This is a genomic window from Coprococcus sp. AF19-8AC, from assembly GCF_003603115.1.
GTDB lineage: Bacteria > Bacillota > Clostridia > Lachnospirales > Lachnospiraceae > Coprococcus > Coprococcus aceti.
In genome coordinates, this window is the sequence record NZ_QTMI01000005.1 from 108,149 (window position 1) to 165,819 (window position 57,671).

The window sequence follows — 57,671 nt, forward strand, 5'->3', positions numbered from 1 at the left end:
GGACATCATACTGGCGGACGAGCCTACAGGAAACCTTGATCCTAAGAACTCACTGGATATCATGAACCTCCTTGAGGATATTAACAAGAGAGGAACCACAGTTGTTGTGGTAACCCACAACAAGGATATCGTCAATGAGATGAAGAAGAGAGTTATCACCCTGAAGAAGGGCGTTATAATCAGTGATGAGAAGGAAGGAGGCTACATAGATGAAGATTAGTACATTTTTCTATGTCCTCAGACAGGGCTTTGCGAATATAAGAAGAAACATACTGTTCTCACTTGCATCACTGGGAACCATCATATCATGTCTGTTCCTTTTCGGAATCATATATGCGGTGGTTGTAAACTTCCAGTCAGGTATGCAGGAGCTTGAGAAGACAGTCACCATATCTGTATTCTTCGACGAGGATGCGTCCGATGAGACCATACAGCTCATAGGTGAACAGATAAGAACGGTCGATTATGTTGAGACGATGGATTTCATCTCAGCCGATGAGGCATGGGACAAGTTTGCAGATCAGAACTACGATGATCCACAGGTTGCAAAGAATGCATTTGGCGGAGATAACCCGTTAAAGAATGCTGCGTCATATGAGATCACGCTCAAGGATGTATCAAGACAGCCGGAGTTCGTGGCATTTGCCCAGGGCCTTTCAGGAGTCAGAAAGGTAAAGAGTTCTGACGTGACTGCGGACAGCATCACGACACTGTCATCCCTTGTGGGATATGCATCCATAGGAATAGTTGTGATACTGATGCTGGTATCTATATTCCTTATAAGTAACACGATCACCATAGGTATCACAGTGCGAAAGGAAGAGATAGGGATCATGAAGCTGATCGGTGCGACAAATGTATTTGTAAGAGCACCGTTCATCATAGAGGGTGTGATCATAGGCGCGGTCGGTTCGGCTATACCCCTGGTCCTTCTGTACTACATGTACGATAAGATACTGACATACGTTGCCGGAAGGTTCAAGGTTGTCACAACGCTGTTCGCATTTGTGAGCCAGCAGGATCTGTTCAGGACTATGGTACCGGTCGGACTTGTGCTCGGTATCGGTGTTGGTCTGGTAGGAAGTATTCTTACCACAAGAAAGCACTTGAGAGTGTAGTGTTAAATGCGGTCAGAGCAATGCACAAAAAATTCACAAATTGTTATTACTTTTTTAGGGACAATATGTGTTATAATGCTGATAAGTAGGGCAAAAAGATAATAACATTATGAAATGCGTTTAGGAGGCATGAATGATGAGAATAGATTTATACAAGATAAAGAAGAAAGGTATGCAGGTGGCAGTGGTTACTACCGGAGCACTGCTCATGTCGTTTACATCCATATTTGCGGCTCCTGTGTTCAGCGTGCATGCTGAGGAGACCAAGGAGGAGGTTGAGCAGCAGAAGGAAGAGGCTCAGCAGGCTCAGGAAGAGGCGAATGCAAACGCAGAGAAGTATCAGAAGAAGGTAGACAAGCTTACAGCGGCTGTAAATGAGCTCGATAAGCAGGCCACAGATATAAGCACACAGATCGTGGAGAAGAAGCAGGAGGCTGAGGATCTTCAGAATGAGATAGATGAGACTCAGACAAAGCTTGCAGAGGCTCAGGTCAGTGAGGATAATCAGTATGAGGCGATGAAGAAGAGGATACAGTACCTCTACGAGGAGGGCGATGTTGCTTACATAGATGCACTTATGTCATCGGCTTCATTTGAGGATAGTCTTAACAAGTCTGAGTATGTTGATCAGCTCAGCACATATGACCAGAAGCAGCTCAACAAGCTGGTAAAGACTAAGAATGACATAGCAGAGTATCAGCAGACACTCAAGGATGATCTGGCGGATGTAGAGAAGGTAAAGGCAGACCTGGAGACCAAGCAGGCAGACCTCGACGATGTTATAAGCCAGAAGAATGCGGAGATCAACAAGTACAGTGATGATGTTGAGATGCAGAAAGCTCTTGCGGCTGAATACGCAAAGCAGGAGTCAGAGCTGGATGACAAGTTGGCAGAGCTTGCGCGTCAGGAACAGCAGAGACTTGAGGAGGAGCGTAAGCAGAGAGAAGCAGAACAACAGCAGCAGGATAACAACGGTGGAAGCGATAACTCAGGCAGTGACAGCGACAACAGTGGAAGTAACAATGGCGGTTCAACAACCGGTTCAGGTCGGTTCATATGGCCTGTATCAGGACCTATCACAGACTACTTCGGACCTAGAGAGTCACCGACAGCAGGAGCAAGCTCCAATCATATGGGTATAGATATAGGATGTTCATACGGAGTGCCTATCGCAGCGGCTGATTCAGGTGTTGTAACGGTAGCCGAGTGGGGCGAGAGTGGTGGTAACTACGTTATGATAGATCACGGTAATGGATTTGTGACGATGTACCTTCACAACTCATCACTTGCAGTAAGCGTTGGCGATGTGGTTTCACAGGGACAGACCATTGCGTACGCAGGTTCAACAGGATATTCAACAGGAACACATTGCCACTTCTCAGTATTCCTGAATGGCTCATATGTCAACCCACTTGATTATCTGTAAGATGAGGCTGAGACATGGCACAGGGATATGTGTCATATCATAAGATATTAATATGATCATATATAGAACAGAGAAAAAATGCGTGATTCATGAAATATGGATCACGCATTTTTTATGTTAATAGGGGCGTGGATATGGGCGAAGTACCATATGTTGTGGTGGTGAGAAAATATGTCGAAAACAATAGTTTTTTTAAGAAAAAATAGGATTAGTGTCGGTTGACATAAGTGGTAAAAGTATTTATACTCACACTGGACTGAGTATTTATTTAAGGAGTATATTATGGTTTTTTCGAGCATGGAGTTCTTATTTAGATTCCTGCCTTTATTTTTGCTTATCTATTTTGTGACAAAGCCGAAGTACAGGAATGTTGTACTGCTTTTAGGCAGCCTTGTGTTCTACGCGTATGGCGAACCCATATACGTGTTCTTGATGATGTTTTCTATTATATTTAACTATTCGGTGGCAAGACGAATCAAGCGTTTTTATGATATAGAAGTATATTCGGAGATCGACTGTTCATTTGAGAGAAACTGCTGGCTGGCGGTGGCTATGGTGTTTGATTTTGGAATGTTGTTCATATTCAAATATATCAACTTTTTTATAGAGATAATAAACACTGCAGCGGGAACAAAGATATTTGATAGCGTGGCGATCACACTGCCGCTTGGAATAAGCTTCTATACGTTCCAGATAACATCGTATATATTTGACGTGTACAGGCTCAAGTATCAGGCGGACAAGAGTATAATCAAGTTCGGAACATATGTGAGCATGTTCCCTCAGCTCATAGCCGGCCCTATAGTCAACTACGATGAGGTGAAGCCTGAGCTGGATCACAGAGAGGTCAAGGCGGACGATATAGAGCGCGGTGCGACACTGTTCGTATTGGGACTTGCGTACAAGGTGCTTCTGGCAAATAAGATAGCCAGTCTGTGGAACGATGTGCAGACGGTTGGCCCTTATGGAATAAACACTGTGACCGCATGGCTTGGTTCATGGGGATATTCATTCCAGCTCCTGTTTGATTTCATGGGTTATTCCGTGATGGCAATAGGAATTGGCCTTATACTTGGCTTCAGGATACCGGAGAACTTTGTCGATCCTTATATGGCACATTCCCTCACAGATTTCTGGAGACGCTGGCATGTTACACTCGGACGCTGGTTCAGGGAGTATGTGTACATACCGATGGGCGGCAACCGAAAGGGAAAGCTCAGAATGATACTTGCCATGTTCACTGTGTGGATGTTTACCGGATTGTGGCATGGTGCGGACTGGAATTTCCTGATATGGGGCTTGTTCCTGTTCGTGTTCCTTCTCATGGAGAAGCTGTTCCTTGGCAAGGTATTTGACAAGGTGAAGGTTCTTGGCCATGTGTACATGTTCTTCCTGATACCGATATCATGGACAATATTTAACATATCTGATCTGAAGCTTCTGGGACTGTACCTGAAGAGAATGTTTGGCATGAACATAGAGGGATCAGTCACCACACATGCCATGGACAAGCTGATCATGCTGGGACACACATACTGGTGGCTGCTGCTGATCTGCGTGATCTTCTGTACACCGTGGCCTAGAAAGCTCATAGAGAAATTCTACAAGAACTGGGTATGCAAGCTTATAATGCTCACACTGTTCTGGTTCTGTGTATATCAGATAGCAAAGGGTGGCTCCAATCCATTCCTTTATTTTAGATTTTAGGAGGTGGGCAGATGAAGAAATTATGGCAAATGATAAAAGGCTGTCCACTGTTCTCGATACTCATAATATCCGGCGTGATAGTTACCGCAAGCGGTTATGTGGGAGCTGCGCTTGGCGTGTACAAGTGGGATGTCAGCTTTCATCATCCTATGGCCCAGACTGTGCTGCTTGATGAGAGGGTGGCAACCGGAACTGACGCAACAAGCACGGATGCTCCGGGAAAGAGCGAGCTGACGTCGGAGTCCACGGGCAGTGAGGCTGCAGAGAAGCAGACAACGGAGGTGAAATCCACGGAGAAGCAGACTTCTGAGAATGCATCCACGGAGAAGACAACAGAGAAATCTACAGAGAAAGCGACCACCGAAAAGGCAACTACGGAAAAAGCAACCATAGATACAGGCGGTTCGGCTGCTCCGGTGACAAGACAGACTCAATACAAGAAGGTTAAGAAGAGAAAGGCAAGAAATAGCTGCTACAGAGATCTCACACAGATCGCTCTTGAGACCCAGTACCCATATATAAAGGTTGACAAGTCTTATTTTGACGATGCTCTGTTCATAGGTGATTCCAGAGTGGAAGGACTGGCGTTGTATTCCGGACTGGACAATGCAGAATTCGCATATATGGAGGGCCTTACTTCATTTGGACTGATGGGGGAGAAGATAGCCGCAAATGGAACCAAGACACTCACGGAATTGCTGCAAAGCAAACAATTCAGGAAGATATACATCATGCTTGGTATAAATGAGGCTGGATATGATACGGAGACATACGCATCCACATATATCGATGCAGTGGCCCAGATACAGGCGCTTCAGCCGGACGCAGTGATCTTTATGATGGGCTGCATGCATGTATCCAGCGACTATTCGGCAAGCCACGATATTGTGAACAATGACAATATCGATGACAAGAATGGTGCCATAGCTGCATATGCTGATGGAATAAAGCTTTTCTATCTGGATATGAATACGGTTGTGGACGATGGCAAGGGTGGTCTTGTAAAGGACTATACCTGGGATGACATACATTTGCAGGCGCAGTATTACAGTCTGTGGGAGCAGTATCTGTATGAGCATGGGCTCAAGGATGATGCTTTCAAATAGATAAAGTGCTGCGGGACCTGGCGGCATTTTATCATTATCGGGAGTTGATCAAATGGCAAAAAGACTGGTAATAAAAGATAAATACAAGGGAATCCTGTTCATAACCATGGCAGGGTTCTTTTTCTCACTGATGACATTCTTCGTGAGACTGTCGGGGGATCTTCCGACCATGCAGAAGGCATTTTTCAGAAATGCGGTGGCCGCTGTTGTGGCCATTGCCATGCTCATGAGGACTGAGGAGAAATTCAAGATAAAGAAGAGCAGCTGGCCGGGAATCGCGGCGAGAAGCATATGTGGAACGACGGGGCTTATCTGCAATTTTTATGCAATCGACAAGCTCAACATAGCGGATGCAAATATCCTCAACAAGCTGTCTCCGTTTTTTGCGATCATAGCATCGTACTTTGTGCTCAAGGAGAAGGCAAATAAGATAGAGTGGGCATCCGTGGCATTGGCATTTACAGGTGCTTTGTTCGTTGTGAAGCCTTCGTTTCATATGGATTTTCTGTATGCCATGGTTGGTGTGGCGGGCGGCCTTGGAGCAGGAATCGCCTACACTTACGTGAGAAAGCTCGGCAAACAGGGGGAGCGCGGACCGGTCATAGTCATGTGTTTCTCTGTATTCTCATGTCTGGTGACGCTTCCATTTATCATATTGGACCACGCACCTATGACATGGCAGCAGATTGTGTGCCTGCTCTGTGCCGGACTTGCGGCGGCTGGTGGACAGTTCAGTATAACCGCAGCATACCAGAAGGCTCCGGCCAGGGAGATATCGGTATTTGACTACAGTCAGGTCATATTTGCGGCTATACTGGGATTTGTATTCCTGGATCAGATCCCTGACATGTTGAGCATTATAGGATATGTGATCATCATTGGAAGTGCAGTTTTCAAATGGTGGTACACCATGAGACAGGACCGCACTTAGCATGATCGGCAGGGCTGAGAGTGGCAGTGCCTTGTACAAATACTTGTAGAATAATTGATATATACAAAAAGACGGATGTCAGAAATGGAAAATGGGTAAAAATTTCATTGTCTGATATCCGTCTTTTTTATAAAAGTTATAAAGGAAGGTTTTAGGTGTTGTGACCGGACTTGTGAGGTATCCGGCCTCCCATCTATATAAATTGGATTGTTGTTAGTTTGAGTGACGGCAGATACGCTGGTGCTGCCTGGGCATGTCGCACATCTGCTGTCCTCATCAATCTGTATATATAATAAGATGGTACTGTGTACATTCTGTGTATCGGATGTTAAAGAAATATGTTCATAAAAGAAATAATATATAAAGCGTAAATAAATGTTCTATAAATGGTAAAGCTTCTGAATATAGTGAGTATAAGGTTGTGGGTATAGTTGCTGACATGTTAAAATGAAACACACATATGATCATAATTGGTGGATATATCAGATGACAATATTGGATAGAGCAGCTTTATTATGGAATAGTAAGGGGGATTAATATATGGATAAAGAAAAGGTTATACAGGAGCTTCAGGAGAGAACAGAGGAGATAAAGGAAAAGGCCGGGGAGCTTCATAAGGCGATAGAGGAGACTATATCGCAGAAGAAGCAGATGCATTACACGGAACTGGGCGGACAGGACGGGCAGCCGGATGTGCCGGTTAAGGAAGGATACGGTCTGGTGCTCGGTGGCGGTGGTGGCCGTGGCTCCTATGAGATCGGAGTGTGGAAGGCTCTTGAGGAGTACAGAGATGTGATCGATATAAAGGCGGTATCAGGAAGCTCGGTAGGCGCACTGAATGCGGCATTGTACGCTTGCGGCGATCTGGATAAGGCTACACAGATGTGGTACGACATAACTAACGACAGGATACTGTCTAACAAGGATATAGACGAGGACAACAGGAACAAATGGTTTGAGTCCATCAAGGAGAAGCTCACGACCATAGACAATCCAGTCATACAGAGTGCAATAGAGTGCATAGGACTGGATGCTGTGGCAAAAGGCATGAGGATAAAGGATGGCTTCTTCTCCAGAGAAGGACTTATGGACATACTGGAGAATTCACCAGTACTTGATGGTGTGTCGAACAGTGACATGAGCTGTTATGCTACATGTCTCAATGTGGAGGGCAAGCCTACTCCTGAGAGATTCCAGCTGTCAGGCATGGAACCAGAGGAGATAGAACGTATACTTCTTGCTTCTTCAGCCATACCGGTCATATTCCCTATGGAGACGATAGACAAGACAAAGTATTATGATGGAGGCTTCTTCCTTGGGGGAGATAATGTGCCAATACAGCCTCTCTATGATGAGGGCTACAGAAAATTTGTCGTGGTGCATCTCGATGAGAGGAAGACCGACAGATACGATGATGCAGAGATGATACATATATATCCGTCCATTCCTCTTGGTGGTGCCATAGATGGCATGCTTGACTTTTCGCCTGAAGGTGTTGAGAAGAGGATAACACAGGGATATGACGATGCAAAGGCAGTGCTTGTTGAGAAGTTTGGCCCAAGACTGTTCTTCACCCGCCATGGGCAGACCGTGTGGAATGTGGAAAACAAGATATGTGGAGCCACGGATATTGAACTCACAGAGCTTGGACATCAGCAGGCGGAGCAGCTTGGTGAGATGATAAAGAATGGAGATTATCACATAGATGAGATCCTGTATTCGCCTCTGGTCAGGGCTTCGGAGACGGCAAGACATATATCCGAGATAACAGGAATTCCTATGAGAGCCGAGGAGAGACTCCGTGAGCAGTGCTTTGGCAAATACGAGGGAACAGCCAGAAACGGCGCTATATTCGCCAAGGCGAAGACGCATTTTTTGGATCACTATGAGGGCGGAGAGACCATGGTTCATCTGTGTCAGAGGGTGTACAATCTGTTAGATGAGCTTAAGGCTGAGTCGGAAGATTCCGGGAAGACATATCTTCTGGTTGCCCACAATGGAATATCAAGAATAGTACAGTCGTATTTCAATGATATGACAAATGAGGAATTCGCAGCATTTGGCATAAAGAACTGTGAGATAAGAGAATATAGATTCTGATCGCCACATGTGTGGAATCAGATGTAAAAAAGAGAAAACAGCAGGCAGATCAATATGATGTGAATGTGGTTTTCTCTTTTTTTCTGGGATATCCCTGAATGCTCCTGTAAATGTGTATAAAAGAATAATTGATATTATTTATCACTAATATAGTTGACACAGAGCCTACATATGTGCTAATAAATATATGAACATATAATCATGTGTTTAAATATTGGCGTACGGCATGAGAGCTATGCGATGTGTTTATGGAGAATATAAAATGTGGAAAAGGAGAGAATCATGGGAGACAACAGTTTTTTAAAGATCAGTGGGATAAAGAAAAGCTTCGGTTCAGGGGAGAACCGAACTGAGGTACTTAGAGGAATTGATTTTGAGGTCGCAAAGGGCGAGTTCTGTGTGCTGCTTGGCCCATCGGGGTCTGGCAAGTCAACTCTGCTCAATATCATAGGTGGGATCGACAGCCCGGATTCCGGTTATATCTCCATAGATGGAGAGAAGACAGGGGATATGGATGAGAAGACACTGACCAGATACAGAAGAAAGCATCTCGGTTATGTATTCCAGATGTATAATCTCATACCTAATCTCAATGTAAAGGAGAATGTGGAGGTTGGAGCATACCTTAGCGATAACCCTCTTGATGTGGATGATCTGTTAAAGACTCTGGGGCTTTATGAGCACAGACATAAGCTCCCAAATCAGCTGTCGGGTGGACAGCAGCAGAGGACCTCAATTGGAAGGGCAATCGTGAAGAATCCTGATATACTTCTCTGTGATGAGCCGACAGGTGCCCTTGACTACAACACTTCCAAGGAGATACTTAAGCTCATAGAGGATGTGAACCAGAAGTATGGCAACACAATAATCATGGTCACCCACAATGATGCCATCAAGAATATGGCGGACCGGACTGTGAAGCTCAGGGACGGCATGATAAGACGCAACATTGTAAATGAGAACAAGATATCCGCTGTAGAGCTTGACTGGTAATTGGGCAGACAGGGTAGACGTTCAATAGGAAAGGGGATCTGTTATGAGAAATCCATTGTGGAGAAGAATTCCAAAGGAACTGAAGGGAGAGCTTGGAAAATATATGGTCATATTCCTGTTCATGGTCATAACGACGGGAATGGTGTCGGGCTTCATGGTTGCAGGTGAGAGCATGAAGAAAACCTACGACAATACATTTGACAAATACAACGTGGAGGATGGACATTTTGATCTGTCGGATGAGGCGTCTGACAATATGAAGGACAATATAGAGGATGAGGGCGTGAAGCTCTATGATATGTCGTATTATGAACTGCCTATGAGTAAGATCGGATCAGACTCTGATGGCAATAGTGGTAATGTGGAAGGCAATGCAGAGACAAAAGATGATACGGTGAATTTTGTAAATGATGCTGCAGATGATGGGGGAAGGACACTGAGGATATTCGCACCAAGACACGATGTAAATAAAATGTGCCTGATGGATGGTGAATTTCCTGTAGGAACTGATGAGATCGCCATTGACAGAATGTATGCGGTGAACAACGATATAGAGATCGGTGATGATATAAAAGCGGGTGACAAGGTATACAGCGTGTGCGGATTTGTGGCACTCTCCGACTACAGTACCATGTTCCAGAACAACAATGACACCATGTTTGATGCCACGATATTCGGAATTGCGGTTGTGTCAAATGAGGAATTTGATGATCTCCCGGAGAAAAATAAGACCTGGTCGTATTCATGGATGTACGATGATGGAATGCCGGATGAGGAGAACGATGAGAAAAAGCTGGCGGATGACCTTCTTGAGACTGTGTATACACAGGCGGTCATGAACGGCATTATGGTGGAGAACTACATTCCAAGGTATCAGAACCAGGCGATCAACTTTGCAGGGGATGATATTGGCAGTGATACAAATATGATGAAATGGTTTGAATACATCGTCATAGTTATACTTGCATTTATATTTGCGGTAACCATCAGCAACACTCTGACAAAGGAAGCGTCGGTTATTGGAACATTGAGGGCTTCAGGATATACGAAGGGCGAGCTGCTTATTCACTACATATCACTTCCTGTCATAGTTACATTTATGGCATCAGTGGTGGGAAACGTGCTGGGCTATTCGGTGTTTAAGGATATGGGTGCGCAGCTTTACTATGGAAGCTATTCCCTCACTAAGTATGTGACGTATTGGAATGCCGATGCATTTGTGCTTACCACAGTCATACCTCTTATAATCATGATCGTTGTGAACCTGTTAGTGGTAAATAGCAAATTGAAGCTCTCACCACTGAGGTTCCTGAGGCATGATCTCAGCAGATCAAAGAGAAAGAAGGCGGTGAAGCTGCCTCACTGGAAGTTCATGACAAGGTTCAAGACCCGTGTCATACTTCAGAACATTCCAGGATATGTGGTCATGCTTCTTGGAATTTACTTCGCACAGGTTCTTCTGATGTTCGGACTTATGTTGAATCCTATGCTGAAGCACTATCAGAATGACATATTGGATAATATGGTAGCTGACCACCAGTATGTTCTGGATTCACAGGTGGAGACGGCAAATAATAATGCGGAAACCTACTGTATGAAGACGCTAAGGACGACCGGAGATATAGATGATGAGATCATGGTGTATGGAATACACTCGGACAGTAAATATTTCCCGGTTAAGCTGGACGACGGAGATGTGCTGGTATCTGACAGCTACGCAGACAAATATGAGATAGTTGATGGCGACAAACTTGAGCTCAAGGAGAGCTATACTGATGACACATATGATCTCAAGGTGACGGGGTCTGTGGTGTATCCGGCAGCCCTTGCGGTGTTCGTGACAGAGGGTGATTTCAGAGAAATATTTGACAAGGACGAGGATTACTTCACCGGCTATTTCTCGAATGACAAGCTGACCGATATAGAGGATCATGTAGTGTCAGAGATCACAAAGGATGACATGATAAAGGTGTCCAGACAGCTCACCAAGTCCATGGGAGGTATGTTCTACATAGTGGTTGTATTTTCACTTGTTATGTTCATGCTTCTCGTATATCTGCTCACAAAACTAATAGTGGAGAAGAACACGGTGTCCATATCCATGGTTAAGATACTGGGATATGACACAAAGGAGATCAGTAAGCTGTATCTGTCATCCACAACTGTCATGGTTGCGGTGGTGACGCTGCTCGATATACTGCTCAGTTACCTGTCGATCAAGGTGATATACAGGGCAATGCTGATAGATATGCTAAGCGGATGGATGCCGATATACATGGCGCCATGGATATTCCCACTCATGTTCGTGCTCAGCTTTACCTGCTATCTGGTGATCTCACTGTTGCAGATGAAGAGGATAAAGAAGATTCCTATGGACGAGGCGCTCAAGAATGTGGAGTGATGTGTCAAGCTGTGTTCAGGTATTATATTGAAAAAAAGAGAAAATTTTGTGCTGTAAATCCCCCGAATCCCTGAAAAGGATACATGGATTAGAAGTCGTGTATCTTTTCAGTGGGAATCTGGGAGTTTGAGCACAAAATTTTCTTTTTTTGCTATTTTGTGGGAAATGTTCCCAAAGCTGTCAGGTTGTCGACCCGGACAGGCTCATGCCAGCTAGATGGTTCCTGTGACAGTCACGGTTGCCGTTCCCGGAGTTGTGGTGATGACTCCCGTGGCTGTATTCTGTGTGAATGTTGCCGCTGGAACAGTGATCTGTCCGGCAACTGTTGCGAACTCGCCTGTTGCTTCATTGTAGGTGTAGTTGTCCGGTGCTGTCCATGCCTTTCCATTGTAGGTCACAGTGATTCCGTTGAGAATCGGATTGAAGGTATCTGTGATGATGACGTTGTCACCTGCGGATGCTTCGGTGTTGCCGTAGTTCTCTATAAGGAAGGTGTAAGTGATCTGACCATTCTCTGCAACTATGCTAGGACTCACAGACTTTGTGATGGCGAGATCGGGAGCTGCAACAGGGGAAACCGACTCAGTTGCAGTGACTGCGTTGGTAAGTCCTGCGCCGGTTACTGTAACAGTGTTGGTCACGGAATCCTCATTGCCTCTAGGTGTAAATTCATTTGTTGTTGTCTCATATATAATAGTAGCATTTCCGCCCGCTGGAACGGAGATTCCAGTGAGTGTCAGCGGAGCTGCAGCACCGACAGCCGGAGCGGCTACCAGAGTTCCATTGGTGTAGTATCTGATGGAATCCGGAATATATGTGAGAGGATATACTGTTGTATTTCCCACTGCATATGCTCCCAGATTATCTGTGAGAGACAGACCTGTGAGTGTGGTAGTTCCGGAATTGATGAGACTTATCACATACGTGATCTTATCCGGTGTTCGGTAGGTGTCCACCACAGCCGTCTTGGAGACTGTGAGGACTTCAATGATTTCTCCAGTTATGATATTGGAATTGGTGGATCCTCCGTTGTAGGACAGAGTTGCCTGATTAGTGAATGTTGCCATTACTTTACCTCCGTATTGTGTTGTCAGAGGTTTATATACCTCTGATATAAAATATGTGCTGTGGAGGCTTTGGGTTACAGATATTACTCACCATCTGCGGCACATTTATGTTATACTAAAAGATAACTATGTGGTTTAAAGAGCTGTTTTTATATACAGGAGGAATATAGGTGAGAAGGAAAAGGTGGTCGTACCTGATTGCCTGTGTGGTGCTGGCAGGTGGGCTGGCAGCGCCTGGCACATATACCAAGGTGTACGCGCAGGATTATGAAAATGTAGAATACGTAACCAGTGTGTCAGAGCTTAGAGATTCCATGGACGAAGCTGATGTGGTAAACTCTGCCGATGTGATGGATAGAGGAGCGGATGTCGACGCAGCGGCAATGTACAGCTGTGAGTCAGCCGACATATACAGTCTTCGCAGGATCATATTGTATACAGATGAAGTGCCGGAGACCTATGGCGCGACAACAGTCATCTGTTATGACAAATACGATTACTATGTGCTTGGCTACGATACCGAGGAAGCGACGAAACAGGCATACGAAAAGCTTCAGGAAGAGTACGAGCCTGACAAATGTATGCTTGATCAGGTCATATATTCAGAAGATGTGCTGGCGGATTCGGATTTGGATTCAAATTCGTATGCTGCACAGCGTAACGTTGATGCCATGCTTGCCGCATCGGAGACATATAAGGCTGTAAGCTGGGGCACAAGGTACATGGGAATGGACAGGCTGAAGGCAGAGGTGTCGGAGTACAAGCTGGATGCTAAGGTAAATGTGGCGGTCATAGATACCGGAGTTAATTCCTCGGATACTCTGTTTGAAGGCAGGATAAATGAGGAAGGAAGTATGAACTGCTGCGAGGGCGAAGACCAGAGCGACTACGGAGACAACATGGGACATGGAAGTCATGTGGCGGGTATAATAGCGGATGCGACACCGGACAATGTCCAGCTCACGATCATCAAATGTTTCACAAGCCAGGGAGCAACCACAGTGTCAACGGTACAGCAGGGAATCATGGCTGCGCTTGACAGCGGTGCGGACGTGATCAATATGAGCTTCTGCTTCTATGGTAAAAATGCAAATGACACCACCAGGGCAATGCTTGACGAGCTTCTGAAGAGTGCCAGGGAAAACAATGTGATCATGTGTGTTGCTGCGGGCAATACGAATAGTGCTGTGAACAACTGGGAGATCAGCGACGTGGAAGGTGTGTCATATCCTGCGGACAGCAGTGATGTGATAACAGTGTCGGCACTTATGCAGAAGGCTGGAACGGAGGAGACAGCAGACAGGATCGCTGCAGATACGGTGGAGTTTGACGATGCATATTCCTACTATGGTGATGCAGTGGATTTCTCTGCTCCAGGAACTTATATAACATCGGCGTGGAAGACCGGAACGAATCACGGACATGTCAGTACAGGAACATCCATGGCGGCTCCGCATATATCAGCGGCGGCGGCCTACGTGAAGCTGGCGGAGCCAGAGCTTGACAGTGACCAGTTGAAGAATAGACTTATCTCATATTCCGTGGATCTGGGAACAGCGGGAAAGGATAAATACTACGGTTACGGTTGTCCATACATGGCGGATTATTTTGCTAATACATTTGGCGGAAAACATCCGGAGACAAAGGTCGGAACCTGTGCGGTGGAAAGTCTTGGAAATGCGAAGGATGGACTGAGACTGTCGTGGACTTCGGCGGATAATGCAAGTGGGTATAAGATATACAGGAAAACTGCGACAAGCGCATACAAATGTATAGCTGAGATAAAAGGTTCAGGAGTCAGAACATACACTGACAAGACTGCGGCGGCTGGAATCAGATACAGATATGCGGTGAGGGGCGTGAACGGCACGGCCGAGGGACAGCCGGCGGCTACAAAGGCACTGGTCAGACTTACCCAGCCGAAGTACAACGTGAAGAATGCATATTCCGGCGTGAAGGTATCCTGGAACAAAGTGAAGGGCGCAAGTGGATACAAAATATACCGCAAGGCACCGGGGCAGAACGGATGGAAGCAGTACAAGGTGCTGTCAGCGGGAACGCTCACATTTGTCGATAAAAATGTGTCAGATTACAGGAACTACACATACACTGTAAAGGCGTTCAGGAGTACTGTGGCGAGCTCATATGATATGGCTGGTGTCAGATTGTACAGGATGCCGGGATGCAAGGCGAAAACGGTCAGATCAAATTCCAGAAAGACGGTGGATGTAACATGGAACAAGGTCAGGTATGTCAGCGGATATCAGATCCAGTACAGTACATCGTCGAAATTTGACAGATATAAGGTGGCAACGATAAATAAGTCCACAAAGCTCAGGCGCAGGATAAGCTCCCTGTCCTCAGGAAAATATTATTATGTGAGGATGAGAACCTACAGAAGAGTTGGCGGCAAGACCATTTATGGCGGCTGGAGCAGTGTACAGCGCGTAAAGGTAAAATAGTGAAAGGCAGATAAGATGGCAGAAAATAAGGATTTGGAAGAATATAAAGTCTCCACGATGGAGGATGAAGAGGATTATTTTGACAATGTGGAGATGGAGCTCGACTACAGCATCAGTATAACTGAGGGCTCCATGGAGCTTGGAAAGGACAATATAAAGGAACAGAAGAAGTACATGCGTGACAGCCATGGAGACATGGACGACGAGGAGTTCCTGCAGAACATGCAGTCGGTGAACAATGATGAGGCATTCCTCAGAAGAGCTGCGAAGCGCCTGGAGGTGTATGAGCACCAGAAGAAGGTGCCGTACTTTGGCAAATTTGTATTCAAATATAAAGATGACGAAGAGTATCTCCCGGTATATGTGGGTATGAGCGGTTATCAGTCAGATATGAATGGGCAGCAGCTTGTGTACGACTGGAGAGCACCTGTATCCTCTATGTATTATGCTTATGAAAAGGGACCGGCATCCTACAATGTCCATGTGGATGACATGGAAGATGATGAGTTTTCTGGAGACATAGTGGAGAAGAAACAGTTTCTGGTGTCAAATGGCAGACTTAAAGACGCGGTGGATACTGACTCCAACATCAACGACGCCATATTGCTGGAGGCCCTTGGCGGCAACAGTGGTGTTAAGATGAAAAATGTGGTGGCTACCATACAGAAGGAGCAGGATGCGATCATAAGAAACCGCACGGCGTATAACCTTATAGTGGACGGCCGCGCCGGAAGCGGTAAGACGGTCATAGCCATGCACAGACTGGCGTGGCTGTTGTACAACTACAAGACACTTGAGAGTGACAATGTCATGATACTGTCTCCAAACAGTATATTTGGCGATTATATATCAGAGGTTCTCCCGGAGCTCGAGGAGAACAGTGTGCCTGAGAAGGAATTTGACAGTCTGCTTGAGGAGCTTCTTTTCATAGAGGAGGAATATGAGAGCAAGCTGGATCAGTCGGAGTTCATTATAGACAGCGGCGATCAGGACAACCAGAGGATGAGAAATATCAAGGTCAAGTCGTCCATCTCTTTCTACGACAGTTTCAATGAGTATCTGGACAGGTATGTGTCAGGTATAAAGTTCAGAAATTTCCACTATCAGAAGGTGGAGTATACAGGCGAGGATATAGCTGCCATGTTCAATGGAAGATTTGCAAGAAAACCTGTGTATGAGAGATTCGAGAACATAGCATACTTCATAGTGGACAGGGTGGAGGATAATTCACCAAAGGAGTTCCCGGACGAGAAGAAGCGTAATCTGGCAAGGCAGATACAGAAGCAGATGGTAAATTTATTTGCAGAGAGGAATCTGGTTGAGTTGTATGTTGGATTCCTGGTGGAGATGGAGAAGAAATATCCGGGTATATCGGAGTACAGAAATGAATATGGAAAGATATGCTATGAGGATATCCTTCCTATACTTTACTTGCAGGTGTATTTCTACGGATGTCATTCCTACAACAATATCAAGCACCTCGTCATAGATGAGATGCAGGATTACAATATATTCCAGTATGCGGTGATAGACAGGGTGTTTGGCTGCAAGAAGACTATCCTCGGCGACAGGTATCAGGTGCTCTTCTATGATCCTGAGGAGACTGTTGTGGATGTTCTGACGAAGATATTTGCAAAGAGGAACGGACAGGGCGGCTATGAGCTCAAGGAGCTGTTCGCGTCGTACAGATCCACGGCGGAGATCACCGAGTTCTGCAACGGTATACTTGGCGGAGAGGGCGTAGGCGGCAACACTGTGGAGAGACACGGCAGGGTGCCTGAGGAGATACAGTGTGAGTCACTGGATGAAGCTGTGGAGTTCATAAATGACAAGCTGAGCTACGGAGACATGGACGCCTACGACAACATAGCTATCCTGACAAATGACGAGGCAGACGCCTACGAAGTGTACAAACAGCTTTCCGAGTACACCGAGGTGACGCTCATCACCAATCAGTCGGTTGTCTATGCGGGCGGTGTGGTCGTACTTCCAAAGTTCCTTGCAAAGGGAATGGAGTTCGATGCAGTGTACGTCATGACGGACGGAACCTACGACGGAAGCATGGTCACAAGACATGCGCACTATATAGCCTGTACGAGAGCACTCCATGAGCTGTATGTGCTTGATGTGGAGCAGCCATAGGAGTGATACAAAGACAGAAATATTATATCTAGAAATATTTTTCGGGAAAATCGCAATTCCAACTGAACATATATGATGTACTATACGGCATTTCCGCTTTGGGAGATGCCGTATTTTTTATTGTTGCTATATGGCAGATGGTACGCCTGAGCAGAAATGTAATTGTGAGTGTCAGAACTCTGTAAATTATTCACCAGCTAATAATTGAGATTTGTGTTGATTGTGCAAAGATTATACATAAATAGAGATAACGCATTTTTATTGTTGCAATATCTACAAAGAAATGTTATTATTAAGGAAACGGGGAAACTAAAAATAGTTTCTGAGTTTCCTGGGCGGGAAGTATGTACAGGAAGCTGACAGACACGGATGGACAGGAGGGAGTTATGGACGGAGAAGCACAGCAGCAGCTTAAATTGAGGATATATGAGGCGACCATAGAGGAGTTCCGGGAGAAAGGGTTCAAATTCACCATGGACGATATGGCAAGACGACTTGGAGTGAGCAAGAAAACCATATATCAGGTCGTCAGGGACAAGGAATCATTGTTCTTTGACACGGCGACATATATATACGAGCAGATCAAGAGAAGTGAACAGGCGGTCATGGATGACGACCGCCTGACCACGGTGGAGAAGATAAAGGCGATTCTCATAGCCATGCCGGACAGCTACAGCGAGCTGGATTGGCGGCAGATATACCAGTTGGAGAATTCATATCCACGGATATTTGCCCGGGTGAGAGTAATGATGGAGCAGCAGTGGGATAATACCATAGAGCTTCTGAAGCGCGGAATTGCCGAGGGTGTTATAAGGAATATTCCGATTCCGGTCATCAAGACGATGTTCGAGGCCACGCTTGAGAAATACATGGAGACTACAGTCCTGATAGACGCGGGACTTACATTTGACGAGGCGGTGCAGTATACACTTGATGTACTTATGGATGGCATATCCTGTAAGGAGTAGGAACCGCTATGAATGAAGTGATTATATGGAATTGATGCCCGCGGCCGGTTTCATTCACTGGGGCGAGATGGGCGGTATATATAAAAGACAGGAGGTTGTGTTATGGGTAAGAGATCTGAGGTTGTATTTGGCAACAGGATGAGCAGTCAGGTCGTCAAAAAGGCGGAGAACTCCAAAGAGAGATTTGTAAAAAGATTCGGTGATGACAGTGACGTGGATTATCCTCTTGCAGTTGTGAAGAATCCGTATATTGGAGATACTCTCGGTGTCTCCAATATTGTGATCGACGGCGGAGTCAGTGATGATATACCGGATGGCGGCCGGGAGGAATTTGACAGGGACAAAGGAATCATAGTTGGCAATATCAGGATGGGGTTCGGACATTACAGAATATCCATGGCGATAGCATCAGCGGCCAATCATCTGGGATACAAGCCGTACTGGATGGATCTCAATTCCTACAGTGAGACCACGGGAGGAAAGGTTATTGAGGCACAGAATAAGCTCTATTCCATGGGATCCAGGATATCGGGAAAGAGCAAGGTTTTCAACAAAGCGGTGTGGGAGCCGATGAACTATGAGGGTTTCAGGAAGCTGTCATACAATGCCTCGGATCAGATGAATGCGGAGCTTATGACACCGGTGTTTAGGAATGTTCCAAAGGATATCCCACTTGTGGCTACACATGTGTGGCCTGCCCAGGCGGCGGTTCATGCAGGAATGAAACATGTGGTGAATGCAATCCCTGACAACTGGCCTATGGCGCTCCACCTTGCGGAGGGAAGCCTTCACACGGTTCAGACCAGATCGGCATACCTCGGATACAGGACCCTGAACGGCATGCAGGGCGACGAGGTGCTTAAGCCTATGCCCGGTGATTCAATCAGATACGTTGGACACTATATAGACCATGAGCTGGTGGCAGCCATAGAGGAGGACTGCGACAGGAGAATAGAGAGAAGAAAGAAAAAGGCACCGATGCGTTTCCTTCTCACCATAGGAGGTGCTGGAGCACAGAAGGATATATTTGCAACTATCATCAGGACGGCGCTTGCCAGCGTGAAGAAGGGCAACATGGTCCTGTATGTAAATGTGGGCGACTACATGAACGTGTGGGAAGAGCTGGTGAGAGAGATACCCGCCATGGAGAGCCTTGTCACTACACATTTCGATGACTGGAGCGACACCACAGCATTTGCGGATAAGGCTCTTAAGGAAGAGGTGTACGGAATACATGCATTTTGCCATGAGAATATATATGAGGCTGTGTACTGCACCAACCTTCTCATGAGAAGCTGTGATGTACTCATAACGAAGCCGTCTGAGCTGGCCTTTTATCCAGTTCCAAAGCTGTTCATCAAGAGAGTTGGCGGGCATGAGCAGTGGGGGGCGATACACTCGGCGGAGATCGGAGATGGAACACTGGAGTGCCGTGATATACCGCACACTCTACAGATGATGAAGCTGTTCATGCAGGATGACAGCATACTCACAGATATGTGTGAGAACATAAAGCGGAACAAACTGGATGGAATATACGACGGAGCGTATGAGGTCGTAAAACTGGCGATGGATATGAAGAACTGAGAATGGAGGGTTACATTATGTATAAGGTAAAGAAGAAAGAGACATTTATACCATCATCAAATGGCAAGGACAGGCTGCATGTCATCGTGTGGGAGCCACAGGGCGAGGTGCGGGCGATACTTCAGATATCACATGGAATGATAGAGCTGATAGACAGGTACGACGAATTTGCGAGATATCTTGCTGCGAAAGGCTTCGTAGTTGCAGGAAATGATCATCTGGGACACGGACTCACGGCGGCAAATATGGATGAGCTTGGATATATGAATGCCTATGATGCGAGCAAGGCAATAGTCGCGGATCTTCATAGAGTCACTAGAAGTCTGAAGAAGGCATACAAAGGAGTACCGTTCTTCCTGATGGGACACTCTATGGGTTCATTTATGGCGAGACGATACATGAGTGACTACGGCTGGGATCCAAAATATCCGTCACCTTACACGGAGGGCTCAAGTGTGGACGGCTTTATCTGCATGGGAACTGGAAGCATGCCTGAGTATATGCTGCAGATCGGAAGACTTGTGTTGGAGCTTGAGAAGAGTCAGCACGGCGAGAGATACAGAAGTACCCTCATGGAAGTGTTGGCATTTGGAACATACAACAGGGGTATCCCGAAGACCACTATCGTGGACGGTGAGGTGAGAAAGAGGACGAATAAAGACTGGGTGAGCCGTGACCCGAAGCGCGTGGATGCATATGTGGATGATCCGCTGTGCCAGTTCTCATTTACCTTGAAGGGCTACGAGACGCTGTTCAATACACTCCACTATATACAGGAGGACAGGAACATAGCGAAAATACCGAAGAATGTGCCGGTTCTGTTTGTGTCCGGTGACAGGGATCCTGTTGGACATTACGGCAGGGATGTTCTGAAGCTCTACGAGTTATACCACAGGAGAGTTTCGCACAATGTGGCATGCTATCTGTATGAGGACTGCAGACACGAGATACTGAATGAGCTGTGCAGGGATAAGGTATTTGACGATATTGATAAGTGGCTTGAGACAAGGCTTGCAGATATAAAAGGTTAGGCCTTTAAGGAGGTTATATATGGGAGAAAATTCACAGGATAATACACAGAATGGCGCACCTGCGGGCGGCCTTCAGAAAAAGACAAAGATAGCCTACGGAGTAGGGGCCGTGGGAAAAGACATGGTGTATATGCTGGTAGCCAGCTATATACTGTACTACTACAATTCTGTGCTTGGCGTCAGCTCAGTGTTCATAGGAACAGTGCTGATGGCGGCGAGAGTGTTTGATGCATTTAACGATCCTGTCATGGGTATCGTGGTGGCAAAGACCAGAAGCAGATGGGGAAGGTTCAGACCGTGGATATTCTCGGGAACCGTGCTGAACGCGGTTGTCCTCTATGCGATGTTCGCCGTGCCGGAAAGCATGGGAGCTGGTGGGATGAAGGTGTTTTTGACAGTGACATATTTCCTGTGGGGAATCACATACACGTTGATGGATATTCCGTACTGGTCCATGATCCCGGCCATCACTGAGCCGGGCAAGGAGAGGGAGAATCTGTCTGCACTTGCAAGATCCTGCGCGGGCGTGGGTTCTGCCATCCCTACTGTACTTACTATGATAGTAGTTCCAGCCATCAGCGGCGCAGCCCTGGCGGCGGACAAGCTGAAGATCACGGATTACCGCATCGGCTTCAAGTGGTGGGCTCTTCTGGTTGCAGTGGTGTTCGTCATCTCGGAGGCCATTTGCGTGGCAAATGTAAAGGAGAGGGGTGACACAGTTGTGGAGTCCCATGGCATAGGTGAGATGTTCCATTCACTGGTGACAAATGACCAGGCTCTGGCGGTGGTCATCACCATCGTGCTCGTAAACTCTGCACTCTATATAACAAGCAACCTGCTCATATATTTTTTCACATATGACATAGGAAGTGAGAGCGGATATGCGCTGTTCTCCGCATTTGGCGGCGGTGCGCAGATACTTGCTATGATGCTGTTCCCGCTCTTTAGAAAGAAGATGTCCAAGAGAAAGCTGTTTGTACATTCGGTAGTATATGAAATCGTCGGATATGTGATGCTGCTTGCCTGCAGCCTTGCCGGTGTTACCCGTATGACGGTGGGCGGAGTGCCTTGTTGGTACGTTCTGTTCATCCCGGGACTTCTGGTATTTGCGGGAAGCGGACTTCTAAATGTGCTGATAACTGTGTGTCTTGCCGACAGCATAGACTACGGAGAGTACAAGAATGGGCAGAGAGATGAGAGCGTCATATGCTCCATGCAGACATTTGTAGTAAAGCTTGCATCGGGAGTTGCAGTGTTCTTTGCCGGACTTGCGATCAAATGGGTCGGACTTATCCAGCCGGCAGATGGAACATCGGAAGTCATAGAGCAGAGCACAGGAACTCTCATGGGACTTTCCATGATGATGACGGTCGTTCCGATAGTCCTTCTCATCATAGGACTTGTATTCTTCATCAGGAAATACAAGCTGACCGAGGAGAGGATGCAGGAGATCATGACGAAACTTAGATAGGAGGAACCGCTATGAACGAAGTTCATACTCGGAATCGGTTCCGACGACCTGCCCCACTCGCATATGCGAGAGGGGCGATACATATTAGATAGGAGGAACCGCTATGAACGAAGTTCATACTTGGAATCGGTTCCGACGACCTGCCCCGCTCGCTTATGCGAGAGGGGCGATACATATTAGATAGGAGGAACCGCTGCCAATTAGGGGCGATACATATTAGATAGGAGGAACCGCTATGATCAGATATATAGAAGAACATCAGGTATTCATACTGGAGACAAAGTCGACGCAGTATGCCATGTGCGTGCGCCCGGATGGACACCTTGAGCACCTGTACTACGGTGGCAGGAGTCTGGACTGCGGAGATCAGAATATTGCGGGACTTTGGGATGTGGCACATGACCGCAGCCTGTTCGAGACCGGCAATGCCATAGCGCTGGATGGTGGACTTACCTTAGAAAGTCTGCTGCAGGAACTGTCGTCAACCGGCAAGGGGGATGTCAGCGAACCATTTGTCTGTATGACCCATGCAAATGGCAGTACGACCTGCGACTTTGTGTACGAATCATACGAGATAAAAAACGGCAGGGATGAGCTTGAAGGACTTCCGTGTGCGGTGGAATATCATAGGGGGACAGATGGCAGATTCAACACAGTAAATGAGCAGCAAGGCACAGAAGTGGGAAGCGGTGTGGCTGGTGAATTGCAGAGCATACAAGCATATGAGCGACAGAATACAGCGGGCGAGGTAACACAGCTCACCATAACCCTCCGGGACAAATTCTATAGACAGAAGCTTGAGCTAATATATGTCACATGGGATGACTGCGACGTGATAACCAGAAGTGTCCGCCTGACAAATGAAAGTGATGACGTGGAGCGGGTGGACAGACTTATGTCCATGCAGTTTGATATGAGAATGTATCAGGAATATGACATGATACATTTCGGAGGAGCCTGGGCGAGGGAAATGCACAGATCGGTGCACCCTGTAAGGCAGGGAAGAGTGTCTGTCTCATCGTCGACCGGAACCTCGGGCAGCAGGGCCAATCCGTTCTTCATGGTGGTTGAGCACGGCAGTTCAGAGGAACACGGTGAGTGTTACGGCTTCAATCTCATATATTCAGGAGACCATATGGAGAGCTGTGAACAGAATTCATATGGACGTATGCGTATACTCAGCGGCATCAATCCGGAAGGATTTTCATTTGCGCTTGAGCCGGGACAGTCATTCCAGTCGCCGGAGGCGGTCATGACATATTCAGATTCAGGATTTTGCGGTGTCAGCAGTCATATGCATGCATTTGTCAGAAGACATATAGTCAGAGGCCGCTGGGCGGACCGGGAGAGGCCTGTTCTGCTGAATAGCTGGGAGGCCGCATACTTTGATATAAATGAGAAGAAGCTGCTGAAGCTTGCAAAAGAGGCAAAGAAGTGCGGCATAGAGCTGTTCGTCATGGATGACGGCTGGTTCGGACACAGGGACAATGACACATCCTCACTTGGAGACTGGCAGGAGAACCGGAGCAAGCTTCCGGGTGGAGTAAAGCAGCTTGCGGACAAGATAAATGCACTTGGACTTGACTTTGGTATATGGGTCGAGCCGGAGATGGTGAACGAGGACAGTGATCTCTACAGGACTCATCCGGAGTGGGCAGTCAGAGTGCCGGGACAGAGTCATGCCGAGGGGCGTCATCAGATGCTGCTGGATCTCACCAACAAGGACGTGAGAGATCATATAGTGGAAGCCATGGCAAATGTGTTCTCATCTGCGAATATCTCGTACGTGAAGTGGGATATGAACAGGATCATGTCTGACAGGTACAGCCAGACGCTGCCGTCTGACAGGCAGGGCGAATTTGGACACAGGTATGTGCTTGGACTCTACGATATCATGGGAAGGATTACTAAGCGTTTCCCTGAGATTCTGTTTGAGGGATGTGCTGCCGGTGGCAACAGATTTGATCTCGGCATACTGTGCTATATGCCGCAGATATGGGCAAGTGATGACACGGATGCCAGGGAGAGGCTTGAGATACAGACGGGATACAGCTATGGTTACCCTATGTCGGTTGTCAGCAGTCATGTGTCGGGCTGTCCGAATCACCAGACACTCAGAGTTACTCCTCTTGAGACGAGATTCGGAGTGGCGGCATTTGGCGTGCTGGGCTATGAGTGCAACCTGTGTGACATGAAGAAGAAAGATCTTGATGCCATAAAGGATCAGGTGGAGTTCTACAAGAAACACAGGCACACACTTCAGTTCGGAGAATATCACAGGATTGAGAATGGTTCGGTGTCAGATCTCAGGAGAAATGTATACCAGTTCATGGTGGTTTCCCAGGATGGCTCCGAGGCGGTGTCCTGTTATTATGAGGGACAGGTGATACCGAATTATACTTACAAGCATATGCGGACTAAGGGACTTGACGAGAATGCAGTTTATGTCATGGAGGGCAGAAGCCTGCAGTACAGCGTAAAGCTCATGGGAGATCTCATCAACACTGTTACGCCGGTGCATGTGAAACCTGATTCCCTGACCCAGAGTGCGATAGACAAAGTGGTAAAGCTTCAGGGCGAGAAGGAATATGTAAAGGCGTCCGGTGCAGTGTTTAACCGCGTTGGAGTGAACCTTGCTCCGAACTTTGCGGGAACTGGCTACAACGACCAGACCGCTCTCTGGACAGAGCATGGACTGAGGTTATATACCTTCACCAGACAGTGATATATATGATCACATGCAAATGCTCATATATGGAATCGAATCACAGGAAAAACTTACATTATAAAAATAGTGGAAATAATATATGGAATGTGTTATCTTACTCTTATAGAGAACTGTTCCTAATAGAAAATTATAAATACCAGAAGGAGGACTATACAATGAGTGAGAAGCGTAACACATGGCAGAAACAGGTCATATACTCTGTTATAAAGGAACTCAAGACTCATCCTACAGTCCAGAGTCTGATAGATGAACTGGAAAAGAGAGGATATAAGATAGGCAAATCAACTGTGTACAGGGTGCTCTCTGATGCGGTTGATGAGGGAATTGTCATGAATGTGTATTCAGGGGACAAGATGGAGCATTTTGATGGCAATACCGAGAATCACTATCACATACGCTGCAAGGTATGTGACAGGATATTTGACAGTGAGCTTCCATATCAGGATTCCATCACACAGATGGGCGTGGAGGCGGACAGCGATTTCGTCATACTGTCACACAACCTGGAATTCATCGGGATATGTCCATCCTGTAAGGACAGCCTGAAAAGTCTGTGATGGGGAATGCAAAAGACCGGTACACATAAACGCATATTGTATGCGGTGTATGTGTACCGGCCTTTTTGTATGTGCAGGCAATGCCAAGAGCCTGGATCTTATCTGCTCTGTCAGTCTCTCTTTTTCTGTGAAATGATATTTGCAGATTTTATTTCCTTCTTTATAAATTCAGGAATCGCGGAATTGTCTTTCTGGTCAGATTCAGGTGTGTCCGGCTGCGCCTCAACTGTATGTGAGTTTACACTTATAGGATCCACGCGTGGATTGCTGATAAATGTCTTGTTGGCCGAAGGCTTTACAACTGTCATTCCGAGGATGGACTTCTTGTTGCGAAACTCTCTTTCCTCCTCTGGTGTGCGCTCAGGGGCGGCATCCACCAGATTGCCGTCTCCGAAAAGGTCTATCTCAAAGCTGCTGTCATTTTCCTCCTGCTCATCATCCGTATCGTCATCCAGCGCATCTGTAATTATCGGTTCTGCGTGGATGGAAGTATCCGTATCGTCGTCTGCAAATGCACTGTCGAGATCAGGATCGTATTCATCAGCAAATGCGCTGTCAAGATCAGGGTCATATTTTTCATCTGATTCAGTGTCGCCAAATTCAGAATCGGAGTCGACATACTCCTCAGGCTTCTCAAAAAATGTAGGATCTATATCGAGCTTGAAGTCGACCTCTGAGTGACCCACTTCAATGCCGCAGTCGTTGAACAGCTTGGTCGTGTAGCAGTTTTTCAGCTTCTCGATGAGTTCAGTGTTTTCGTACTTGAGCTGTTCGAGTATGTTTGCGATTATCATTCCCTGATATTCATCCGTCCATCCGTCCTCAAGCTTTACTGCGATACCGAGCTTCATGCTCTTTATCGCCATACAGATAACACCCCTGGAGCCGTCCTTCATTATGAGGTCAGAATTCTGGTTGATATAATATGAAGGTGTTCCGTAATCGTTGATCTTCTCAGGATATTTGTGGATGCATGAGAAGTTGTAGTCTATAGTCTCCCGGAGTTCGTTTGACAGGCTGAATGGATCCATGAGCTTTGCGTAGGACATGGCGATGCTTCTAAGTGGCAGTGCAAATACCGGAACTCCACAGCCGTCTATGCCGAGCCCGATCTTGAATGTAGGGGTCTGGCTGAGCATGGATATGAAATTGATTATCTGCTGCTGTACAGGGGAATCCTTGAGCTGATAGCCGTCCGGCTTACCGGTGAGCTCTCTCTGGAGCAACATAAGGCTGAAATGTTTTCCCGAGCAGCAGTGCTGAAGTTTGCTCTGTCCCTGCCTTGGGTGGAGCTTTGACCTGTCGGTGAGCTTTGCCGCCAGCGCTGAAGCTGATGTGGAAGCGCATGGCTTCATGATCATGTCATCGGGATTCAATCCTGTCTTGCGCGAGATCTCCTCCAGCACAAATATATGATGGTTGCTTCCCCAGTGGGAAGAGTTGAACATGGCAACATCCTCGTCGGTGAGGTTGAACCTTCTGTGAAGTCCTGCCAGCAGTGTAGGCAGCACCTGTATAGGCTTGCTTGCGGAACGCATGAAAGTCTGTTTCTCTATGTCGCCAAGGTAGGCGATTGTATCTCCTGTGGATGACACAACTGCGATGGAGCCGCGGTGTGCATTCTCAACAATATTTCCACGGTATTCTTTTACTAATATCTCTGACATATATTCAACACCTCATTTGTATTTTGTATGATTTTCTTCCGATATAGTCATTATATGAAAAAGATATCCGTTTGCAAAATGAAAATTACATAATATATAAGAAAAATATGAGAATGTAATTGAGTGTAAGTAAGTAATAACTAAAAAATACCGCCTGATACTGACAAAATACATCATTTGTCATATATACCATGAGTAAAAAATGTTTAAAAAAATCGAAAAATGCGCATTTTTTTTGTGAAAATGCATAAAAAACTTTGATTATTATAAAAAGGATGGTATAATGTCTTTATAATTTTGCATGGAGAGGTGACTTACATGATTAAAAAAGAAATGATCGCCATGCTCCTTGCTGGTGGACAGGGCAGCCGTCTTGGGGTTCTTACATCCAAGCTTGCCAAGCCAGCGGTAGCATTTGGCGGCAAATACAAGATAATCGATTTCCCACTGAGCAACTGTATCAACTCAGGGATTGACACAGTAGGTGTACTTACACAGTACAGACCACTCAGACTTAACCAGCATATCGGAATCGGTATTCCTTGGGATCTCGATAGAAACATTGGTGGTGTCACAGTGCTTCCACCATACGAGAAGAGCAACAACAGCGAGTGGTACACAGGTACTGCCAACGCTATCTACCAGAACATAGAGTTCATAGATTATTACAATCCAGACTATGTTCTCATACTTTCCGGTGATCATATCTACAAGATGGATTATGAACACATGCTTGACTATCACAAGTCCATGAATGCGGATGTGACACTTGCCACATACCAGGTTCCATGGGAGGAGGCAAGCAGATTCGGAGTAGTTATAACGAATGATGACGGCATCATCTCAGAGTTTGAGGAGAAGCCGGAGAACCCAAGAAGCAACAAGGCTTCCATGGGTATATACATATTCAACTGGAAGATCCTCCGCGAGGCACTTGTTACCATGAAGGATCAGCCGGGATGCGATTTCGGTAAGCATATTATTCCATACTGCCATGAGAACGGCAACAAGATATGTGCATACGATTTCAAGGGATACTGGAAGGATGTAGGAACTCTCGGTTCATACTGGGAGGCCAACATGGAGCTTGTCGACATAGTTCCTGAGTTCAATCTGTATGAGGAATTCTGGAAGATATATACGAAGACAGACGCCATACCACCTCAGTACATAGATGAAGCGGCAAAGGTATCCAAGTGTATCATCGGAGAGGGGACCGAGATATACGGAACCGTTGAGAATTCAGTTATAGGCTCTTGTGTAACCATAGGAGAGGGTGCGGTCGTTAAGGATTCGATTATAATGAATGGGGTTACGATCGAAGCTGGTGCCTATGTTGAAAAGGGAATCATTGCCGAGAATGTCAAGGTTGGTGCAAATGCCAAGCTTGGAGTTGGTGAGGAAGCTGTCAATGAGATGAAGCCTAATATCTACGCATTTGGCCTTGTTACTATAGGTGAGAACTCAGTTATACCTGAGGGCGTAACAATAGGTAAGAACACTGCAATATTCGGTGACACAGATCCTTCGGATTATCCGGACGGAACACTTCCGAGTGGCGGTAGTATTATAAAGGCAGGTGAGTAGACATGAGAGCATTAGGAATTATTCTGGCAGGTGGTAACAGCAATAAGCTGGGAGATCTTTCAGCAAAGAGAGCCGTTGCAGCCATGCCTATCACAGGAAGCTACAGAGCAATTGATTTCGCACTTTCCAATATGACTAATTCTCATATTCAGAAGGTAGCGGTATTCACACAGTACAACACAAGATCACTGAATGAGCATCTGAACTCAAGCAAGTGGTGGGATTTCGGAAGAAAGCAGGGAGGTCTGTTCATCTTCACACCTACCATCACAGCAGCTAACAGCTACTGGTACAAGGGAACAGCAGATGCACTTTATCAGAATATCAAGTTCCTCAAGGAGAGCCATGAGCCATATGTAGTTATCGCTTCAGGAGACGGTATCTACAAGCTTGACTACAACAAGGTTCTTGAGGAGCATATAAGCAATGGTGCAGATATCACGGTTGTATGCAAGGATATGGCACCGGGCGAGGATGACATCAACAGATTTGGTGTTATCAAGATGAACGAGGATGGCAGGATCATAGACTTCGAGGAGAAGCCTCTTGTGGCAGGAACCAACACGGTTTCCATAGGTGTATATGTCATAAGAAGAAGACAGCTCATCGAACTTCTTGAGACATGTGCCAACGAGGGAAGAAATGATTTCGTAAGAGATATTCTCGTGAGATATAAGGGTGTCAAGAGAATTTACGGATACAAGATGGACAGCTACTGGAGAAACATAGGAACAAAGGAGTCATATTACAGAGCTAATATGGATTTCCTCAAGAAGGACGTAAGAGACTTCTTCTTCAAACAGCATCCGGATATCTACTCAAGAGTGGATGATCTCCCACCAGCAAAGTACAATGCAGATGCGGTGGTAAATAACAGCTTGATAGCAAGCGGTTGTATCATCAACGGAACCGTTGAGAACTCAGTTATATTCAAGAAGGTATACATTGGAAATAACTGTGTGATCAGGAACTCGATCATACTTAACGATGTCAACATCGGTGATAATTCCATCATCGAGAATTGTATCGTGGAGAGCAGGGATACACTCCGCGCGAACACAGTACATCAGGGAACACCTGAGGACATCAAGGTAATAGTGGAGAAGGATTTCAGATATGCGTTGTAGGATGCATACGGTATAAGTAGTACAAATGACAATTGCGTGTGGGATCGCAATGTGTGTCAGGGTTAAGGGGGTAATTCAGATGCAGATAACTGATATCAGGATCAGAAGTGTTGAGAAGGAAGGCAAGATGAAGGCGGTTGTTTCTATTACGATCGATGACGAGTTTGTTGTGCATGACATCAAGATCATCGAGGGTGAGAAGGGCATGTTCATCGCGATGCCGAGTAGAAAGGCAGCGGATGGAGAATATAGAGATATCGCTCATCCGATCAATACAGCTACAAGAGAGCGTCTGCAGAGTATGATTCTTTCAAAGTATCAGGAATCTTTGGAAGAGTAATACCAGTCTCAAATAGACATTCAGAGCCAGTGCTAGAGGCGTAAGTCACCAAGCTGATAGCATTGGCTCTTTTTATATGGTCTTGTAAAAAAATATAGTATAAAGTAGAATGTATCTGTTTAGATCCAGATAGAATATGGAGGATATAATAATGGTAAAATCAGTTATACTTGCGGCAGGCAAGGGAACAAGAATGAAGTCAGATAAGCCAAAGGTAGTTCATCAGGTGATGGGAAAACCGATGGTATATTATTCTATAGAAGCGGCGCGCCAGGCGGGTGCAGACGAGGTGTGTGTGATCGTTGGATACAAGGCAGACGAGGTGAAGTCAGCCATAGCTGCCAGTGTCAATGATGTGAAGGTTGACTATGCGCTTCAGGAGGAGCAGCTCGGAACAGGCCATGCGGTAAAGTGCGCTGCAGATTTTATTGGACGTGATGGGGATGTGATCATACTCTGTGGAGATACACCGCTTGTGACAGGGGATACACTCAGAAAAGCACTTGATTTCCACAAGGATAGCGGGAATGGTGTAACCGTAATATCGGCGATGCTTGATGATCCATTTGGATATGGAAGGATCATAAGGGACGGTGACAGCCTGGCAAAGATCGTGGAGCAGAAGGATGCTGACGAAGCGGAGCAGGCTGTGAAGGAAGTTAACTCGGGCATGTATATATTTGACTGCGCAGCACTTCAGGACGCACTGTCACAGATATCAAATGACAACGCCCAGGGAGAGTATTATCTTCCGGATGCGATAGAGATAATAAAGAAAATGGGGCTTCCGGCTTCCGCTGTTCCGATGGACGATGCTGACCAGATAAGAGGAGTCAACACCCTGGAGCAGCTTGCAGATGCTGAGAAGATCATGGAGGACAGATAACAATAGAACGATCCACCTGGGTGGAGGAAAATGGAGAGACCAAATGAAGATCATAGTTGGACTTGGCAATCCCGGTGCGAAATATGCCGGAACAAGACACAATGTAGGATTTGCGGTTCTGGATGAGCTGGCAGAGAGACATAATATAAGGATAGACACTGCAAAGCATAAGGCACTTATAGGAAAGGGTATAATAGACGGAGAGAAGGTCATACTCGCCATGCCTCAGACATTTATGAATCTCAGCGGAGAGAGCGTAAGGGCGATAATGGACTTCTACAAATGCACGGTTGAAGATCTGATAGTCGTGTACGATGACATAGATCTTGACGTCGGCAAGCTCAGGATCAGACAGAAGGGAAGCGCCGGCGGTCATAACGGTATGAAGAATATCATACAGCACGTTGGCAGCCAGGAATTTGTCAGGATCAGAGTGGGTGTTGGCAAAAAGCCGGATCACATGGATCTGGCTGATTATGTGTTGTCGAGATTTGGAAAGGAAGATCTGGCGAATATAAGAGAGAGCTGCGGTAATGCCTGCGATGCGGTGGAGACCATACTGGCGGATGGCACAGTTGCAGCTATGAATAAGTTTAATTGAGAGTGATGGAGAATGATACGTGTACTTGGTGAGCCATTTGAAAAACTGAATATATATACAGAGTTGAAGGAGTGGCTTGCATCCGGAGATGGATTTGTCAATGTGACAGGTACGACGGGCGAGGGCACGGACAGAGTATTCATGATGCAGGGCTTCGGTGATGACGCATCGGTGCGCCTGATACTGACATATAACGACAGGCGTGCGGAGGAGCTGTACAGCGATATGAAGTTCTACGGAAGGGATGTATATATGTATCCTGCAAAGGATATTCTGTTCTTCAGTGCAGATGTCCACGGCAATGCCATAACCAGACGGCGCATGGAGGTCCTTCGGCGTCTGGCAACGGGAGAACCATGTACGATCATAGCCACGGTAGATGCAATGTATGACAAGATACCTGCACTGTCCTATATGAAAAAATACGTGATAAATATCCATGCGGCACAGTCCCTTGATCTGGATGAGCTCAAGGGCAAGCTGGTGGACCTTGGTTATGAAAAAACTGACAGTGTGGAGGAGCCGGGACAATTTGCCATACGAGGCGGTATCGTGGACATATTTCCGCTGACTGAGGAATGTCCATACAGAATAGACATGTGGGACGATGAAGTCGATACCATCAAGACATTTGATGCGGAGAGCCAGAGATCCATAGAGAATGTGGATGAACTTGTAATTTATCCCGCGGGAGAGATGGTGCTTTCAAAGGAGAGGATCGACAGAGGTATACACAGGCTGGAGGCAGAGCTGAAGCCGTATGCGAAGAAGCTTAAGGATTCATTTCAGACGGAGGCGTATGCCAGGATAAAGGGCGAAATAGCCACGCTGAAGGAACAGCTCACGGAGTTCAGTGCGATATACGGAGTGGACAGCTATGTTGATTATTTCTACAGTGACACGGTGTCTCTGGTGGACTGCCTGCCGGAGGATGCGTACATTTTCATAGATGAGACGAAGAAGGTCACGGAGAAGGCGGATGGCAGTGAGAAGAGTTTTCTTAGCAGCCTGACGCACAGGCTGGAGGGGGGATATATCCTCCCGGGGCAGATGAAGGTTCTGTTCACTTATGATGATGTTCTGGAAAAATGCAGACGCTACAAGGTTGTGGGCTTTGACTCATTTGTGGGTGAGGATGACCGTGTAAAGTATGCTCACCGCGTGGAGATCGAGAGCAGGGAGGTTCACAGCTACAGGAACAATTTTGATGCGCTGGTTACTGATATCAAGAAATGGAAGAAGGACAAATACAGCGTCCTGTTCGTATCGCCATCATCGGTCGGTGCGAAGAGAATGGTCGATAACCTCATGGACAATGACGTCATATGTCATTACCTGAACGACCCGGACAAAGCTCTGGCTGCCAGAGAGATGGCGGTCATGCCGGGAAGGCTCAGAGCCGGTTTTATGATACCGGAGATGAAGCTCATCGTGGTCAGTGAGGGAGATGTGTTCTCCAGCAAGACATCACATTCGCAGGCTTCGAGGAAGAAGCTGCCGCGTGCCGGGGAGATAGTAAAGTCATTCTCGGATGTGAGCGTGGGCGATTATGTGGTCCATGAGAAGTACGGAATAGGTATCTATCGTGGGCTTGAGAAGATAGAGGTCGACGGTGCCTTGAAGGACTATCTGGTCATCGAGTATGCTGAGGGCGGCAAATTATATGTCCTGGCTTCCGAGACGGACAGGATACAGAAGTACAGGAGCAAGGAGAGCCGAGCCCCGAAGATCAACAGACTCGGTGGCAGTGAGTGGCAGAAGGTAAGAAACAAGGTTAAGGGCCATGTCAGCGAGGTGGCTCAGCATCTTGTAAAGCTGTACTCAGAGAGACAGGCGAGGGAAGGCTTTGCCTATTCTCCTGATTCCGAGTGGCAGAAGGAGTTCGAGGAGACATTTCCTTATACTGAGACTGACGATCAGTTAAAGGCCATAGAGGATGTCAAGGCGGATATGGAGAGCCATAAGATCATGGACAGACTGGTGTGCGGAGACGTTGGATTTGGCAAGACTGAGGTGGCGATCCGTGCTGCGTTCAAGGCTGTCGGTGACAGCAAACAGGTTGCGTATCTTGTGCCGACCACGATCCTTGCCGAGCAGCATTATGAGACGTTCACAGAGCGAATGAAGGATTATCCAGTGACGGTGAGACTGTTGTGCAGATTCTGTACCCAGAAGGAGATAAAATCTACACTCAGAGAGCTGAAAGAGGGCAAGGTGGACATAGTCATAGGAACCCACAGGCTGCTCTCAAAGGATGTGGAGTTCAAGAATCTGGGACTTCTCATAATAGATGAGGAACAGAGATTCGGTGTAAATCACAAAGAGAAGATAAAAGAGATGAAGACCAATGTGGATGTTCTGACACTGACGGCGACGCCTATCCCGAGAACACTCCATATGAGTCTTGTCGGAATCAGAGACATGAGCCTGCTTGAGGAGCCTCCGGTGGACAGGAGACCGATACAGACCTATGTCATGGAGTATGACAGGGAGCTTGCCAGGGAGGCGATTGCCAGAGAGCTTGCAAGGCATGGTCAGGTATACTATGTGTACAACAGGGTCGAAGGCATAGAGAGATTTGCGGATGATGTGAGAAGCCTCGTGCCATATGCAAATGTAGAGTTTGCCCATGGACAGATGGATGGCCGCACGCTGGAGGACATCATGTACCGGTTCAACAAAAAGGAGATAGACGTGCTTGTGTGCACGACCATCATAGAGACCGGACTTGATATACCGAATGCAAATACCATAATCATACACGACGCTAACCTGTTTGGTCTGGCACAGCTCTACCAGTTACGCGGAAGAGTTGGTCGCTCGGACAGAAGTGCATTTGCATTTATGTTCTACAGGCGCAACAAGATGATATCCGAGGTCGCTGAGAAGAGACTTAGAGCGATAAAAGAATATACGGATCTCGGCTCGGGAGTCAAGGTGTCCAAGGCGGATCTCAACATCAGAGGTGCGGGAAGCGTCCTGGGCGAGAGTCAGTCGGGCAACTATGAGGTCGTGGGCTATGACCTTTACTGCAAGATGCTTAATGATGCGGTCAGGGAGCTCCGCGGCGAGAAGGTTTTCCATGAATACGAGACGGAGATAGACCTTCCGGTGGATTCGTTCATCCCTGAGACGTACGTCAAAAACGACTTTGTCAAGCTGGAGCTTTGTAAGAGAATATCCCTCATCAAGAATGAGGATGAGTACAATGACATAGTGGATGAGCTCATTGACAGATTTGGCGACATCCCTGACGAGACAATGAATCTTCTTGATGTGGCACTGTTAAGGGCAAATGCAAATATCTGCTTCATAACCCGTATATGGTACAAGGACGGAGACCTGAGATTTGTCATGTACAACAGGGCTGACATAAATGTAGATGGGATAGATGAGCTCGTTAAGAGTTATTCAGGCAGGATGAAATTTGTCATGGGGGCAAAGCCTGAGTTTATATTGAAGCTTGGACGGGAGGAGAAAAATGATCTTCTCAGAAAGGCGGAATTTGTCGTGGCGGATATGTCCCAGATGTTGATAATGACCCACAGTGAAGAAGACAGTGTGGATAACAAAGCATAGATAATGAGTTAGAAATATACAGACAGGAGAATACAAAGATAAGGAGGTGCGGTTCAGTTGAAGAGATGGTTGTGTGTGCTGCTGGCGCTCATATGTGCATTTGCCGTGACTGGATGTGGCAGTGATGCCACTGAGGAGACTGGCAAGGAGGTAGTTCTCAGATACAATGGGCAGAACATAGAGATAGACGAGGTGTATATTTATGCCCAGACTGTGAAGGAGGAGTACGAATCAAAGTATGGCAGTGACGTGTGGAAACAGAGCATAGTGACTGATGATGGTCTGGAGATGGATGCCGTGGATGCAGCAAGGCGTCAGGCGATATCAAAGCTCATAAAGACCAAGACTCTTATAACCAAATCCGGGGAGTACGGCATAAGCCTGACTGCAAGCGAGCAGAAGGATCAGGATACGGCGGCGCAAGAGTTCTATGACAAATTGACTGATGCCCAGATCGCAGAGGTTGGACTTGAACTCGATACGGTGAAGAGAGTTTTGCGTGAGAGCGCACTGGCAGACAAGATATATGATTATGTGATGAAGCAGAGCTCCACGGAGATATCCGATGAGCAGGCCAGGATGAGTACATTTTATGACATGTTCTTTGAGTGCTACTCGGAGGACGATTATGGAAATATCACCCTGTACTCACAGGACAAGATAGATGAGCAGAAGAAAAAGGCGGATGAGGCATATGAATCCATAGAGGAAGCCTCGGATGGCACAGATATGGATATATCATTCCTTGGAAGCGCAAAGGAGCTTAAGTATGCGGGAACACATACGATGAGCAGGGATGATATATTGAGCACCTATGGCCAGGATACGCTGGACATACTGTACAGCATGTCGGATGGCGAGATATCCACGGTGGTGGAGACTGAGTATGGTTACCATATATTCCAGATGATAAGCATTACGGATGAGAAGGCCACGGCCGAGAACAAGAAGAAGCTCACGGATGCCGCTGATGCGGAATACTATGACAACCTTATGAAGGACTGGATAGATGAGCTGGACAGCGGATATTCATACAGTAAGAGTGTGGATATGGATGTGTACAACAAGATAAAATTTGACGAATAAGAGGAGAAGAAAGATGGCAACAGTATACGATATCAATATTAAGAAGCTGGATGAAAAGGCAGTCATACCGACATACGGTTCAGAGTACGCAGCGGGGGCGGATCTGTATGCGTGTCTTGATGAGGCGATTACTATAGAGCCGGGACAGACGGTGATGGTTCACACGGGTATAGCCATGGAGATACCTGAGGGATTTGCAGGACTTGTGTATGCGAGAAGCGGTCTGGCATCCAAGAAGGGGCTTGCACCGGCCAATAAGGTTGGAGTTGTGGATGCGGATTACAGAGGGGAAATCATGGTTGCACTCCACAATCACGGAACCCGGGCACAGACGGTTGAGCCTGAGGAGAGAATAGCACAGCTTGTGATCGCTCCTTATATCGTTGGAGCATTCCATCAGGTGGACGAGCTCAGCGATACAGTCAGAGGAGCCGGCGGATTCGGTTCAACAGGAAAGTAACAAAAAAGCGGCCGGGCATCATCATTTTAATGGTGTGCCAGACCGCTTTTCTTTTATTTAAAATACTTTCCGCTTTCATCCCACAGGACTGTGGTGCCTGTCTTCAAGGACTTTGGTACATCTATGATACGCTGGTTCCTTGAGCCCTTGAATCTCAGTGACAGATCCTTCTGTTCGTCTATGAATTCTCCGTCCACAAGGACGTCAATGTAGGAGAGAAGTTCTTTTGTATACTCCCATTCATTACACATGCGGTCTAAGAGATCGGTTTCAAATGTATAACCGGTGTAGCACCAGATGGTCTTGTCAGGGTAGGTCTCCTTGAACTTTCTTGCCAGAGGAAGAAGCCCCTGCTGGTTCACATATTCCATAGGTTCTCCGCCGAGCAGGGAGAGACCTGCTATATAGTCCTCCTTGCAACTATCTATTATGTGGTTGATCTCCACATCCGTGAACGGCTTGCCGTAGCCGAAATCCCATGTGTCAGGGTTGAAACAGTTCTTGCAGTGGTGTGTGCAGCCGGATACAAATACAGACACTCTGACGCCGGTTCCGTTTGCCACATCAAATAGTTTGATATCTGCGTAATTCATAATGTGATCCCTTCTAAATTTATCTTAAAACAAAAGTATGGCCTGCGTTGCCCTCTACGACATGCAGACCATACAATTGAAATTATTAATGCATATTGTTATTTTATATCAGTTGCCTGAATATATCAAGTGTTTTTCTATAAAAGACTATAGATGAAGCACTCTTGCCTTTATCTCTTTGGTCTTGCCCACGTTCCAGAAGTTCTCGCCAAGATAACCGCAGGTTCTTCTGGTAACATTCATCTTGTTGTGATCCTTGTTGCCACACTGCGGACATTCCCATTCGCCGTCATCGTTGATGAGGATCTCACCATCGTATCCACATACATGACAGTAGTCAGACTTGGTGTTGAACTCAGCATATTGTATGTTGTCGTATATATATCTTACGACCTCTGCCAGAGCATCCAGGTTGTTGCGCATGTTTGGTATCTCAACATATGAGATGGCACCACCTGATGATATGGTCTGGAACTGGCTCTCAAATCTGAACTTGCTGAATGCATCGATCTTCTCACGGACATCAACGTGGTAAGAGTTGGTGTAGTAGCCCTTGTCTGTGACATCCTTTATGGTTCCGAAACGCTCTTTGTCGATACGTGCAAATCTGTAGCAAAGGCTCTCTGCCGGAGTTCCGTAGAGTCCGAAGCCAAGTCCCGTATCTGCCTTCCATTTGTCGCAGGCTGCGCGGAGCTTGTGCATAAGCTTCAGTGCAAATTCCTCGCCCACAGGATCTGTGTGGCTCACACCACGCATGAGCTTGGTGGTCTCATATACACCGATGTAGCCCAGTGATATGGTTGAGTAACCGTTGTGGAGCAGTGGATCGATGACCTCGCCCTTCTTAAGTCTGGCGATGGCACCGTACTGCCAGTGGACTGGGCTGACGTCAGAGGTTACACCCTCGAGGGCTCTGTGGCGGCACATGAGTGCGTCGTAGCAGAGCTGCAGTCTCTCATCCAGAAGACTCCAGAACTTGTCATCGTCTCCCTTTGCAAGTATAGCTATCTGTGGAAGATTAAGACTGACAACTCCCTGGTTGAAACGGCCTTCCCATTTATATTCTCCGTTCTCATCCTTCCATGGGGAGAGGAATGAACGGCATCCCATGCATGAGAATACATTTCCCTCGTAGTTCTCACGCATCTTCTTGGCTGATATGTAATCAGGGTACATTCTCTTGGCAGAACACTTGATGGCGAGCTCTGTGATATAGTCGTACTCACCGCCCTTGAGGCAGTTGTGCTCGTCAAGGACATATATGAGCTTAGGGAATGCAGGTGTAACATACACGCCTGCCTCGTTCTTGATTCCCTCAAGTCTCTGTCTGAGGATCTCCTCGATGATCATGGCGTTCTCCTTGATGTACTCGTCGTCCTCTCTGAGGTTGAGGAAGAGAGTGACAAATGGAGACTGGCCGTTGGTGGTCATCAGAGTATTTATCTGATACTGGATAGTCTGAACTCCTGACTTCAGCTCGTCCTTGAGTCTCTCGGTGATGAGCTTCTCAAGTGTGTCAGGGTCTATCTTGTCGCCGAACTCTTCGGTGTATCTCTTTTTATATTTGTTGTAGCTCTTTCTGAGGTACTTTCCAAGGTGACGGACATCGACTGACTGGCCGCCGTACTGGCTGGATGCGACAGATGCGATGATCTGAGTCACGATGGTACATGCCACCTGGAAGCTCTTCGGGCTCTCTATGAGCTTGCCGTTCATGACTGTGCCGTTGTCAAGCATATCCCCAATGTTGATAAGGCAGCAGTTGAATATAGGCTGGAGGAAATAATCTGCGTCGTGGAAGTGGATAGCGCCCTCCTCATGAGCCTTGGAGATCTTCTCAGGGAGGAGCATTCTCTTGGTAAGATCCTTTGATACCTCTCCTGCGATAAGATCACGCTGTGTGGATGCGACGGTGGCATTCTTGTTGGAATTCTCCTCCATGACATCCTTATTCCTGTTCTGGATAAGACTGAGGATAGAATCATCAGTCGTATTTGCCTTTCTGATGAGCTCACGGCTGTATCTGTATATAATGTAGGTCTTGGCAAGGACAAACTTGCCGTCGGCCATCAGCCCCTGCTCGATGATATCCTGGATATCTTCAACGAGCATTCTCTTTCGGTTCTTGGCTTCGATGCTTCCGACGATCTCCTCGATCTTCTCGTCAGAGATCTTCTCACAAGGCTCCACCTCCGAGTTAGCCTTCTGGATAGCCAATATGATCTTGCTTCGGTCGTAAGTAACAGCACGACCGTCTCTCTTGATAACTTGCATTTCCCATTCTCCCTGTGTGTGATGTGAATGGGCGTTAAAAAAAGTACGCCCCCTAAATATTGTATACTACCATACAGGAGACATCAATATATAGTGTGTGGGCTGAAAAAGCCGCAAAAAAATTAGCGACAAATAAGGTGCCTCGTCGCAAATCTCACACTGATGTCTCAACATGGTCGATTATATCATTCCCAATTTTGTTTGTCTACAGGTTATTTGCAAAAAGTACAAAATATAGAAAAATAAAAAATATGTAGACACAACATATTGTGGATTTGCCTTTGATTAATGTGGGACAGATAAAATACATCACAAAAACAGATGTAAAACTGCCTGTTATAGGAATGTGAAATCATTTGTGAGAATTCTATGAATTATTTCAAATTGCTTTATTTTTACAGGAAAATATGGTATAAGTTTACTCGTTGAAGTTTATCATGAAGATGGTTACACTTCTAATAAAAAGTAAAAGAGGTATGATTATGCGAAAATTTAATAAGGGATGTGCAGTTGTTCTTGCACTCGCTCTGTCCATGTCATTTATGACAGGCTGTGGCGACAGTAATGGTACGAGTGGAAAGCTGGATAATACAGCGAGTAAGGCAACATCTTCTGATGCTACAGAGAGTGCTGACAATTCATCAGAAGAATTTGCTTCTATAGAGGATATGGTGGATCAGTATGCGGCAGATGTCACACTCGGTGAATACAAGGGCATGGAGTATGAGGAGAAGGGCACTGATGTCACGGATGATGAGGTTCAGGCCAAGGTTGATTCATTTGTGAACGGACTTGCTACATTTGATAAGGACACAACCAGCGAGGCGAAGAACGGAGATACAGTAAATATTGACTTTGTCGGAACTGTAGATGGTGAGGAGTTCGATGGAGGCAATACCAATGGCAGCGGATATGATCTCGTCCTTGGTTCTGGTTCATTCATAGATAACTTTGAGGATCAGATAGTTGGACATAAGCCGGGAGAGACATTTACCGTGAATGTAACCTTTCCTGAGAATTATGGCAAGGATGAGTTAAATGGCAAGGCGGCCAAGTTCGAGACGACACTTAACTATATAAAGATAGATAAACCGGCTACATACAATGATGAGCTGGTTGCAAACAATACTTCATATAAGACAACTGCTGAGTATGAGGCATCTGTACGTGAGCAGCTTAAGCAGAGCAAGGAGGATTCAGCTCTTGCAAGTGCTCAGAATGAGGTCATGGTTGCCGTTATAAACAACAGTACAATAGAGAACATATCAGCAGATGATGTTCAGGCGAATGCTGACAAGATCATAACATCCATAAAGACTCAGGCAGAGACAAACGGAATAGAGTATGACACATATATCTACTACTACTATGGATATGATGACAGCGCTGCATTTGAACAGTATGTACAGCAGGTTTGTGAGGAATCACAGAAGGAGAGAATGGTAGTATGTGCCATTGCCAAGAAGGAGAATATCAGTGTCACAGATGACGAGGCTGATAAGTATATAGCTGATTATGCAACGAAGAACAGTGTTGATGAGTCTACACTCAGACAGAATCTTACAGACGTTGAGATAAAGTACAACGCTCTGGCAGAGAAGGTCATGAATTTCCTTATGGACAATGCAAAGGCAACAGCGGCTTCGACAACTGAAACGACAGAGACCTCAGAGTCAACAGAGGCGGCTGACGCAGAGCAGGCTGAAGAGTAAGTAAAGGGGTACGGAGAAAGATATGAGAGTAAAGAAGATATTTGCAGCAGGAATGGTGGCAGTCATGTGCGCAGGTCTGATGACAGGCTGTGGCAGCAATGACACAAAGAGCCAATTTAAGAAGTTTTCAAAGTGTGCGACCATAGACAAGGCGGCATACACTGATATCGAATATGTTCCGGCATCGAGAGAGGTGACCGAGGACGATGTAAACAGTGCGATAAGCAGTTTTTGCAGTGACAATTCTGAGACTACACAGGACAAGACAAGTGCAGTAGCTGATGGCGACAAGGTTAACGTAGATTATGTTGAGACGGTTTCCGGGACGGAGAAGGACAGCAAGACTGGCTACACACTGACAATGGGTAGCAATACTCTTGGTGATGGAAGTGATGATCAGCTTATAGGAAGCAAGGCCGGTGATGTCAGAACGGTGACAGTTACATATCCTGATGATTACAGTGACACCACCGTTGCAGGGCTCACAGCAGAGTACAAGGTTACGATCAATTATATATCAGTTACCACGGTGCCTGAGTACACAGACGCATTGGTCAAGAAGGCTACTGATGGTGAGTACACAACAACCGATGACTACACAGCACATCTGAAGGAGGATGTTCAGAAGGACAAGGACGATTCCGCGGACGAGACAGACAGAGCCTCTGTTCTCAAGGCTGTTGAGGAGAAGGTTACATTTGACAAGTATCCTGAGGATGAGGTAGCTTCCTACATTCAGTCCATGGTGTCAAATGTGAGAAGTGCCGCAGACAACTACGGAATCGACTTCGAGGCATATATGAAGTATTTCTATGGATATGAGGACGAGGCATCATTCCTTGAGTACCTTCACACCACAGTTGAGAACGTCATGAAGGAGAAGATCGTTGTGTCATGCATAGCAATGGACAATGACCTCATCGCCGATAACGCAGACATAAAGGCGTACAGACAGAAGGTTATGGACAAGAACAATCTGGAGAATGACTCAGACGTGGACAAGTATTACTCAGAGTCAGACCTGATGTTCTATGCCACAGAGGAGAACGTGCTTGACTATCTCATGAACAGATCAGTTCAGGTGGAGGCAACTGCAACAGATGCATCTGAGGCAGCCACAGAGGAGTAAGCTGCACGCGATATATTTGAATATGGATAAGCTGATAGAGACCGAGGTTTTATGCCCGGTCTCTATTGTCGTCTATAGACAAATGAATCTGTGGTTTATCCACATTGACTAAGGGGCTCCGGGAATTTAAAATAAAAGAGAACATGTCTTTATTTTAAAGATAGAAAAGGAAAGGGGATATTATGAGAAAGAACATTGCGAGAAAATGTCTGTGCATTGCTCTGGCTTCAGTCATGATGCTCGGTGAGGCGGGCACGGCTATGGCAGCCAGTGTGGAAAATGCGGCAGACGGAAGAACTGCTGCCACAGTGGCGGCGGAGGAACAGGCTGATGTGGCGGCAGCCAATGTCAGCATATGGTATGCGGGAGCTTATAAGAACTCAAGGACCATAACGATCAATGCAAGCGGCCAGGCTTACAGAGTTGAGGTCTGGGTCAATGGAGTAAAGTGCGGGGAACAGTACAACGGAGAGGACCAGCAGTCCTTTAGTATTAACTGTGAGATCCCGGCGCTGCTTGATTCCACCTACAACGCAGAGGTCAGAGCCTACGATTCAAATGGAGAGGTGACTGTACAGAAGGTTTCACCGGTCAAAACTGACAAGGTGAGCTTTGATGGTGATCCTAGTGTTAGTGTAGGATATACAGTCGGAAGCACTGGCTATGCAAAACCAGGCTATGTGTCTGTCAGCGTATATCTTGATAGCAGGCATTCAGATGAGGTCAAGTATGAGGTTCAGAGAGCGACCAAGTCAGGTGGGCCATTTACCACGATCGCAACGGGAAGTGAATCTTACACGTCAAGACTTGCATATCTTGACAGCACTGCGAAGACCGGAACTACATATTATTACAGATTCAGGATCGTGAGCGGTTCAGATCAGTATGTGAAGACGAGCAAGGTCATAGCTACAAGTAAGACAGCTTCAGTAAAGGTGGGCATTCCAGAGGTGGATCAGCTCTATGCTTCAAGCATGAATGTATCAGAAAAGATAAGTAAGCCGGGAGTATTCTTGTGGATGACCAGCAATTTTGCAAATCAGTACGATGTGTACCGCTCAACAAACAAGAGCAAGGGCTACAGAAAGATAAAGACTATATATTCTGCTGATTTCACGGACACAGCGGTCAAGAGTGGAACGGTATACTACTACAAGGTAGTGCCAAAGTATTACGACTCACAGACACGAAAGATAACAACAGGAAAGACATCTGGTGTTGTCGGCGTAAAGTTTATCATGAATGCAGCAGGTGCACCTAGCCTTATACAGACAGGCAACAGATCACTGAAGTGTACATGGGCTGCGGACAATACCGCAGACGTATCATACGAGGTATGGGCAAAGAGAACCGATATAACCGGTGATGCATACAAGCGTATGGTGGTCACCAAGAAAAACTCATGCACCCTTACAAAGCTTGATCCGAACGGAACATACAAGGTGATGATAAGGACAGTCAAGAAATCAGGAGCTGCCGTGAGATATGAGACGACAGATACATCTGAGAGGACCATGGGTTACAACAAGAGAGTCCAGGATCTGACTGCGGGAGCTGTATCTTCATCACTGAACGGCAGGAAGGATGTCCTGTCTGTAAGATATTCTCTCACATGGTACAGAGACTGGGGCGCATCAGGATATGTTATATCAGGCCTCAACAGCAGTACAGGCAAGATAGAGACCATCAAGAAGATAACATCGGGAAGAAAGACATCATATACATTTACAAACACAAGTGCCAAGGGCAAGGAGCGCAAATACTCCCAGATATATGTGAGACCATATAAGGGAAAGGCAAGCGGCGAGGATAACACTCTGTGGAATTCAGAGATGCCAAGTGCAAAGCGTGTTAAGGCTGTAAAGAAGAGCGCGACATCGACCAAGATAACATGGTCTGCTGTAAGCGGTGCAAGGGAATACTATGTATACAGAACTACAGAGCTCGGTGTACGTCAGTACATAGGAGCCACAAAGGCGACCAACTTCACGGATGTGAACGTGACAGATGGAATGAAGTATACATACTCTGTTGTTGTAGGCACAGACTTTGGATTCAGCAGCGGATATGATATGTATGTCAGTGACTATACACACAAGCTTGCATCACCGGCCATAACAAAGGTTGTAAATGGTTCCAAGGGTACAGCGACTGTAACATGGAAGAAGGTTACAAATGCAACCAGATACTATGTATATCGCTCAACCAGCAAGAATGGAACATACAAGCTGGTCGGCAAGACTGGAGCTACAAAACTTTCATACATGAACAAGAAGCTCAAGAAGAGAACGACCTATTACTACAAGGTTGTGGCTTCAACAGTTAATGATGGAGGAAAGACAGTCAAGTCAGTTGCATCACATGCAAAGGGAATAAGGATCCGCAAATAGATGAAAAGGGGTAAACTATGAAGAATAGATTGATAAAGAAAGCTTTATGCGTGGCGCTTGCTTCAACCATGGTGTTTGGTGATGCATTGCCAGCAATGGCAGCAGACGGCAGCGCAGATGTACAGTCCGCTCAGGCTGAGGTGGCGTTTGCTGAAGAAGCATCCATAACATATTTTAGTGTAGGAGGTCAGGATACCGTAAGCAGCGGTTCTGTACATATAAGCGCTCTGGGATATGGAACAGAGGCTGTTCTCTATGTAAATGGAGCATGGTATGACTCGTGGACAGACAGTGACTATGACGGAAGCTGGCATGTGGATACGGAATTCAGAGGAGTTGCCGGTGCGACATATCAGTTTAAGCTGGTAGTCAGTGATGACAATGGACAGACGGTGTCGCAGGAGTCGGGAAAGATATATTTTGAAGCACCTAAGTTCAGCCGCAGCAGGAAGCCTTCAGAATACGTATCATATTCTACGGGAGATACCGGATATAGAGAATTAGGTGGAGTATCTGTGTCGTTCCCATTTGACAGCTACGTACAGAATGATATCTGGTATGAGGTGTACAGATCCACAAAGCCATCAGGAGGCTTTACGAAGATTTTGTCAGGCGTCGGTTACATGTATGGAGCTTCTGAAGTGAGGTATTATGATGATAATGTAAAAGTAGGAAATACCTATTACTATATGGCGAAGATAGTAACCGGAACTGACTCATACAATAAGACATCCAGGGTTGTAGAGACATCAGCCGTTGCAAAGGTGGACTGCAGGCTTGGAACAGCGGAGCTTTCAGTTGATAGAGGCGCAAAGGGTGCTGATATAACGGTAAGCGATTACGGCGCTGCTAACCAGTTCGATCTGTACCGTTCAACTTCAAAGACAAAGGGCTTTAAGAAGATAAAGACGATATACACACCGGAGTATACAGATACAACAGTTAAGGCTGGAAAGACATACTACTACAAGGTAGTTCCAAAGTATTATGATGCCTCTACCAGAGCGGTTTCAAAGGGAACTGCAAGTGAGGTCCGCGGCGTAAAGATACTCATGGGTACAACGGAGCTAACAGCGGTTCAGAACACAAAGAGCTCAGTAAAGCTCACATGGGATAAGGCAGCCGGAGCAAATATGTATGAAGTCTGGTATATGAGATCCGATATATCGGGAGACAGATATAAGAGAGCTGTTGCGACAAAGGGAACATCATGCACCATCAAGGGACTTGCATCTGGCGCTGAGTATTCATTCAAGCTTAAGAGCCAGAGCGTTTCAGGTGGAAAGGTCATTTGTGAGAACGTGACATACAAATGGCTCCAGACCGGATACACAGAGAGCGTGAGAGAGCTTGAGGCTGTCTCATCCACGGTATCTGCAAGCAAAGACAAGAAAAACCTGACGATATACACCAATCTCAAGTGGAACAGAGTCTGGGGAGCTTCAGGCTACAAGATATTTGCGAGAAATAACTACACAAATAAGCTTGAGCAGGTTGCAGTGATCAAATCTGCAGCCAGAAATACATACAAGTTCAAGAATACAGGAAGCAGCAGTAAGGGTATTAAGTATTACTCTGCATACGTAGTGCCATACAAGGGTAAGAAGCAGGGCGAGATGACATCCGTCAGCGTCAACTATATCCCTCTTGCTAAGAATGTAAAGGCTGTGAGAAAGTCCACATCCGAGGTCAGAGTTACATGGTCAGCGGTGCCTGGTGCAGATTCTTACACAGTATACAGAATGAACCCTGTTCTCGGCACAACCCAGTGGCTGGGACAGACAACGTCAACAAACTTCAGTGACCGCAAGCTCACGACCAAGCTTGAGTATACATATTTTATACAGCCATCGACAATTGTCAGCGGGGTTAACTGCAGCATTGACTATGAAGTTGCAAGGCAGTATAAGGCAGTGTATACACATGCTGTAGGTACACCAAAGATGTCAGGTGCATCTAACACCGGAGCCAAGAAGATCACAGTAAAGTGGAGTAGCGTTACAGGAGCGAAGAACTACGTAGTATATCGCGCAACAAAGAAGAATGGTAAGTACTCTAAGATCGGTACAACATCATCATGCAGCTTTACAGACAAGAAGGCTGCAAAGGGCAAGACATACTATTACAAGGTCGCTGCAGTGGCAGTTAACGACGGTGGATGTGCTGCTCAGTCAGCATACTCCAAGACCGCCAGTGCCAAGAGTAAAAAGTAATGGCATATGTTAGGTAATAACAAGCAGTAGATATATTTGCGGGAAAACATATATACATGCATGGAAATGTGGTAGATATGTTTTCCCTTTTTTATGGGAAAATGCTTGCGGAAATGCAAAAAAAGTGGTTGACATACCAAGGCAAACAGTATATTATATTAACGTTCGTTGTGAACATGCGGAAGTGGCGGAATTGGCAGACGCGCAGGCTTCAGGTGCCTGTGGTAGCAATACCGTGTGGGTTCAAGTCCCATCTTCCGCATTTTTTTATACCATAGTATGCGGAAATGCTGAGCTGTGGAGTCAATAATTTATGATATTTAGGAGGTATGTGCGGCAATGGCAGAGAAGAAGAATGTGGTTACTTATTCAGGTCTCAAGAAGATAGAGGAAGAGCTTCAGGATCTGAAGGTTAATAAACGTAGAGAGATCGCAGCTAAGATCAAAGAGGCCAGAGAACAGGGAGATCTGTCAGAGAATGCAGAGTACGATGCAGCCAAGGACGAGCAGAGAGACATCGAGGCAAGAATCGAGCAGCTTGAGGCAATGCTTAAGAATATAGAAGTAGTTGATGAGGATGAGGTCGATACAGGAGTTGTGGGTATCGGATGCAAGGTAATTGTATATGACTACGAGTTTGCCGAGGAGATCGAGTATGATATCGTGGGATCATCACAGGCTGATATCATGAACAACAAGATCTCTGATGAGTCACCAGTTGGAATGGCACTCAAGGGTGCAAAGGTTGGTGAGGAAGTTCTGGTGGAGGCACCGGACGGAGAATTTAAGTACAGAGTACTTGATATTAAGAGACAGGAGCTGTAAGAGAAGATGGCAGAGCAGAATAACAAGGGAAAAGATCAGGATCTTAATAAGCTGCAGATGGTGCGCCGCGAGAAGCTGGCAGACCTTCAGGCGGCAGGCAAGGATCCATTTGTCATAACAAAGTATGATGTGCAGCAGCACAGCGCAGATGTGAAGGAGATGTACACAGCACATGAGGCAGAGCTTCTGGCTGGTAGACAGACACCTTCAGTTGAGGACCTTGAAGAGGCAGAGAAGAGAGAAGTTTTAAACAACGATTACAATGAGAGAAGAGCCATCATGGATGCTTCACCTATCAATGTGAGCATCGCAGGACGTATGATGTTCAAGCGTGTCATGGGTAAGGCTTCTTTCTGTAACATTCAGGATCTTAAGGGCAACATTCAGGTGTATGTTGCAAGAGATCAGATCGGTGAGGAGTCATACGCTGACTTCAAGAAGTCAGATATCGGTGATATATATGGAGTTAAGGGATATGCATTCAGAACAAAGACTGGTGAGATATCCATACATGCAGAGGAGATCACACTTCTCTCTAAGTCACTCCAGATCCTTCCTGAGAAGTTCCACGGACTGACAGATACAGATATGAGATATCGTCAGAGATATGTGGATCTCATCATGAACCAGGACAGCAAGGAAGTATTTATCAAGAGATCACAGATATTAAAGGAGATCCGTAACTTCCTGGCAGGACGTGACTTCATGGAGGTTGAGACACCTATGCTGGTCAGCAATGCCGGTGGTGCCGCAGCCAGACCATTTGAGACACATTACAATGCACTCAATGAGGATGTAAAGCTCCGTATATCACTTGAGCTCTACCTGAAGAGACTTATCGTCGGCGGTCTTGAGAGAGTATACGAGATCGGACGAGTATTCCGTAACGAGGGTGTTGACACACGTCACAACCCTGAGTTCACTCTGATGGAGCTGTACCAGGCATACACAGATTACTATGGTATGATGGAGCTCACAGAGTCCATGTTCCGTTACCTCGCAGAAAAGGTATGTGGAAGCACCAAGATCTCATACAACGGAATCGAGATCGACTTTGGCAAGCCATTTGAGCGTCTGACTATGGTTGACGCTATCAAGAAATATACAGGTGTTGATTTTGACCAGGTTGCTGATGACGCTGAGGCGAAGAAGATCGCTGACGAGCATCACGTAGAGTACGAAGAGCGCCACAAGAAGGGCGACATCGTGAACCTGTTCTTCGAGGAGTTCTGTGAGGAGAAGCTGATCCAGCCTACATTCATCATGGATCATCCGATCGAGATCTCACCACTTACGAAGAAGAAGCCTTCAGACCCTACAAAGGTTGAGCGTTTCGAGCTCTTCATCAACACATGGGAGATGTGTAACGCATACTCAGAGCTGAACGATCCTATCGATCAGCGTGAGAGATTTGCCGCTCAGGATGCGAATGCCGCAGCCGGAGATGACGAGGCTGAGCACACAGATGAGGATTTCCTCAATGCGCTTGAGATCGGTATGCCTCCAACAGGCGGTATCGGTTATGGTATAGACAGACTGGTTATGCTCCTTACAGATTCACAGGCGATCAGAGATGTTCTTCTGTTCCCGACTATGAAGAGTGAGGGTGGTTCAGATTCTGATTCAGTATCTGAGACAGCCGGTGACAACAACGGATTCTTCACACCAAACGAGAAGATCGATTTCTCCAAGGTAGATATAGAGCCACTTTTTGCTGATGAGGTTGATTTTGAGACATTTTCAAGATCAGACTTCAGAGCGGTAAAGGTTAAGGAATGTTCAGCAGTGCCAAAGAGCAAGAAGCTCCTTCAGTTCACACTGGATGACGGCACAGGCACAGACAGAACCATCCTCTCAGGAATCCATGCATTCTATGAGCCAGAGGAGTTAGTCGGCAAGACACTTATTGCAATAACAAACCTTCCACCTAGAAAGATGATGGGAATCGATTCATGCGGTATGCTTCTTTCAGCTATCCATGAGGAAGAGGGCGAGGAGAAGCTTCACCTTCTGATGGTTGACAACCATATTCCTGCAGGTGCGAAGCTGTACTAAAATAGGATATATCTAGTATATATGAAAAGGACCCCAGATTAGAAGTACACACTTCAGATTTGGGGTTCTCTTTTTGTGTGAGAGACGGATCAAAATCCATGATCGCAGGCATGAACAAGTCCGGTAAGTATGGCGCTGAGCTCAAGTTTTCTGTTAAGTCCATGGACGTAATGAAGGTCATGGTGAAGAGCGATTCCAAGAGCTCCAACGATGCACTCACAGGACTTTATAACAGATATGGCATAAGAGACTATATGAAACGGCTGTATGAGAAGAGTAATCAAATATCAAATGTAATTGATATTCTGCGAACTGGAGGGTATAATATGCGGTATCTTTGGGGTAGATGCTTGCGGTATGTTGATGCAAGCATGTGTGAATTAAAAGCGAAATGACAGGGGTGAAGGGTAAATGAGAAGATTAAAGTATGTTTTACAGAGTGCGATCGCCTGCTTTGTCGTGGCCGGGGCCATGCTGGTGCTGTTCTGGGGAGCAGGAATATACAATATATATCAAGAGTCACATGGAAATATATCGGATCTGTCAGAGCTGTGGTCGTATATTTCGGAACAGGGATTGAAGTTTCTGATCGGATTGCTGGCTTTTGTGTCGTTCCTAGTATCCGGATTTCAGGCGAAGAAGGCCAGCGAGGCGGATAGAGCTGCTAACGGTGGGAACGAGTATGATGGTGTAGGATATGGTGATGCTGATTATTCTGGCACGATAAATGCTGGTGGCGGATATACATATGATTCAACGGACACATCTATAAAGTTAGATGAAGGTTCAGGTATGGAAAATGATAGGAATGTATATGGAAAAAACGGTATGCCATATGCGGACATCTATGGGATGACTGGAGATGCACAATTAATCAATACATATTCATTGCAGTCAGGTGCCAGAAAGATAAGCTTTGACCTGCCTCAGAGGTATAGACTGATAGATGGCGATGACAGTGATCCGGCATTTGCGGGGTTTAATGAGGAGCTTAAGCCGGAACTTGTCTATTGTTCACTTCAGGAGGCTATCGATGATGAGACGGCTGAGGATTACGTGCTGGATGAGCTGGTGGAGGATGAAGCCTGCCCGGAGAAACTGCGGACAAGGGCATATCTGAAACATGAAGTGATAGAGGGAAGACTTTATTACTATTATATATTCAAGTATAAGAAGTCCAGAAAGCAGAGACAGAAGTTTGCGGCGGCATGTGACATAGGCGGCGGGCTGTTCTATACGATAGAGACAGAGTGGATATGGCGCAAGGAGGAATTGACGCTGGAAGCACTCATAGACTTTTTGAAGATACGGGTAGAGTGATTTATGACATCTACAGAACATGAGGTGATAATATGTGGACAATAAAGAGAATAGATGAGGCCGACTTCGGCTGTGAGGAGAGGCTTCCGGGGGAGCCGCTTATGGTGCTGGTGAGTCTGGAGTGTGACGATGGAAGGATACTTCAGCTTGAGGTGGCTGACAACTGGCTGACCATGCAGGAGCTTGACGAGGGCGATGAGTGGCCGGATGATCCGGACGAACCGGATGAAGAAGATGCGAAAAGCGCAAAGCAGGTGCAGTGGATGGAGAGTTATCTGGATGCTCTGGAGGAGCTGGAATAAGAGTGAAAATAATAAGAATATCGACAAAACCGCCATATCATAAGCGATATTGGCGGTTTTTGTGCGTCTGGAATTACTTTTTGCCATATACTTTAGGATAATATGTTGTTATAACGAAAAGAATGGTTGTGTGAATTTTGTCGATGTTTGGTTTGCAGGCAACTGCGTATGGGAGAGAATTAATGTTTGGATTGTTTGAAATGAAATATATTAATATAAGGAGAAGGGAAAGAAGGCAGAAGAATAGAGAAGATGGAGCAGGACTTTATGATCGTGCGGTATGTGCCGGAACGGATGAGGCGCATATGCTGGTGCGGCGGGAGGACATAAGTGCGGTAAGCCAGCTTATGGATCAGAAGGTATACAGACAGTTCAGAAAGAAATATGAGGGCTGGGACAGACAGGAGAATCTGGAGTTTGATGCACGTGTTGCAGGCAGAGCTCAGAACCCTGTATATATTTGCCGATAAGCTATACAATGCGAGAAAATCTGTGGGATTTGTCAAGAGACTAAGGATCAGGTATGGCGTGTAAGCCGTGCCGGGAAAACAAATATTTATACATTTGTCAGCGACAGATATGTCCGTGGATGGACATGTCTGCCGCTGTTTTTTGTTTTACTTAAAGATATCTTAAAGATTCGCCTCATTGAAACTTAAAGGGATGGCGGCTATAATCAGCAGGTGTAGTGAGAAGCTGCAGTGCGGATTACGCTGATGGATTGAGAAAGTGTAACCATATTGTAATAACTCTTACATATAATTAAGTCTGTTGAATGTATATTAAGTTGAACTGGCAGAAAGGCTTGGCATATAATCTATTCGATTTTGGAAGAAAGAAAAAGGTGGTTAAACGAGGTGGTAAATATTGAAAAATATATTGGAATTTATAGAGAATTCGGCTTTAAAATATCCAGATAAGCTGGCAGTTGCGGATGAGGAAGGCGGACTCACATATGGTCAGATGGAGAAGCTTTCCAGACAGATCGGCGCATGGATATATGAGAAGACAGATGGCGTGAGGAATAAGCCTGTTGCCGTGTTGCTGGACAAAAAGCCTGGGAGTGTGGCTGCCTATATGGGAGTTGTCTACAGTGGCAATTTCTATGTGGTACTGGATGCGGAGATGCCGGCGTCCAGAGCCGAGTCGATACTCGGAACGCTGAATCCGGTTGCAGTCGTGACTGACATCGGGCATATGGAGAAGGCACTGGAGCTTTCCAGAAATGGCGTGGATGAAGATGGATGCCAGGGACAGGAAGGCGAGAACAAAGAGGTATTCAGGATATTAAATCTTGACGAGCTGGACACAAGTGCAGATCAGTCGGTGTTGGATGCGGTCAGAAGCAGGGCGATAGACACGGATCCCGTGTATGCGCTTTTCACATCGGGCTCGACCGGAGTTCCAAAGGGCGCTGTGGTATCACACAGGAATGTAATATCCTACACCTACTGGTACACGGAGGCATTTGGTATAGACGAGAGTACGATATTCGGAAGCCAGACACCGTTCTACTTCAGCATGTCGGTGTCAGATCTCTACAGCACTCTTAAAAATGGTGCCACGCTGTACATCATACCGAAGGCGTATTTCACCTTCCCTATGAAGCTGATGGAGTTCATGAATACATACAGGATCAACACGATATACTGGGTGCCATCGGCACTGCAGATCGTTGCAAATTACAAGCTGTTCCAGTACGCCCAGCTTCCCGAGCTGAAGAAGGTGCTGTTTGCCGGAGAGGTGATGCCGACAAAGCCGCTGAATTACTGGATACAGAATCTTCCGGATGCCATGTATGCAAATCTGTTCGGCCCAACAGAGACGACCGACATATGTACGTATTACGTGGTGGACAGAGTATTTGCCGATGACGAGCCGCTGCCGATGGGACATGCGTGCAACAACTGTGATGTGTTTGTTCTTGATGAGAACGGCAGGGAGGTGTCACCGGAGATCAATCCTGAGACGGGCTTCAGCCGTGAGGGTGAGCTCTATGCCAGAGGTTCATTTGTGGCGCTGGGCTACTTCGGAAATGCGGAGAAGACGCGGGAGGCATTTGTCCAGAATCCGATCAATCCGAACTATCCAGAGCTGGTATACAAGACCGGTGATCTGGTGAAGTACAACAGATACGGCGAGCTGGTCTATGTGTGCCGTAAGGATTACCAGATCAAGCACATGGGTTACCGCATAGAGCTCGGCGAGATCGAGGCGGCAGCGGGAGCCATAGACGGTATCAGAAGCTATGCCTGTATATATGATGATGCGGCTGACAAGATCGTGTTCATCTACGAGGGCAGGAAGAAGGACGAGACGGAGCTGCTTAAGGCGTTTCAGGAGAGGGTTCCACACTACATGGAGCCGAACTGTTTTGTCAGGGTGACAAGCATGCCCCACAATGCAAATGGCAAGATAGACAGGAAGAGGCTGAAGGCGGAATACGCGCAGGGAAAATAGCGAATATCTACATAAGCGTGATATACCACATTCGGAACGCTCTCGCTCATTTCGGTCTGCAGCGGCACTAGCACTTGCAAGCGCGTTGAGTGCCGGCGACCTCAAATGTCCTTCATGTGGTATTATCAAGCTTATATAGATATAATTCACTTTATGTGCTGCGCTGGTATTGCCGTGAAAATTATAATATGTAGAAAATTTTTATTATAAGGAGATATGGGATTATGGAAGAATTATTAAAGATTTTGAATGAGGTAAAACCTGGAGTTGATTATGAGAACGAGACAGATCTTATAGGACATGGCGTGCTGGATTCCATCACGATGGTTACGCTGGTGCTTCAGCTCAGCGACGAGTTTGACGTAGACATTTCTCCTGTTGATATCACACCGGAGAACTTCAAGACAGTCCAGACCATATACGATATGATCCAGAGACTTGAAGACGAGTAAGAGCAGATATAGATATTGGAAGATGGCGGGGACTGACTGCCGTCAAAAAATACTGGAGGAGTGAGAAATATGTCATATACGTCGATATCGTATCTGGTATTTATATTGCTCGGAGCGTTTATAGTGTACAATATAGTGCCGCTGAAGCACAGATGGAAGGTCCTGCTGGCATTCAGCTATCTGTTTTATTTTATCAATTCAGGCAGATATATCATATTTATCCTGTTCGGGTCGTTGACCATATATGTGGGTGGCCTGCTGATAAACAAGATAGATGATGGCTGCAGCATGGCAAGGAAAGCTTTGCCAAAGGAAAACAAAAAAGAGTACAAAGCACTTATCGGATGGCAGAAAAAGTGCGTGTGCGTATGCGTGGTGCTTGTGAATGTAGGAATCCTGGTATTCCTGAAATATTCGGTATTCCTTGGACAGGTATTTACAGATGTGCTTGGACTCATACACATAAATGTAGAGAATCCGATGTATCAGAGGATGATGCCGCTTGGAATCTCGTTCTACACACTGTCTGCGGTGAGTTACATAGTGGACGTGTACAGAGGCAAATACAGGGCATCGGACAAGTTTGGCAAGGTTGCACTTTTCCTTGCATTTTTCCCGCACATTGTTGAGGGACCTATAGCCAGGTTCGATCTTGTTGGAGAGCAGATGTATGAGGGGCACAGGTTCAGTTATGAGAACATGACCATGGGACTCCAGCTTATACTGTGGGGCTTCTTCAAGAAGATAGTTATTGCAGATCGCGCAAATATGTATGTGAACCAGATATTTGACAATTACGCAAGCTACACAGGACTTCCGGTAGTAGTGGGAATGCTGCTCTACACATTACAGCTCTATGCGGAATTCTCAGGCTGTATGGATATAGTAAGGGGAAGTGCCCAGATGTTCGGAATAGGACTCTCAGAGAACTTCAATCAGCCGTTTATATCAAAGACGGTCAGTGAGTTCTGGAGAAGGTGGCATATGACTCTCGGTGCATGGTTCAAGGACTATGTGTTCTATTCAGTTTCACTGTCCAAGCCATTTGTGAAGCTGAGTAAGAAGACCAGGGAACATATGAATACTTTCTTCGCGACATTTGTTCCTATGTCTATAGCGATGTTCATAGTGTGGTTTGGAACGGGTATTTGGCACGGCGCAAGCTGGAAGTACGTCATGTATGGTCTTTATTACTGGGCTATCATGGTAATCGGACTTCTCATGGAGCCTCTTTTCAAGAAGCTGTATGAGAAAATGAATGTTGACCGCCAGGGAAAGATATACAGGCTGCTTCAGGTTGTCAGAACCTTCATTTTTGTGAATGTGGGAATGCTCATGTTCAGGGCTGATGATCTGACAGCATTTGGACACATGTTTGTGTCCATGTTCAGGGGATTTACATTTGCGGATCTGACAAATGGAACTTTGCTTGGAATGAAGCTTGACATGGCAGATTTTGTAGTGCTGACAGTGGGCGCGCTCATTCTGTTCCTGGTTGGACTTTACAAGGAGAAGGGACATCAGATAAGAGCAGAGCTTGCCACGAAGAATATAGTCCTCAGATGGGCAGTTTACTATGTGCTGCTGTTTGGAGTGATCATACTCGGAGCATATGGCAAGGGCTATGAGGTGGCTGGATTTATATATGCACAGTTTTAGAGGTGATTTATCTATGAAGAAAAGTGGACGTAATATAATAAAATCCATAGCATTTGCCCTGGTGGCCGTGATGATCATGGGAGTGCTGGGAGTTGCGTTTACTCCGAAGCGGAGCGATCCGGGAAGCGGAATAACCAACTCGAATGCAAGGGGCTTTTATGGAGAACCGAAGAATTCGATAGACGTACTGGTGCTTGGAGACAGCAATGCCTACAGCGCATGTTCTCCGATGTATATATGGAACAAATATGGAATTCCAACATATGTGGCGGCTGAGGGGTTCCAGAATGTGACCGGGGCATCCAATCTTCTGGATGAAGTGCTCACATGTCAGAAGCCAAAGCTGGTGGTGTTCGATGTGAATATGCTCTGGACAGGCAAGACGACATTGAAAAAGGTGGAGAACAATCTGAAGAATCTGGCATATAAGTATCTGCCTCTTGCACAGTACCACAACAGGTGGAAGAGCATGAGTGTTTCGGACATGTTCGGTGCCAGGGACTACACATACAGATCAGCCTCAAGAGGACAGTATCTCAGCATGGAGGTCAAGCCGTTTTCAGGCCAGAGCAAGATGGTGGAAACCAAGGCTGTTGAGGACATACCGGAGGTATCAAAGATACTACTCGATAAGCTGATAGACAAGTGTGAGAAGAATGGAATCAAGATCATGTTCATGGAGACTCCGACGGCGAAGTCATGGAATTATGCAAGACACAATGCAATGGTTAAGTATGCTAAAGCCAAGAATATTGATTTTGTCGATATGAATACGCTCAAGGGTGATTATGCAATAGACTGGAGCACCGACACGAGGGATGGTGGAAGACATCTCAACTGCAAGGGTGCAGAGAAGGTAAGCGCCTATCTTGGAAAATATATTTCAGAGAATTATTCTTTTAAGGATAAGAGACATTCAGAAAAGTATGCGGACTGGAATAATGACTATCTGGATTATGTGAAGTATATGTCCGGTGAGACTGTTTCCCTTGAGGCAAAGCAGTCGGAGGGAACGGTATCTAACAACTAAATATAAAATATATAAGTGGACGGAGGATTGAATCCCCCGTCCACTTTATTTTACTGTAACTTTGCATCTGGCAGATATATTGCCGGAAGTATATGTCTTTTTCTCAGTGCTGTTTGAAGGTGTGAGAAC

At 46.2% G+C, this 57,671-nt stretch carries 43 protein-coding genes, 1 tRNA gene and 2 pseudogenes (1 of these 46 cut by a window edge); 41 read left to right on the top strand and 5 right to left on the bottom strand.

Annotated elements, in window-relative coordinates:
• From DWX57_RS14455 to DWX57_RS12165, 10 genes and pseudogenes are all read left to right on the top strand, one after another.
• Nucleotides 1-220, top strand: a pseudogene (locus tag DWX57_RS14455) (cell division ATP-binding protein FtsE); the annotation flags it as partial.
• The gene (gene ftsX / locus DWX57_RS12130) at nucleotides 210-1,118 is read left to right on the top strand and encodes a permease-like cell division protein FtsX (RefSeq protein WP_015533677.1); all 909 of its coding nucleotides are present in this window, start codon (nucleotides 210-212) and stop codon (nucleotides 1,116-1,118) included. The pseudogene DWX57_RS14455 and the gene ftsX, both read left to right, overlap by 11 nt.
• Before the next feature lie 133 nt (nucleotides 1,119-1,251).
• A complete protein-coding gene (locus tag DWX57_RS12135) occupies nucleotides 1,252-2,544 on the top strand; it encodes a murein hydrolase activator EnvC family protein (RefSeq protein WP_242992703.1) in 1,293 nt (430 codons plus the stop codon).
• Between the two features lie 282 nt (nucleotides 2,545-2,826).
• Complete coding sequence (locus DWX57_RS12140; RefSeq protein ID WP_119998135.1) at nucleotides 2,827-4,251, top strand: MBOAT family O-acyltransferase; 1,425 nt, start codon at nucleotides 2,827-2,829, stop codon at nucleotides 4,249-4,251.
• Between the two features lie 11 nt (nucleotides 4,252-4,262).
• Nucleotides 4,263-5,357, top strand: a complete 1,095-nt coding sequence (locus DWX57_RS12145) for a GDSL-type esterase/lipase family protein (RefSeq protein ID WP_120124431.1) — start codon at nucleotides 4,263-4,265, stop codon at nucleotides 5,355-5,357.
• Between the two features lie 52 nt (nucleotides 5,358-5,409).
• Entirely contained in the window at nucleotides 5,410-6,288 is an 879-nt protein-coding gene (locus tag DWX57_RS12150) for a DMT family transporter (protein WP_120124434.1), read from the top strand.
• Nucleotides 6,289-6,939: 651 nt separating this feature from the next.
• Nucleotides 6,940-7,623: pseudogene (locus DWX57_RS14740) on the top strand (patatin-like phospholipase family protein); the annotation flags it as partial.
• Nucleotides 7,624-7,824: 201 nt separating this feature from the next.
• Entirely contained in the window at nucleotides 7,825-8,388 is a 564-nt protein-coding gene (locus DWX57_RS14745; RefSeq protein WP_334290611.1) for a histidine phosphatase family protein, read from the top strand.
• 282 nt (nucleotides 8,389-8,670) lie between these two features.
• Nucleotides 8,671-9,381: an ABC transporter ATP-binding protein gene (locus DWX57_RS12160; protein WP_117551058.1), complete on the top strand. Its 711-nt coding sequence runs from the start codon at nucleotides 8,671-8,673 to the stop codon at nucleotides 9,379-9,381.
• Nucleotides 9,382-9,424: 43 nt separating this feature from the next.
• Nucleotides 9,425-11,782 (top strand): ABC transporter permease, encoded by a 2,358-nt coding sequence (locus DWX57_RS12165; protein WP_120124436.1) that lies wholly within the window; start codon nucleotides 9,425-9,427, stop codon nucleotides 11,780-11,782.
• A 212-nt stretch (nucleotides 11,783-11,994) separates the two neighbouring features.
• Here DWX57_RS12165 and DWX57_RS12170 read toward each other — a convergent pair whose 3' ends face one another.
• Nucleotides 11,995-12,849, bottom strand: a complete 855-nt coding sequence (locus DWX57_RS12170; protein ID WP_120124438.1) for a hypothetical protein — start codon at nucleotides 12,847-12,849, stop codon at nucleotides 11,995-11,997.
• A gap of 170 nt (nucleotides 12,850-13,019) precedes the next feature.
• Between DWX57_RS12170 and DWX57_RS12175 the strand changes: the two genes are divergently transcribed.
• The 8 genes from DWX57_RS12175 (at nucleotide 13,020) to DWX57_RS12210 (ending at nucleotide 25,795) form a co-directional block, all read left to right on the top strand.
• Entirely contained in the window at nucleotides 13,020-15,311 is a 2,292-nt protein-coding gene (locus DWX57_RS12175; protein ID WP_120124440.1) for a S8 family serine peptidase, read from the top strand.
• 15 nt (nucleotides 15,312-15,326) lie between these two features.
• Nucleotides 15,327-17,453 carry a HelD family protein gene (locus DWX57_RS12180; RefSeq protein ID WP_120124443.1) on the top strand — a complete coding sequence of 709 codons (2,127 nt, stop codon included), beginning with the start codon at nucleotides 15,327-15,329 and terminating at the stop codon, nucleotides 17,451-17,453.
• A 344-nt stretch (nucleotides 17,454-17,797) separates the two neighbouring features.
• Nucleotides 17,798-18,421, top strand: a complete 624-nt coding sequence (locus DWX57_RS12185) for a TetR/AcrR family transcriptional regulator (RefSeq protein WP_022217264.1) — start codon at nucleotides 17,798-17,800, stop codon at nucleotides 18,419-18,421.
• A 102-nt stretch (nucleotides 18,422-18,523) separates the two neighbouring features.
• Nucleotides 18,524-20,008 (top strand): DUF6937 domain-containing protein, encoded by a 1,485-nt coding sequence (locus tag DWX57_RS12190; RefSeq protein WP_120124446.1) that lies wholly within the window; start codon nucleotides 18,524-18,526, stop codon nucleotides 20,006-20,008.
• 17 nt (nucleotides 20,009-20,025) lie between these two features.
• Complete coding sequence (locus tag DWX57_RS12195; protein WP_120124448.1) at nucleotides 20,026-21,039, top strand: alpha/beta fold hydrolase; 1,014 nt, start codon at nucleotides 20,026-20,028, stop codon at nucleotides 21,037-21,039.
• Nucleotides 21,040-21,058: 19 nt separating this feature from the next.
• Nucleotides 21,059-22,510 carry a glycoside-pentoside-hexuronide (GPH):cation symporter gene (locus tag DWX57_RS12200; protein ID WP_117550891.1) on the top strand — a complete coding sequence of 484 codons (1,452 nt, stop codon included), beginning with the start codon at nucleotides 21,059-21,061 and terminating at the stop codon, nucleotides 22,508-22,510.
• A 235-nt stretch (nucleotides 22,511-22,745) separates the two neighbouring features.
• On the top strand, nucleotides 22,746-25,235 hold the full coding sequence (locus DWX57_RS12205; protein WP_120124451.1) for an alpha-galactosidase: 2,490 nt from the start codon (nucleotides 22,746-22,748) through the stop codon (nucleotides 25,233-25,235).
• Nucleotides 25,236-25,393: 158 nt separating this feature from the next.
• Nucleotides 25,394-25,795, top strand: coding sequence for a Fur family transcriptional regulator (locus DWX57_RS12210; RefSeq protein ID WP_015533691.1), 402 nt, complete (start codon nucleotides 25,394-25,396; stop codon nucleotides 25,793-25,795).
• Between the two features lie 110 nt (nucleotides 25,796-25,905).
• Here DWX57_RS12210 and DWX57_RS12215 read toward each other — a convergent pair whose 3' ends face one another.
• Nucleotides 25,906-27,462: an asparaginase gene (locus tag DWX57_RS12215; RefSeq protein WP_120124453.1), complete on the bottom strand. Its 1,557-nt coding sequence runs from the start codon at nucleotides 27,460-27,462 to the stop codon at nucleotides 25,906-25,908.
• A 318-nt stretch (nucleotides 27,463-27,780) separates the two neighbouring features.
• Between DWX57_RS12215 and DWX57_RS12220 the strand changes: the two genes are divergently transcribed.
• The 8 genes from DWX57_RS12220 to dut all read left to right on the top strand — a co-directional run bounded on the left by DWX57_RS12220 (nucleotide 27,781) and on the right by dut (nucleotide 37,128).
• A complete protein-coding gene (locus DWX57_RS12220) occupies nucleotides 27,781-29,049 on the top strand; it encodes a glucose-1-phosphate adenylyltransferase (protein WP_022217270.1) in 1,269 nt (422 codons plus the stop codon).
• A 2-nt stretch (nucleotides 29,050-29,051) separates the two neighbouring features.
• Nucleotides 29,052-30,176 (top strand): glucose-1-phosphate adenylyltransferase subunit GlgD, encoded by a 1,125-nt coding sequence (gene glgD / locus DWX57_RS12225; RefSeq protein WP_022217271.1) that lies wholly within the window; start codon nucleotides 29,052-29,054, stop codon nucleotides 30,174-30,176.
• Nucleotides 30,177-30,255: 79 nt separating this feature from the next.
• The gene (gene spoVG, locus DWX57_RS12230; protein ID WP_015533695.1) at nucleotides 30,256-30,516 is read left to right on the top strand and encodes a septation regulator SpoVG; all 261 of its coding nucleotides are present in this window, start codon (nucleotides 30,256-30,258) and stop codon (nucleotides 30,514-30,516) included.
• A 151-nt stretch (nucleotides 30,517-30,667) separates the two neighbouring features.
• Nucleotides 30,668-31,402 carry a sugar phosphate nucleotidyltransferase gene (locus tag DWX57_RS12235; RefSeq protein ID WP_119998154.1) on the top strand — a complete coding sequence of 245 codons (735 nt, stop codon included), beginning with the start codon at nucleotides 30,668-30,670 and terminating at the stop codon, nucleotides 31,400-31,402.
• A gap of 43 nt (nucleotides 31,403-31,445) precedes the next feature.
• Nucleotides 31,446-32,003: an aminoacyl-tRNA hydrolase gene (pth, locus tag DWX57_RS12240; RefSeq protein WP_015533697.1), complete on the top strand. Its 558-nt coding sequence runs from the start codon at nucleotides 31,446-31,448 to the stop codon at nucleotides 32,001-32,003.
• 12 nt (nucleotides 32,004-32,015) lie between these two features.
• The gene (mfd, locus tag DWX57_RS12245) at nucleotides 32,016-35,582 is read left to right on the top strand and encodes a transcription-repair coupling factor (RefSeq protein ID WP_055223059.1); all 3,567 of its coding nucleotides are present in this window, start codon (nucleotides 32,016-32,018) and stop codon (nucleotides 35,580-35,582) included.
• A gap of 57 nt (nucleotides 35,583-35,639) precedes the next feature.
• The gene (locus DWX57_RS12250; protein WP_243106233.1) at nucleotides 35,640-36,668 is read left to right on the top strand and encodes a SurA N-terminal domain-containing protein; all 1,029 of its coding nucleotides are present in this window, start codon (nucleotides 35,640-35,642) and stop codon (nucleotides 36,666-36,668) included.
• Nucleotides 36,669-36,681: 13 nt separating this feature from the next.
• Nucleotides 36,682-37,128: a dUTP diphosphatase gene (gene dut, locus DWX57_RS12255; protein ID WP_120124456.1), complete on the top strand. Its 447-nt coding sequence runs from the start codon at nucleotides 36,682-36,684 to the stop codon at nucleotides 37,126-37,128.
• 53 nt (nucleotides 37,129-37,181) lie between these two features.
• Here dut and nrdG read toward each other — a convergent pair whose 3' ends face one another.
• Both nrdG and nrdD read right to left on the bottom strand, forming a co-directional pair.
• The gene (gene nrdG / locus DWX57_RS12260) at nucleotides 37,182-37,721 is read right to left on the bottom strand and encodes an anaerobic ribonucleoside-triphosphate reductase activating protein (protein WP_055146690.1); all 540 of its coding nucleotides are present in this window, start codon (nucleotides 37,719-37,721) and stop codon (nucleotides 37,182-37,184) included.
• Between the two features lie 147 nt (nucleotides 37,722-37,868).
• A complete protein-coding gene (nrdD, locus tag DWX57_RS12265; RefSeq protein WP_015533701.1) occupies nucleotides 37,869-39,995 on the bottom strand; it encodes an anaerobic ribonucleoside-triphosphate reductase in 2,127 nt (708 codons plus the stop codon).
• Between the two features lie 482 nt (nucleotides 39,996-40,477).
• Here nrdD and tig point away from each other — a divergent pair, with 482 nt between their 5' ends.
• The 15 genes from tig (at nucleotide 40,478) to DWX57_RS12340 (ending at nucleotide 57,542) form a co-directional block, all read left to right on the top strand.
• Nucleotides 40,478-41,707: a trigger factor gene (gene tig, locus DWX57_RS12270; RefSeq protein WP_120124459.1), complete on the top strand. Its 1,230-nt coding sequence runs from the start codon at nucleotides 40,478-40,480 to the stop codon at nucleotides 41,705-41,707.
• A 22-nt stretch (nucleotides 41,708-41,729) separates the two neighbouring features.
• Nucleotides 41,730-42,836, top strand: a complete 1,107-nt coding sequence (locus DWX57_RS12275; RefSeq protein WP_120124462.1) for an FKBP-type peptidyl-prolyl cis-trans isomerase — start codon at nucleotides 41,730-41,732, stop codon at nucleotides 42,834-42,836.
• A gap of 182 nt (nucleotides 42,837-43,018) precedes the next feature.
• Nucleotides 43,019-45,226 (top strand): fibronectin type III domain-containing protein, encoded by a 2,208-nt coding sequence (locus DWX57_RS12280; RefSeq protein WP_120124465.1) that lies wholly within the window; start codon nucleotides 43,019-43,021, stop codon nucleotides 45,224-45,226.
• Nucleotides 45,227-45,243: 17 nt separating this feature from the next.
• On the top strand, nucleotides 45,244-47,439 hold the full coding sequence (locus DWX57_RS12285; RefSeq protein WP_120124467.1) for a hypothetical protein: 2,196 nt from the start codon (nucleotides 45,244-45,246) through the stop codon (nucleotides 47,437-47,439).
• 178 nt (nucleotides 47,440-47,617) lie between these two features.
• A tRNA-Leu gene (locus tag DWX57_RS12290) sits at nucleotides 47,618-47,701 on the top strand.
• Between the two features lie 77 nt (nucleotides 47,702-47,778).
• The gene (gene greA / locus DWX57_RS12295; protein WP_117550872.1) at nucleotides 47,779-48,264 is read left to right on the top strand and encodes a transcription elongation factor GreA; all 486 of its coding nucleotides are present in this window, start codon (nucleotides 47,779-47,781) and stop codon (nucleotides 48,262-48,264) included.
• Nucleotides 48,265-48,270: 6 nt separating this feature from the next.
• Nucleotides 48,271-50,319: a lysine--tRNA ligase gene (lysS, locus tag DWX57_RS12300; RefSeq protein WP_055146672.1), complete on the top strand. Its 2,049-nt coding sequence runs from the start codon at nucleotides 48,271-48,273 to the stop codon at nucleotides 50,317-50,319.
• A 77-nt stretch (nucleotides 50,320-50,396) separates the two neighbouring features.
• On the top strand, nucleotides 50,397-50,714 hold the full coding sequence (locus tag DWX57_RS12305) for a hypothetical protein (RefSeq protein ID WP_133300889.1): 318 nt from the start codon (nucleotides 50,397-50,399) through the stop codon (nucleotides 50,712-50,714).
• 16 nt (nucleotides 50,715-50,730) lie between these two features.
• Nucleotides 50,731-51,639, top strand: a complete 909-nt coding sequence (locus tag DWX57_RS12310) for a hypothetical protein (protein ID WP_120124472.1) — start codon at nucleotides 50,731-50,733, stop codon at nucleotides 51,637-51,639.
• A 32-nt stretch (nucleotides 51,640-51,671) separates the two neighbouring features.
• Nucleotides 51,672-51,941 (top strand): hypothetical protein, encoded by a 270-nt coding sequence (locus DWX57_RS12315; protein ID WP_120124475.1) that lies wholly within the window; start codon nucleotides 51,672-51,674, stop codon nucleotides 51,939-51,941.
• Between the two features lie 182 nt (nucleotides 51,942-52,123).
• Entirely contained in the window at nucleotides 52,124-52,411 is a 288-nt protein-coding gene (locus DWX57_RS12320) for a hypothetical protein (RefSeq protein WP_120124477.1), read from the top strand.
• A gap of 397 nt (nucleotides 52,412-52,808) precedes the next feature.
• A complete protein-coding gene (locus DWX57_RS12325) occupies nucleotides 52,809-54,401 on the top strand; it encodes an amino acid adenylation domain-containing protein (RefSeq protein WP_120124480.1) in 1,593 nt (530 codons plus the stop codon).
• Between the two features lie 224 nt (nucleotides 54,402-54,625).
• Entirely contained in the window at nucleotides 54,626-54,853 is a 228-nt protein-coding gene (locus DWX57_RS12330) for an acyl carrier protein (RefSeq protein WP_015533721.1), read from the top strand.
• A gap of 69 nt (nucleotides 54,854-54,922) precedes the next feature.
• On the top strand, nucleotides 54,923-56,512 hold the full coding sequence (locus tag DWX57_RS12335; RefSeq protein WP_120124483.1) for an MBOAT family O-acyltransferase: 1,590 nt from the start codon (nucleotides 54,923-54,925) through the stop codon (nucleotides 56,510-56,512).
• Nucleotides 56,513-56,525: 13 nt separating this feature from the next.
• On the top strand, nucleotides 56,526-57,542 hold the full coding sequence (locus DWX57_RS12340; RefSeq protein ID WP_120124485.1) for an SGNH/GDSL hydrolase family protein: 1,017 nt from the start codon (nucleotides 56,526-56,528) through the stop codon (nucleotides 57,540-57,542).
• Nucleotides 57,543-57,587: 45 nt separating this feature from the next.
• Here DWX57_RS12340 and DWX57_RS12345 read toward each other — a convergent pair whose 3' ends face one another.
• On the bottom strand, nucleotides 57,588-57,671 hold the 3' portion of the coding sequence (locus DWX57_RS12345) for a hypothetical protein (RefSeq protein WP_120124488.1). The gene runs 105 nt beyond the window's last position; only the last 84 of its 189 coding nucleotides appear in the window; its start codon lies beyond the right edge, outside the window; its stop codon occupies nucleotides 57,588-57,590.

What these genes read in the sequence shown, in the direction of transcription:
- DWX57_RS12315 (WP_120124475.1), top strand. Translation starts at nt 51,672, where the DNA reads ATGTGGACAATAAAGAGAATAGATGAGGCCGACTTCGGCTGTGAGGAG.
- mfd (WP_055223059.1), top strand. Translation starts at nt 32,016, where the DNA reads ATGATACGTGTACTTGGTGAGCCATTTGAAAAACTGAATATATATACA.
- DWX57_RS12195 (WP_120124448.1), top strand. Translation starts at nt 20,026, where the DNA reads ATGTATAAGGTAAAGAAGAAAGAGACATTTATACCATCATCAAATGGC.
- DWX57_RS12275 (WP_120124462.1), top strand. Translation starts at nt 41,730, where the DNA reads ATGAGAGTAAAGAAGATATTTGCAGCAGGAATGGTGGCAGTCATGTGC.
- greA (WP_117550872.1), top strand. Translation starts at nt 47,779, where the DNA reads ATGGCAGAGAAGAAGAATGTGGTTACTTATTCAGGTCTCAAGAAGATA.
- DWX57_RS12340 (WP_120124485.1), top strand. Translation starts at nt 56,526, where the DNA reads ATGAAGAAAAGTGGACGTAATATAATAAAATCCATAGCATTTGCCCTG.
- DWX57_RS12215 (WP_120124453.1), bottom strand. Translation starts at nt 27,462, where the DNA reads ATGTCAGAGATATTAGTAAAAGAATACCGTGGAAATATTGTTGAGAAT.
- DWX57_RS12310 (WP_120124472.1), top strand. Translation starts at nt 50,731, where the DNA reads ATGAGAAGATTAAAGTATGTTTTACAGAGTGCGATCGCCTGCTTTGTC.
- DWX57_RS12170 (WP_120124438.1), bottom strand. Translation starts at nt 12,849, where the DNA reads ATGGCAACATTCACTAATCAGGCAACTCTGTCCTACAACGGAGGATCC.
- tig (WP_120124459.1), top strand. Translation starts at nt 40,478, where the DNA reads ATGCGAAAATTTAATAAGGGATGTGCAGTTGTTCTTGCACTCGCTCTG.
- DWX57_RS12285 (WP_120124467.1), top strand. Translation starts at nt 45,244, where the DNA reads ATGAAGAATAGATTGATAAAGAAAGCTTTATGCGTGGCGCTTGCTTCA.
- DWX57_RS12145 (WP_120124431.1), top strand. Translation starts at nt 4,263, where the DNA reads ATGAAGAAATTATGGCAAATGATAAAAGGCTGTCCACTGTTCTCGATA.
- DWX57_RS12150 (WP_120124434.1), top strand. Translation starts at nt 5,410, where the DNA reads ATGGCAAAAAGACTGGTAATAAAAGATAAATACAAGGGAATCCTGTTC.
- DWX57_RS12165 (WP_120124436.1), top strand. Translation starts at nt 9,425, where the DNA reads ATGAGAAATCCATTGTGGAGAAGAATTCCAAAGGAACTGAAGGGAGAG.
- DWX57_RS12335 (WP_120124483.1), top strand. Translation starts at nt 54,923, where the DNA reads ATGTCATATACGTCGATATCGTATCTGGTATTTATATTGCTCGGAGCG.
- DWX57_RS12220 (WP_022217270.1), top strand. Translation starts at nt 27,781, where the DNA reads ATGATTAAAAAAGAAATGATCGCCATGCTCCTTGCTGGTGGACAGGGC.
- DWX57_RS12190 (WP_120124446.1), top strand. Translation starts at nt 18,524, where the DNA reads ATGGGTAAGAGATCTGAGGTTGTATTTGGCAACAGGATGAGCAGTCAG.
- DWX57_RS12320 (WP_120124477.1), top strand. Translation starts at nt 52,124, where the DNA reads ATGTTTGGATTGTTTGAAATGAAATATATTAATATAAGGAGAAGGGAA.
- DWX57_RS12210 (WP_015533691.1), top strand. Translation starts at nt 25,394, where the DNA reads ATGAGTGAGAAGCGTAACACATGGCAGAAACAGGTCATATACTCTGTT.
- DWX57_RS12180 (WP_120124443.1), top strand. Translation starts at nt 15,327, where the DNA reads ATGGCAGAAAATAAGGATTTGGAAGAATATAAAGTCTCCACGATGGAG.
- glgD (WP_022217271.1), top strand. Translation starts at nt 29,052, where the DNA reads ATGAGAGCATTAGGAATTATTCTGGCAGGTGGTAACAGCAATAAGCTG.
- spoVG (WP_015533695.1), top strand. Translation starts at nt 30,256, where the DNA reads ATGCAGATAACTGATATCAGGATCAGAAGTGTTGAGAAGGAAGGCAAG.
- DWX57_RS12185 (WP_022217264.1), top strand. Translation starts at nt 17,798, where the DNA reads ATGTACAGGAAGCTGACAGACACGGATGGACAGGAGGGAGTTATGGAC.
- pth (WP_015533697.1), top strand. Translation starts at nt 31,446, where the DNA reads ATGAAGATCATAGTTGGACTTGGCAATCCCGGTGCGAAATATGCCGGA.
- DWX57_RS12280 (WP_120124465.1), top strand. Translation starts at nt 43,019, where the DNA reads ATGAGAAAGAACATTGCGAGAAAATGTCTGTGCATTGCTCTGGCTTCA.
- dut (WP_120124456.1), top strand. Translation starts at nt 36,682, where the DNA reads ATGGCAACAGTATACGATATCAATATTAAGAAGCTGGATGAAAAGGCA.
- DWX57_RS12140 (WP_119998135.1), top strand. Translation starts at nt 2,827, where the DNA reads ATGGTTTTTTCGAGCATGGAGTTCTTATTTAGATTCCTGCCTTTATTT.
- DWX57_RS12205 (WP_120124451.1), top strand. Translation starts at nt 22,746, where the DNA reads ATGATCAGATATATAGAAGAACATCAGGTATTCATACTGGAGACAAAG.
- DWX57_RS12160 (WP_117551058.1), top strand. Translation starts at nt 8,671, where the DNA reads ATGGGAGACAACAGTTTTTTAAAGATCAGTGGGATAAAGAAAAGCTTC.
- DWX57_RS12200 (WP_117550891.1), top strand. Translation starts at nt 21,059, where the DNA reads ATGGGAGAAAATTCACAGGATAATACACAGAATGGCGCACCTGCGGGC.
- ftsX (WP_015533677.1), top strand. Translation starts at nt 210, where the DNA reads ATGAAGATTAGTACATTTTTCTATGTCCTCAGACAGGGCTTTGCGAAT.
- DWX57_RS12330 (WP_015533721.1), top strand. Translation starts at nt 54,626, where the DNA reads ATGGAAGAATTATTAAAGATTTTGAATGAGGTAAAACCTGGAGTTGAT.
- nrdG (WP_055146690.1), bottom strand. Translation starts at nt 37,721, where the DNA reads ATGAATTACGCAGATATCAAACTATTTGATGTGGCAAACGGAACCGGC.
- nrdD (WP_015533701.1), bottom strand. Translation starts at nt 39,995, where the DNA reads ATGCAAGTTATCAAGAGAGACGGTCGTGCTGTTACTTACGACCGAAGC.
- lysS (WP_055146672.1), top strand. Translation starts at nt 48,271, where the DNA reads ATGGCAGAGCAGAATAACAAGGGAAAAGATCAGGATCTTAATAAGCTG.
- DWX57_RS12135 (WP_242992703.1), top strand. Translation starts at nt 1,252, where the DNA reads ATGATGAGAATAGATTTATACAAGATAAAGAAGAAAGGTATGCAGGTG.
- DWX57_RS12235 (WP_119998154.1), top strand. Translation starts at nt 30,668, where the DNA reads ATGGTAAAATCAGTTATACTTGCGGCAGGCAAGGGAACAAGAATGAAG.